This is a genomic window from Alishewanella maricola, assembly GCF_016343785.1.
GTDB lineage: Bacteria > Pseudomonadota > Gammaproteobacteria > Enterobacterales > Alteromonadaceae > Alishewanella > Alishewanella maricola.
In genome coordinates this window covers 1-57,671 of record NZ_JAEINI020000001.1, presented here as the reverse complement: position 1 = coordinate 57,671, position 57,671 = coordinate 1, and the positions used below count along the sequence as shown (strand labels likewise).

General features: G+C 46.2%; 53 protein-coding genes, 1 pseudogene and 1 riboswitch (1 of these 55 running past the window's edge). Of the genes and pseudogenes, 27 read left to right on the top strand and 27 right to left on the bottom strand.

Going from position 1 to position 57,671, the window contains the following annotated elements; genetic code table 11:
* The 3 genes in view from JAO78_RS00270 to JAO78_RS00260 are tightly spaced (each overlapping or abutting the next) and all read right to left on the bottom strand, a layout consistent with a single transcriptional unit that may run on beyond the window.
* Positions 1-338, bottom strand: the beginning of a protein-coding gene (locus JAO78_RS00270) for a monovalent cation/H+ antiporter subunit D (protein ID WP_226749351.1). The gene continues 1,186 nt to the left of window position 1, outside the view; 338 of the gene's 1,524 nt are visible here — the first part of the coding sequence; its start codon is at positions 336-338; the stop codon falls past the left edge of the window.
* On the bottom strand, positions 335-691 hold the full coding sequence (locus JAO78_RS00265; RefSeq protein WP_226749350.1) for a Na+/H+ antiporter subunit C: 357 nt from the start codon (positions 689-691) through the stop codon (positions 335-337). The genes JAO78_RS00270 and JAO78_RS00265 overlap by 4 nt, the downstream gene beginning before the upstream one ends.
* A complete protein-coding gene (locus JAO78_RS00260; RefSeq protein ID WP_226749349.1) occupies positions 691-3,486 on the bottom strand; it encodes a monovalent cation/H+ antiporter subunit A in 2,796 nt (931 codons plus the stop codon). Before JAO78_RS00260 ends, JAO78_RS00265 begins: the two co-directional genes overlap by 1 nt.
* A gap of 466 nt (positions 3,487-3,952) precedes the next feature.
* Between JAO78_RS00260 and JAO78_RS00255 the strand changes: the two genes are divergently transcribed.
* On the top strand, positions 3,953-4,135 hold the full coding sequence (locus tag JAO78_RS00255; RefSeq protein WP_226749348.1) for a MerR family transcriptional regulator: 183 nt from the start codon (positions 3,953-3,955) through the stop codon (positions 4,133-4,135).
* On the opposite strand, the gene JAO78_RS00250 is transcribed toward JAO78_RS00255, so the two are convergent.
* The 8 genes from JAO78_RS00250 to mgtE form a co-directional block, all read right to left on the bottom strand.
* A complete protein-coding gene (locus tag JAO78_RS00250; RefSeq protein WP_226749347.1) occupies positions 4,121-5,026 on the bottom strand; it encodes a phosphotransferase in 906 nt (301 codons plus the stop codon). The two genes, JAO78_RS00255 and JAO78_RS00250, sit on opposite strands and share 15 nt — an antisense overlap.
* A complete protein-coding gene (gene pnuC / locus JAO78_RS00245; protein ID WP_226749346.1) occupies positions 4,969-5,607 on the bottom strand; it encodes a nicotinamide riboside transporter PnuC in 639 nt (212 codons plus the stop codon). The genes JAO78_RS00250 and pnuC overlap by 58 nt, the downstream gene beginning before the upstream one ends.
* A complete protein-coding gene (locus tag JAO78_RS00240; protein WP_226749345.1) occupies positions 5,604-5,852 on the bottom strand; it encodes a hypothetical protein in 249 nt (82 codons plus the stop codon). The genes pnuC and JAO78_RS00240 overlap by 4 nt, the downstream gene beginning before the upstream one ends.
* 10 nt (positions 5,853-5,862) lie before the next feature.
* Complete coding sequence (locus JAO78_RS00235) at positions 5,863-7,941, bottom strand: TonB-dependent receptor (protein WP_226749344.1); 2,079 nt, start codon at positions 7,939-7,941, stop codon at positions 5,863-5,865.
* 110 nt (positions 7,942-8,051) lie between these two features.
* Positions 8,052-8,169: riboswitch (TPP riboswitch) on the bottom strand.
* 189 nt (positions 8,170-8,358) lie between these two features.
* Complete coding sequence (locus JAO78_RS00230; RefSeq protein WP_226749343.1) at positions 8,359-10,740, bottom strand: putative bifunctional diguanylate cyclase/phosphodiesterase; 2,382 nt, start codon at positions 10,738-10,740, stop codon at positions 8,359-8,361.
* Positions 10,741-11,910, bottom strand: coding sequence for a hypothetical protein (locus JAO78_RS00225; RefSeq protein WP_226749342.1), 1,170 nt, complete (start codon positions 11,908-11,910; stop codon positions 10,741-10,743).
* Positions 11,900-12,316 carry a hypothetical protein gene (locus tag JAO78_RS00220; RefSeq protein WP_226749341.1) on the bottom strand — a complete coding sequence of 139 codons (417 nt, stop codon included), beginning with the start codon at positions 12,314-12,316 and terminating at the stop codon, positions 11,900-11,902. Before JAO78_RS00220 ends, JAO78_RS00225 begins: the two co-directional genes overlap by 11 nt.
* 137 nt (positions 12,317-12,453) lie before the next feature.
* Positions 12,454-13,797 carry a magnesium transporter gene (gene mgtE / locus JAO78_RS00215; protein ID WP_226749340.1) on the bottom strand — a complete coding sequence of 448 codons (1,344 nt, stop codon included), beginning with the start codon at positions 13,795-13,797 and terminating at the stop codon, positions 12,454-12,456.
* Between the two features lie 272 nt (positions 13,798-14,069).
* Here mgtE and JAO78_RS00210 point away from each other — a divergent pair, with 272 nt between their 5' ends.
* From JAO78_RS00210 to JAO78_RS00195, 4 genes are all read left to right on the top strand, one after another.
* Entirely contained in the window at positions 14,070-14,879 is an 810-nt protein-coding gene (locus JAO78_RS00210; RefSeq protein WP_226749339.1) for a DUF432 domain-containing protein, read from the top strand.
* Positions 14,880-14,889: 10 nt separating this feature from the next.
* Complete coding sequence (locus JAO78_RS00205; protein WP_226749338.1) at positions 14,890-15,765, top strand: mechanosensitive ion channel family protein; 876 nt, start codon at positions 14,890-14,892, stop codon at positions 15,763-15,765.
* 92 nt (positions 15,766-15,857) lie between these two features.
* Positions 15,858-17,489, top strand: coding sequence for a BamA/TamA family outer membrane protein (locus tag JAO78_RS00200; protein ID WP_226749337.1), 1,632 nt, complete (start codon positions 15,858-15,860; stop codon positions 17,487-17,489).
* A 517-nt stretch (positions 17,490-18,006) separates the two neighbouring features.
* Positions 18,007-19,305, top strand: a complete 1,299-nt coding sequence (locus tag JAO78_RS00195; RefSeq protein ID WP_226749336.1) for an APC family permease — start codon at positions 18,007-18,009, stop codon at positions 19,303-19,305.
* Positions 19,306-19,359: 54 nt separating this feature from the next.
* Here the strand turns inward: JAO78_RS00195 and mutM are convergent, their stop codons facing one another.
* From mutM to radC, 5 genes are all read right to left on the bottom strand, one after another.
* A complete protein-coding gene (mutM, locus tag JAO78_RS00190) occupies positions 19,360-20,169 on the bottom strand; it encodes a bifunctional DNA-formamidopyrimidine glycosylase/DNA-(apurinic or apyrimidinic site) lyase (protein ID WP_226749335.1) in 810 nt (269 codons plus the stop codon).
* Between the two features lie 3 nt (positions 20,170-20,172).
* The gene (locus JAO78_RS00185; RefSeq protein WP_226749334.1) at positions 20,173-20,634 is read right to left on the bottom strand and encodes a hypothetical protein; all 462 of its coding nucleotides are present in this window, start codon (positions 20,632-20,634) and stop codon (positions 20,173-20,175) included.
* 94 nt (positions 20,635-20,728) lie between these two features.
* Entirely contained in the window at positions 20,729-20,884 is a 156-nt protein-coding gene (gene rpmG, locus JAO78_RS00180; protein WP_008219722.1) for a 50S ribosomal protein L33, read from the bottom strand.
* 11 nt (positions 20,885-20,895) lie between these two features.
* The gene (rpmB, locus tag JAO78_RS00175; protein WP_026349251.1) at positions 20,896-21,132 is read right to left on the bottom strand and encodes a 50S ribosomal protein L28; all 237 of its coding nucleotides are present in this window, start codon (positions 21,130-21,132) and stop codon (positions 20,896-20,898) included.
* A 164-nt stretch (positions 21,133-21,296) separates the two neighbouring features.
* Positions 21,297-21,971 (bottom strand): RadC family protein, encoded by a 675-nt coding sequence (gene radC / locus JAO78_RS00170; RefSeq protein ID WP_226749333.1) that lies wholly within the window; start codon positions 21,969-21,971, stop codon positions 21,297-21,299.
* A 92-nt stretch (positions 21,972-22,063) separates the two neighbouring features.
* Here radC and coaBC point away from each other — a divergent pair, with 92 nt between their 5' ends.
* From coaBC to slmA, 3 genes are read left to right on the top strand one after another with little or no spacing between them, the layout of a single operon-like run.
* Positions 22,064-23,287, top strand: a complete 1,224-nt coding sequence (gene coaBC / locus JAO78_RS00165) for a bifunctional phosphopantothenoylcysteine decarboxylase/phosphopantothenate--cysteine ligase CoaBC (protein ID WP_226749332.1) — start codon at positions 22,064-22,066, stop codon at positions 23,285-23,287.
* Positions 23,287-23,745 (top strand): dUTP diphosphatase, encoded by a 459-nt coding sequence (dut, locus tag JAO78_RS00160; RefSeq protein ID WP_329605539.1) that lies wholly within the window; start codon positions 23,287-23,289, stop codon positions 23,743-23,745. The genes coaBC and dut overlap by 1 nt, the downstream gene beginning before the upstream one ends.
* Before the next feature lie 16 nt (positions 23,746-23,761).
* On the top strand, positions 23,762-24,355 hold the full coding sequence (gene slmA, locus JAO78_RS00155; protein WP_226749330.1) for a nucleoid occlusion factor SlmA: 594 nt from the start codon (positions 23,762-23,764) through the stop codon (positions 24,353-24,355).
* Positions 24,356-24,561: 206 nt separating this feature from the next.
* Here the strand turns inward: slmA and JAO78_RS00150 are convergent, their stop codons facing one another.
* The 3 genes from JAO78_RS00150 to rph all read right to left on the bottom strand — a co-directional run bounded on the left by JAO78_RS00150 (position 24,562) and on the right by rph (position 26,384).
* On the bottom strand, positions 24,562-24,939 hold the full coding sequence (locus tag JAO78_RS00150; RefSeq protein WP_226749329.1) for a diacylglycerol kinase: 378 nt from the start codon (positions 24,937-24,939) through the stop codon (positions 24,562-24,564).
* 77 nt (positions 24,940-25,016) lie between these two features.
* Entirely contained in the window at positions 25,017-25,661 is a 645-nt protein-coding gene (gene pyrE / locus JAO78_RS00145; RefSeq protein ID WP_226749328.1) for an orotate phosphoribosyltransferase, read from the bottom strand.
* A 9-nt stretch (positions 25,662-25,670) separates the two neighbouring features.
* A complete protein-coding gene (gene rph, locus JAO78_RS00140; RefSeq protein ID WP_226749327.1) occupies positions 25,671-26,384 on the bottom strand; it encodes a ribonuclease PH in 714 nt (237 codons plus the stop codon).
* A gap of 238 nt (positions 26,385-26,622) precedes the next feature.
* On the opposite strand from rph, the gene JAO78_RS00135 reads away from it, so the two are divergent.
* The 3 genes from JAO78_RS00135 (at position 26,623) to JAO78_RS00125 (ending at position 29,389) form a co-directional block, all read left to right on the top strand.
* Positions 26,623-27,483, top strand: coding sequence for a YicC/YloC family endoribonuclease (locus JAO78_RS00135; RefSeq protein ID WP_226749326.1), 861 nt, complete (start codon positions 26,623-26,625; stop codon positions 27,481-27,483).
* Between the two features lie 315 nt (positions 27,484-27,798).
* Positions 27,799-29,049 carry a tyrosine-type recombinase/integrase gene (locus JAO78_RS00130; protein WP_226749325.1) on the top strand — a complete coding sequence of 417 codons (1,251 nt, stop codon included), beginning with the start codon at positions 27,799-27,801 and terminating at the stop codon, positions 29,047-29,049.
* A gap of 10 nt (positions 29,050-29,059) precedes the next feature.
* The gene (locus JAO78_RS00125; RefSeq protein ID WP_226749324.1) at positions 29,060-29,389 is read left to right on the top strand and encodes a hypothetical protein; all 330 of its coding nucleotides are present in this window, start codon (positions 29,060-29,062) and stop codon (positions 29,387-29,389) included.
* A gap of 133 nt (positions 29,390-29,522) precedes the next feature.
* Here the strand turns inward: JAO78_RS00125 and JAO78_RS00120 are convergent, their stop codons facing one another.
* From JAO78_RS00120 to JAO78_RS00105, 4 genes are all read right to left on the bottom strand, one after another.
* Positions 29,523-30,002 carry a PIN domain-containing protein gene (locus tag JAO78_RS00120; protein WP_226749323.1) on the bottom strand — a complete coding sequence of 160 codons (480 nt, stop codon included), beginning with the start codon at positions 30,000-30,002 and terminating at the stop codon, positions 29,523-29,525.
* Positions 30,003-31,055 carry a helix-turn-helix domain-containing protein gene (locus tag JAO78_RS00115; RefSeq protein WP_226749322.1) on the bottom strand — a complete coding sequence of 351 codons (1,053 nt, stop codon included), beginning with the start codon at positions 31,053-31,055 and terminating at the stop codon, positions 30,003-30,005.
* A 143-nt stretch (positions 31,056-31,198) separates the two neighbouring features.
* Positions 31,199-32,317, bottom strand: a complete 1,119-nt coding sequence (locus JAO78_RS00110) for a Fic family protein (RefSeq protein WP_226749321.1) — start codon at positions 32,315-32,317, stop codon at positions 31,199-31,201.
* 468 nt (positions 32,318-32,785) lie between these two features.
* Entirely contained in the window at positions 32,786-35,941 is a 3,156-nt protein-coding gene (locus JAO78_RS00105) for a DEAD/DEAH box helicase (RefSeq protein WP_226749320.1), read from the bottom strand.
* Between the two features lie 521 nt (positions 35,942-36,462).
* Between JAO78_RS00105 and JAO78_RS00100 the strand changes: the two genes are divergently transcribed.
* The gene (locus JAO78_RS00100) at positions 36,463-36,621 is read left to right on the top strand and encodes a hypothetical protein (RefSeq protein WP_226749319.1); all 159 of its coding nucleotides are present in this window, start codon (positions 36,463-36,465) and stop codon (positions 36,619-36,621) included.
* A 28-nt stretch (positions 36,622-36,649) separates the two neighbouring features.
* Here JAO78_RS00100 and JAO78_RS00095 read toward each other — a convergent pair.
* From JAO78_RS00095 to JAO78_RS00085, 3 genes and pseudogenes are all read right to left on the bottom strand, one after another.
* Positions 36,650-36,982 (bottom strand): annotated as a pseudogene (locus JAO78_RS00095) (TOTE conflict system archaeo-eukaryotic primase domain-containing protein); the annotation flags it as partial.
* Positions 36,983-36,984: 2 nt separating this feature from the next.
* Complete coding sequence (locus tag JAO78_RS00090; RefSeq protein ID WP_226749318.1) at positions 36,985-37,401, bottom strand: conjugal transfer protein; 417 nt, start codon at positions 37,399-37,401, stop codon at positions 36,985-36,987.
* Positions 37,402-37,968: 567 nt separating this feature from the next.
* On the bottom strand, positions 37,969-38,244 hold the full coding sequence (locus JAO78_RS00085; protein WP_226749317.1) for a hypothetical protein: 276 nt from the start codon (positions 38,242-38,244) through the stop codon (positions 37,969-37,971).
* A 194-nt stretch (positions 38,245-38,438) separates the two neighbouring features.
* On the opposite strand from JAO78_RS00085, the gene JAO78_RS00080 reads away from it, so the two are divergent.
* The 8 genes from JAO78_RS00080 to JAO78_RS00045 all read left to right on the top strand — a co-directional run bounded on the left by JAO78_RS00080 (position 38,439) and on the right by JAO78_RS00045 (position 48,061).
* Positions 38,439-40,844 (top strand): fatty acid cis/trans isomerase, encoded by a 2,406-nt coding sequence (locus tag JAO78_RS00080; protein ID WP_226749316.1) that lies wholly within the window; start codon positions 38,439-38,441, stop codon positions 40,842-40,844.
* Positions 40,845-40,923: 79 nt separating this feature from the next.
* Entirely contained in the window at positions 40,924-41,418 is a 495-nt protein-coding gene (locus JAO78_RS00075) for a PaaI family thioesterase (protein ID WP_226749315.1), read from the top strand.
* Positions 41,419-41,509: 91 nt separating this feature from the next.
* Entirely contained in the window at positions 41,510-42,142 is a 633-nt protein-coding gene (gene gmk, locus JAO78_RS00070; RefSeq protein ID WP_226749947.1) for a guanylate kinase, read from the top strand.
* 59 nt (positions 42,143-42,201) lie between these two features.
* Complete coding sequence (gene rpoZ, locus JAO78_RS00065; RefSeq protein WP_226749314.1) at positions 42,202-42,477, top strand: DNA-directed RNA polymerase subunit omega; 276 nt, start codon at positions 42,202-42,204, stop codon at positions 42,475-42,477.
* Positions 42,478-42,600: 123 nt separating this feature from the next.
* A complete protein-coding gene (gene spoT, locus JAO78_RS00060; RefSeq protein WP_226749313.1) occupies positions 42,601-44,721 on the top strand; it encodes a bifunctional GTP diphosphokinase/guanosine-3',5'-bis pyrophosphate 3'-pyrophosphohydrolase in 2,121 nt (706 codons plus the stop codon).
* 5 nt (positions 44,722-44,726) lie between these two features.
* On the top strand, positions 44,727-45,119 hold the full coding sequence (locus JAO78_RS00055; RefSeq protein WP_226749312.1) for a RidA family protein: 393 nt from the start codon (positions 44,727-44,729) through the stop codon (positions 45,117-45,119).
* A gap of 9 nt (positions 45,120-45,128) precedes the next feature.
* Positions 45,129-47,213, top strand: coding sequence for an ATP-dependent DNA helicase RecG (gene recG, locus JAO78_RS00050; RefSeq protein ID WP_226749311.1), 2,085 nt, complete (start codon positions 45,129-45,131; stop codon positions 47,211-47,213).
* A 47-nt stretch (positions 47,214-47,260) separates the two neighbouring features.
* Positions 47,261-48,061: a putative hydro-lyase gene (locus JAO78_RS00045; RefSeq protein ID WP_226749310.1), complete on the top strand. Its 801-nt coding sequence runs from the start codon at positions 47,261-47,263 to the stop codon at positions 48,059-48,061.
* Positions 48,062-48,079: 18 nt separating this feature from the next.
* Here the strand turns inward: JAO78_RS00045 and JAO78_RS00040 are convergent, their stop codons facing one another.
* Entirely contained in the window at positions 48,080-49,093 is a 1,014-nt protein-coding gene (locus tag JAO78_RS00040) for a GGDEF domain-containing protein (protein WP_226749309.1), read from the bottom strand.
* A gap of 331 nt (positions 49,094-49,424) precedes the next feature.
* Here JAO78_RS00040 and JAO78_RS00035 point away from each other — a divergent pair, with 331 nt between their 5' ends.
* From JAO78_RS00035 to JAO78_RS00005, 7 genes are all read left to right on the top strand, one after another.
* Positions 49,425-50,162 carry a 5-oxoprolinase subunit PxpA gene (locus JAO78_RS00035; protein ID WP_226749946.1) on the top strand — a complete coding sequence of 246 codons (738 nt, stop codon included), beginning with the start codon at positions 49,425-49,427 and terminating at the stop codon, positions 50,160-50,162.
* Complete coding sequence (locus JAO78_RS00030; protein WP_226749308.1) at positions 50,150-50,893, top strand: 5-oxoprolinase subunit B family protein; 744 nt, start codon at positions 50,150-50,152, stop codon at positions 50,891-50,893. Before JAO78_RS00035 ends, JAO78_RS00030 begins: the two co-directional genes overlap by 13 nt.
* A complete protein-coding gene (locus tag JAO78_RS00025) occupies positions 50,890-51,888 on the top strand; it encodes a 5-oxoprolinase subunit C family protein (RefSeq protein WP_226749307.1) in 999 nt (332 codons plus the stop codon). Before JAO78_RS00030 ends, JAO78_RS00025 begins: the two co-directional genes overlap by 4 nt.
* On the top strand, positions 51,885-52,793 hold the full coding sequence (locus tag JAO78_RS00020; protein WP_226749306.1) for a glutamate cyclase domain-containing protein: 909 nt from the start codon (positions 51,885-51,887) through the stop codon (positions 52,791-52,793). The genes JAO78_RS00025 and JAO78_RS00020 overlap by 4 nt, the downstream gene beginning before the upstream one ends.
* Before the next feature lie 24 nt (positions 52,794-52,817).
* A complete protein-coding gene (locus JAO78_RS00015) occupies positions 52,818-53,684 on the top strand; it encodes an aminotransferase class IV (RefSeq protein ID WP_226749305.1) in 867 nt (288 codons plus the stop codon).
* A 177-nt stretch (positions 53,685-53,861) separates the two neighbouring features.
* A complete protein-coding gene (locus JAO78_RS00010) occupies positions 53,862-54,275 on the top strand; it encodes a pilin (protein WP_226749304.1) in 414 nt (137 codons plus the stop codon).
* A gap of 85 nt (positions 54,276-54,360) precedes the next feature.
* Positions 54,361-57,375, top strand: coding sequence for a fused MFS/spermidine synthase (locus JAO78_RS00005; protein ID WP_226749303.1), 3,015 nt, complete (start codon positions 54,361-54,363; stop codon positions 57,373-57,375).
* The last annotated feature ends 296 nt before the right edge of the window (positions 57,376-57,671 follow it).

Here is a 57,671-nt window from a genome sequence, read left to right as displayed (position 1 = left end):
AACAGCGGATGAAAAAACGAACCGCGCACATCCTCTCCTGCCGCACCATAACAAATCGCCGCCAGAGCTAAAAAGGTGGTTAAACAAACCATCACCACACTAAGGGTATCGGCAACAAGAATAATACCAAAGGGCGGCTGCCAATCGCCTACAGCATAAAAGGTTAAACCGTTTTGTTGCGTTTCCCACAACAAGCAGCAAGCAATAATCAATTGTAATGCCGTAGCAACAATACTCACTAAACGCCGCCGATTAGGCACATAGTGCACCGGGGGTAGCATAATGATAATGGCGGTTAAGATGGGTAATAAAATGGGAGCAATAATCAAATGGCTCATGCGCCGTTCTCCTTACGACGACCGTCACTATCAGGCAATTTACCATCGACATGGTCATTACCCAGATCTGAGCGCGCGCGAATGGCTAAAATAACTAAGAACGCCGTCATAGCGAAACCAATGACAATAGCGGTAAGCACCAAGGCTTGAGGGAGCGGATCAGCATAATTTTCAGACATCCCCAATACCGCAGCACCTTGTAAGTTAAGCCGACCGGATGAAAATAAAAATAAGTTCACGGCATAAGACAACATGGTTAACCCCATGGCTACCGGAAAGGTTCGGCCGCGTAACATGAGAAAGACGCCACAGGCAGTCAGAAAACCAATACAACAAGCTAACAAGGTTTCCACTAGATCGTCTCCTTATGCACCGGACGGTGCAAGGTCGTCATTTTACCTAAACTCGATAAAATCAGCAGTGTCGCGCCGACCACGGTTAGGTATACCCCTAAATCAAATGCAATTGCACTGGCCAGTTCTAACTCACCTAGGATAGGCAGATGGAAATAATCAAACCATGATGTTAAGAACGGTCGACCAAAAGCAAAGCTTGCCACACCCGTAACAAGGGCGATCAATAAGCCGATTGCTATAACACGTTGATATTCAATATCCATCCGTGATTTTACCCAATCCACACCGTGAGCAATGTATTGTAGGATCAATGCCACGGAGGTAATTAAGCCTGCAATAAAGCCCCCACCGGGTAAGTTATGACCACGGAAGAAAATATACACCGACACCATTAATGCCAATGGCAGCAAACTTTGTGACACTGTCGCTAATAACAACGGATGGCGCTCGCGACTCCAAGGCCGTCCATCACCATCACTACTGGGTTTAAATAATGGAATACGTGTTAACAATTTGAAGATACCCAAGGCAGCAATACCCAATACGGCAATTTCACCGAAGGTATCAAAACCACGGAAATCCACTAAGATCACGTTAACCACGTTGGTACCGCCACCACCGGTTTTGGCATTCGCTAAGAAGAAATCAGAAATAGAGGTAAAGGGCCGCGTCATCACCGCATAAGCCCAACTGCCAATCACAATACCCACTAGACTCGCCAAGCTGATATCACGGATCACTCGAGAGGGTTCAGACTGACTCGGTGTTTTATGCGGCAAGAAAAATAAGGCTAACATCAACAAAATTACTGTAACAACTTCAACCGACAGCTGTGTTAGCGCGAGATCGGGTGCGGAGAAACGGGTAAAAGCAATCGATACCATCAGCCCCACGACCGAAATCATCAACAGCGCCACCACGCGTTTACGATGCCAAATCACTGTGGCCAAAGCACTGATCAGCAGTAATGCGGCACCCGTGGCGTTTACCGCATCAATCGGTAACTCTTCACGACCACCGGAAAGTACCGACACATCCAACAATGGCAGGCCAGCCAGTATGACTACTGCTGACAATAAAAACACCATGTAACGCTGTAAAGAGCCATTATCGAGCCATTCATAAAAATACCGGCAATAACGATTAACGGTTTTAATGGCCAATTCAAAACTGTTCAATGCATCTAAACCTGGCAAGCTATTTTGAAAATCAAATAAGCGTTTCCGATAACTGTAGATCAGTAAACCACCGCTAATCGCTACCACACTCATAAACAATGGCAAATTGACACCGTGCCACAGCGCTAGGCTATAGGCAGGCACTTCTCCGCCTAACACTGCGCCCGCTGCAGATTGCAATAAGGCCCCCACTGCCCAAACCGGAAACAGGCCAATAACAATACACAGCACTACTAAAATTTCGACCGGCAAACGCATAAGATGCGGCGGTTCATGCGGTGTTTTTGTTAAGCCCCGTGGCTCACCATTGAAAAATACATCGTGAATTAGTCTTAACGAGTAGGCAACAGAGAATACCGCAGCAATCGTTGCTAACAATGGAATAAGCCAAGACAGTGCCCCGAGTAAATGCTGATCCAGTGTTTCGGCTAAGAACATTTCCTTAGATAAGAAACCATTCAGTAACGGAATACCGGCCATCGACGCAGCCGCTATCATCACTAAAGTACCGGTAATCGGCATGTAGGCCCACAAACCATTAAGTTTTCGCATATCACGCGAGCCGGTTTCATGGTCAATAATGCCCGCCGCCATAAACAAAGAGGCTTTGAAGGTAGCATGGTTAATGATATGAAAAATCGCGACCACCGCCGCTAATTCTGTTCCCATCCCCAATAGTAGGGTGATTAAGCCTAAATGGCTGATGGTGGAATAAGCTAATAAGCCTTTTAAATCATGTTTAAATAACGCCAAATACGCGCCAACTAACAAGGTGGCTAAACCAGTTAAACTGACCAGGATAATCCACAAGTCAGAACCGGCCAACGCCGGATAAAACCGCGCCATTAAGAAAATACCGGCTTTTACCATAGTGGCAGAGTGTAAGTAGGCACTCACTGGCGTAGGAGCTGCCATGGCATTGGGTAACCAGAAATGAAATGGGAATTGCGCTGATTTGGTAAAACAGCCCAATAGAAACAACACTAATAAAATAGGATACCAGCTGTGTGCTAGCAAAATGTCAGCACTGGCTAAAATCACATCGAGATCATAGCTGCCAACAATACGGCCAATTAATAACAGCGCCGCTAATAAACAAAGACCACCGGCACCTGTGATGGTTAGCGCCATCCTGGCGCCGCGCCGCGCTTCCGATTTATGCCACCAAAAGCTAATCAGCAAAAAGGAGCTGATACTGGTGAGCTCCCAAAACAACCAAAGCTGTAGCACATTGTTGGATAACACAATGCCCAGCATCGCGGTCATAAAGAACATCAAAAAAGTGTAGAAACGCGGCATCGAATCAGCTGCAGAGAGATAAAAGCGCGCATAGAGGATAATCAGCAAGCCAATACCTAAGATCAGCAAGCTAAATAAATAGGCTAAGCCATCGAGTCGCAAAGCAACATCCAGGCCCAGTACCGGCACCCAAGCCAATGAAAAACGCAGTGTTTCACCGGCGAAGACCGCCGAGGTTTGGCTTAACAACAAAATAAAAGCCAAAGCCGGAGGTAACGCCGTTAACAACGCACAGGCACTACGCGACCATTTTGCTGTCAGCATGGGTAAGCTAATACCACACAGCGGTAACAGTAGGATCCATAACAAAGTCATAAGGTTTTTGCTTCCTCGTTAACGTTCACAGACCTGACACTCCTCACTGCTGCATTCATTAGACCATTGAAATACTGCTGATGTTAATCAGCCATTTATCACGTGTAATACGTTTGGCAGATGACTTGCTCGAGCAACAGAGGTAGGCAGAAAAACAAATTGTCAGGAAAACTGCGAATATTTATACCTGCATCACATCAAAATGTCTATTAAAGTCGGTTGCAAATGCCGTCTAATCCTTATAAATACAGGGGTTATAGCGTTTTTGCTGCTAGGTAACATCAACTTAAACGGCCTTTCGAACAGGCCTATTTTAGACACAATAGCCCTAGTTGGAATAACTTGTAACGGTTAACAATCGTTTGTGGCAAATTATTTCGTAGCAAAATTTGCTATTTCTGACTATATTTTGATTAATTGCGGCAGCAAATACATGTAGCCGCTCCTGTTTGAATAAGAGATCAGCATGGCCATAATGACTGTTAACGAGGTTGCCCAATTTTTAGATATTACCCCTATTCGGGTAGAACGCTTAGCCAGAGAACATCTATTGGTACCCTGTGATAAAGCGAATGACGGCAAACCGTTGTTTGCCGAAGAGGATGTGCAACGCTATAAAGTGTTAGCAGAACGTTTAGGTGGACTTTAACGCCAACAACTGCGCGAGCTTATTTTGCCAATGAAGTGCGGCGTCCTGATCGGGGCTAGCTTGATACCATAACCAACAAAAACCGCTGTATAACCGCTTAGCTAGGTGTAAACGTTCGGCTAAGCTGTGTCGACAATCGCGCGCCGTTTGGCTATGGCTAAAATGCCTCGCGCTAATATACGCATGCAGCAATTGCGTTTCTTCAGCCTGGTTTAACTGATAGTTCAAGCAAATCGCCGCTAAATCAAAGCTACTGTCGGTTAACTGCGCATATTCAAAATCTAATAACCAAATCTGCTGTTTCGCCCACAGCACGTTGCCCTGATGCAAGTCCATGTGGCATAACACCCGATCAAACGGCAAGCTTTGCATCTGCTCAGCACTGTGTAACAAGGCGGCGAATAAGGTGGCTGCCGGCTCTAAACTGGCTAACTGGCTATTATCCATAAGCTGACGTAAGTACTGACTCACCTGCAAAACAGGGGTTTGTATGGTTAATGAGTGTAATTTAGCCACGACTACAGCTAACAGTGTTAAACGCTCGGTGTTTAGCGCTAAAGGTATGCCGTCGCTAATGTAATCGCTGATCAGTAATTGTTGATGATTGTTTAAAGCTAAAGGTGCCGGCGCAAGACCAATTGCGGCGGCGGCATGCTGACAACGTAATTCTTGCTGTCGGCAGACGCCTAGCGTATCTAGCGGGTAACGGCGTAAGACATATTCGCCGCGCTCAGTTTTGATGTAATAATTAAGATTACTTTCACCTGAAGCCAGTGCCCGCACGATTAAAGGCGGATGGCCACTGAAGAACTCAAGATGTTCGCAAAAACGGCTTATAGCCGCGCTGGATCCAACGTCGATGTTTGCTGCAGTTGATAATGACTGCGCCATGCAAAATACCCAACTAAGGCAATGATGGTATACAGCATAAACAAGGCTGTTAGAAAATAAAGGTGTTTTTGCGCATAAACATAAATTGATACCGCATCTATCACCACCCAGTATAACCAATTAGACACTAATTTCTGTGCCACTAACCACGTTGCTACCAAGCTAAATGCGGTTGTTTGTGCATCTAACCAAGCAAAATCAGCGTGAGTGTAATGCTCCATAAAATAGCCTAAAACCAAGCCTGCGATTGCCGTACTGCTAACCAGAATAAGGTGCCATTGCCAGGGACGCTCGAACACCGGCGCCTGGCCTTTGCCATGTTGCTGTTGGTATTGCTGCCAGCGGCGCCAACCATATAACGCCATACCGGCGTAATACAATTGCAACAACGCATCCGACAACAAGGCAGAATCCCACATCACATGGCTAAATAACAAGGTGCTGAGTAAGGCGGCAGGCCAACACCACAGGCTTTGCTTTAACGCTAAAAACACATAAGCCAGTGCCAATAATGTCGCAATCAGTTCAATACTGTGCAGTAATTGCCAATCACTAATCACCTTACTCAGCAGTTCATTCATGGCCGTAAATCACCTGGAATAAATTTACAAACAAACACCAACTTACCATAAGTTTGCATCGACCATTTCATGCATTTCTGCAAGGCCTGCATCACCGTATCGTAATCCCCAAAAATTTGGGTACTCATGGTATTGGTGATGATGTGCAAATCGGCTTGATCTGCTAACAAATCGATAAAGGCTTGGATCGGCGCTTTATAATCGTTTGCTAACGGATATTTACTGATTTCAACTGATAGTTTCATTATGCTTTCCTTAAAAACTGTAACTGGCGGTCACACCAAAACGACGTGGCTCAGCAAATTGTTCATAAACCTTAGGAGCATATTCGTCACGGGGATCATTGCCAAAGTAAAAACCTCTGACACCGGTTTCCTCATCAAAGGCATTACGCAACCATGCCGCGATTTGCCACTGTGCTACCTGATAATTCAAGCGTAAATTAACTTGTTCGCTGGCGGCAGCTTTTGCATTATGACCGTCAGAATAATAGAAACTGCTGCGCCCTTGCACTCCGGCTTGCAGTGACCATTGCTCGTTTAAAAACCAATCCGCACCGATACTGAAGCTCACTCGCGGGGCATGTGCTTGGTCACGGCCGGTTAAATCTAAGCCACCATCAGTGACATACTGGCCCAGTTTAGAACGCAAATAACCGACATTAACGAACAATTGCAACGCCGCATGCGCTTGGTAACGGTTTTCCATTTCAATACCGTAGTTACGACCACTAGCGGCGTTATCGATAAAGCCCGCAAACTCAGGGCCTAAATCGGGGTTAATCCAACCTTTCACCTGCATATCGTTACGCCACATATAAAATGCCGCAACTCGAGTCAGTAAGCGCTGATCTAAACTGCTCCCTTTCACACCCAACTCCGCATTGACCACGGTTTCAGGTGCAAAACTGGCTTTAGTCGCTAACAGGGCGAAATCGCCGTCATCGGCTTTGGCTAAGGCTTCACCGTTGATACCACCTACTTTATAACCACGCGACACTAAACCATAAATCATCGCTTGCGAGTTGACTTGATAATTTAAACTGATCTTGGCTCCCCACATGGTGGCATCTGGCGTTAGGCTGATACCGGCAACATCTTGATAATCATCGCTATATTGCTCAACGCGCCCGCCCAAGACCATGCTAAGCTGCTCAGTTAGCGCCGAAGTGGTCTCTGCATAAACAGACAGATTATTTCGCTGTAATTGACTGTCAAATAAGCGCATTTCGCTTTCTGCGCGACGAATGCGATTTAATGTCAAATCACGACTGCTAGCATACACGCCTAATACCCAGTCAGTATTATTCCAAAGTTGTGCTGCGGGTTTAGAGACTAAACGATAATCTAAAGACGATTGCTCACGTGAACGTAAATAGCGATCTTGGTAAGAATATTCCCACGGATGAATACCTCGATAACTCCAGTCTTCATCAAAGCCGTAATCAGATTGCGCATTTAAATAGCTAATTTGCCCTTGCAGATCGACAGCCGCAAACTCTTGATAAGCAAAGGTGAGTGCTAAAGCCTTACTACGCAGATTATCTTCTCCCGGCTCATCTGATAAGGTGACACGATTTTGATCAAGTGAAAACGCATCGTAGCCATTTTGCTGGTCAATCAGATGGGCAATCAAGCCCAGTTGCAGGTGCTCAGAAGGTAACCAACTTAATTTAAAACGCCCCGTAAATTCATCAATGTTGTTGGTGTCGTCGCGCTGTAAAAAAGCATTCTCAATAAAACCATCAGACAGCGCTTGGTCCAGCGTTAGGCTAAAGGCAACTTGCTCACTTAAAGGTGCACTGTAATAACCCGATAACTGCTGGCTATTATAATTTGCGACAGTGGCGCTAAGTTGCCCTTCTGGGCTAAATACGGGGTTTTTACTGGTGAAATTCAACATACCCGCAAGCGCATTAGTGCCAAAGCGCGTAGCCTCAGGCCCACGGAATACTTCTAACTGTTCCGGATGGGCGACACTGCTGATCCCCAAACCCGCATAGTCAATGCCATCAATAAGGATACCGACCGAAGGGTTAACCACATCGATAAATTCACTGCGCTCGCCAATACCCCGAATTTGGATAAAACGTCCACGCGAAGCACCGGCGGCAAAGTTCACGTTAGCAAATTGTTTTAACACGTCATCAAGATGCTGTGCCGATTGGCGCTGCATCTCTTGCTCAGACAAAATGACAACACTACCCGCCAGTTGTTGGATGTTTTGCTGACGAAAGTCGCCTTGCACGGTCACGCGCTCAATTTGTTGCTCAGAAGCATGCAGGTTAAATGCAGACAATAAGGCGATAGATAAAACAGAATAACGAAAAAACATAGGTGATCGGCTCCGGTAAACAACACGTTGAGGATCACACTGTTCAGATTTAACGGTATTACAGCTAACACAACTTGCTAAACAAGTCATAAATAGCGAAACACGTTCTGATGGGGAGTTAGCACCATCCCTCCGCCGGTATGATCCGGATCAGGTTCTAAGGGTTTGCCTTACGGCATCTCAGCGCATTCAAACCGAAGTTTGAAGGTTGCACCCCTTGGTTGCTTGCGTAGTCTATGTGGTTTTAAAGAAAAAAACAACGCGCCTAAGCGATATTTGTCAACGACGTGTTTAGGTTATGTGACAGGCTTACCAACACAGGGCATCATCACTTTCCAAGTTTTATGCTGCTTACGCTTACTGACAATCGCGGTTTAAAGCTGCTTTGACTATCTAACCGTGTTGGCAAACGGCTACTTAGCGCCACTGGCCATTATCATGCAAATTCGCCTGTAACTGTTCAATTAACGTATCTGACGGGATCGGTCTTGAAAATAAGTAGCCTTGGCCAATATCACACTGATGCTGTGTTAAGGTTTTGCATTGCGCCTGGGTTTCAACACCTTCGGCGACAACTTCCAAACCTAATTTGCGCACCATGGCGATAGTCGAAGTAATAATATCGAAATCGGCTTGATTATCTAACATACCAAACACAAAACTTTTATCAATTTTTATGGTATCAACGGGCATCTGCCTTAAGTAACTTAACGATGAATAACCGGTGCCAAAGTCGTCAATTGCTAAGCGGAAACCGCGACTTTTTAAACGCTGCATACTCTTGATCGTTTCATTGATGTTGTTGGCCAGCATACTTTCTGTCAGTTCTAATTCGAATAGCGCAGCTGACAGTTGATGTTGCTGCAATAACCCATCGAGAAACGTTGGCAATTTAGTATCGTTAAGTTGTGCCGCGGAGAGGTTAATGGCCAAAGTCGCGTCCTTAAAACCCGCCGCTTGCAGTTGCACCATAATACGGAAACTTTGCTCGATCACCCAATAACCTACGGGGATCATCAAATGCGCAAGCTCTAATACTGCGATAAATTCGTCAGGCGATACCATACCGCGCGCAGGGCTATGCCAACGCAATAATGCTTCTAAGCCTTGTAGTTTGCGATTAGCCAAGTTAATTTTGGGTTGCAAATGCAGCGTAAACTGTTGCTGAGCTAACGCCAGCTTTAAATCGCTTTCTAATGCTAAACGATTTTGGAAATCATCAAACATTTGCTGACTGTAAAAGTGCAAACTATTACCGCCCTTCCCTTTAGCCTGATACATGGCTAAATCAGCTTGCCGCACTAAATCATCAGGTTTCAGCTGAGCATTACGCGTACTGCTGATACCAATACTGATATTTAATTGATACTCTTCATCGCCCAGTAACATGGGCTGACGAAACGCTGCGATTAACCGATTGGCCAAAGCCGTTAAGGCATCGATATCAGCCACTTCTGTCACCACAATAAATTCATCACCACCAAAACGGCAGATAATATCGGTTTTATCTAGCGATGCACGCAGTCGATTACTCGCTTCAATCAGTAACTGATCGCCTTGCTCGTGGCCACGAATATCATTAACTCGTTTAAATTGGTCCATGTCTAAAAACAGTAACCCTAATAAGGCACTGCTCTCGGTTAGCGCGGCGATACTTTTCTTTAGTTGATATTGCAACATATTACGATTAGCTAAACCGGTTAGCCGATCGTACATTGCCATATTTTCTAGCTCTCGGGTCTGGGTATTGATGTTGTCTTGCAGTTGCTCTAATTTACGGCTTAACGTTTGACCGGCATCATAGAGTTGATCGACTTCGTCACTCATGGCACCGGCAGATTTAGGTAAAGCATCGCGAAAAGCCCGATATTTATTTTCCGCTAACATCGGTAGCGCATTACAGATCAGCAATAAGCGACTGGTTAAGCGCCGCGTCAACAAATTAGTGAGCCAAGCAAACAACACAAAGCAAAGCGTGGCCAAGGCAATCAATTGCCATTTAAAAGCATTATTTGCCGCTTGGTAAGAGCTAATGTTCTCTAGCAATAAAATCGCAAAATGCTGCTGCTGTTGTTGAACCAAAGGGATGTGGTAAACAAAGTAGGGTATCTCAGCTAAGCTGAATTGGGCGCCACTACTGTTTTGCCAGCTGGCTAACGCCAGCTGTTCCAATGCAGGCAAATTACCTGTGGCAGATAAAATAGTCATGGCTGCCCCATCTAAACGCACAATCGCTACCTCACTTTGCAAGGCTTGCCCCAAAGCAATAACCACATCTGCCAGCGTTTGACTTGAAACCAGTACGGCTATATTACCTTCTTGATCGGATACCGGTAGGCTCACCACATTACTGCAATGCGTCGTACAGTAAATCCGTGATTGCGGCCGCTGCTCGTGCTGCGTTTGCGTTACCATACTGGCTAATTCAGTTGGGAAGATACTGCTAGCAAAGGCCGCTTGCGGGCTATCCTCGGTAAACACCCAAAGCGCTTCAATATTCAAATAAAGACTAAGTACGTCATAGCGTTGCTGCAATGCTTCAGTAAACACAGAGAAACCTGATTGCTGTTGCAGGCCGGTCAGCTCGGCAAAGCTTTCAAACCAAGATTGTTGCTGATTTTGCAGCAGCAATTGATACTGGGTAAAGTGTTGCTCAACTTGCTGCCGCTTTAACGTTTGCTGCTCGGTGAAGCTGTCACCTAAACGCTGCAAGGATAAGCTGGTCACCAACACGATTAGCACCAGCATCAGTGCCAGTGTTAACAGTAAAATCTTCGTTGGTAGGCTAAAAAATCGCATTTAAAACCAATACATCAGTTGTAACGCCCATACCTGCCAATAGCGATGTTGATTACGCTCTAGATCAGGGACCAAACTGGGAGATAAACGACCGGTACCGTCCACCCAGTGATGTTCAGCTTGCAACCGAAAGCGACTGCCCAGCTCATAGCTGGCACCCAACATTAGGCTATGTTGATAACCAAAATAGGACGGTATACCAAGCTGCCCTAACTGACTGCCTCGTTTATCGTCTTTGTTTAGCGCCAACATATCAACACTGATTAATGCTGTAAGTTTAGGATCAAAGCGATAACGCCCCAATAAATAGCCGCCAATACCGATTTGAGCGCGTTCAAAACCTGGCGCGTAAAAACCGTCTATGGTCATGCGTTCTTGAAATAACTCCGATGAAAGATCCCATTTTTCGGCTTGATAACGCCAGTTTAAAATGACTCTTTGAACGATAACGTCACCGTCAGCAAAAAAGTCGAAGTTGGCCTGCTTATAAGAGAACTGTGAATCAAGAAGGGAGATACCATAACTGGCTTGGCTACCAATGCCCTGCCAAAACATACTGGCTTGATGCACATATTTTTGTTCTGAACTGCCTTGTATATCTGGGCTTAACAAAGTTCGGGCTTGCTCAGTGGTAATCTTGGTAGAACCAATACTCCAATTATATTCCAACTCACCATGGCCTAATTGTTTATAGCCTTTAAGCGCCAAACCATCACTCGCCACAGCAATATCACGAAACGCATCGTAATAAACCGACTGCGGTAAAATAATACTGGGCCGTGTAAAGGGCACATCACGGGTACTGGAAAAAAGCCAATGCTGGTTCTTATAGCGGCCAAGAAACACATTAAGTTGATGATCAAAATTATCTATCGCACTAAAGTCTAAAAATAAATAATCTAAACGAGCGCCTTCTGGGTAGCGATTACCACCATTTAAGTACACTACTTGCCCCGATAATTTTAAGCGTGGATACAAATCTAACTTTGCATTGAGTCCCAGCTCGGTGAGCGCCAGCGACACATCACCTTCATTATTAATTGCATTACTCTTTGCGGCTTGGGCAATACCTTGCGCAACAAAACCATGAATCTCTAAAGGCTCTGCCTGTGCTACCGCGCCAGCGAAGCACAGCGGCATGAACCAGTAAAATCGGTTGTTATTTTTCATTAATCGTCACCACTCTCAGATTGGATGAAAGGGTATCTGTGGGAAGATAACCGATGGCACCTGGTGTTGTTTCTAGCAATAATAGCAGTTCTGCTGCGGAATCCACTTGCATTGGAAAACTGCCAATGCCGGAATAGCGTTGCCGAGACCAAATTGCATCTAATTGATAAGGAAACATTTTTAATTTATCGCGGCTAAACCGCTGATGATGTGGATGGTCAGATTGCAAGACAAAAACCTGAATAGCTTGTCCATCTGTCCAGCGAGTCTGACGCATGGTAAAGATGGCTCGTAATTGCGCAGTGCTCAGCGTTGTCTCGCTCACCGATGAATGCACAACAACTTCTACGGCTTGCACAGAGCAAGCAAGTAGCAGTAAGCAACATAGTGAACGTAAAAAAGTCATTAGATACCTGTAAACCAGCTGTCGGGAAACCGATACTTTGTTCCGTCGGTATATTACCGACATATATACAGATAAAATATTGAAATTAAAGCGTTTGCGCAATAGTACATTTGGGTTGTTACAGCGCAAAAAAATATTTATAAGCCCAGATACCAGGTGGCGATCGAGAAATAAACCACCACACCCGTAACATCTGCAATAGAAGTAATTAGCGGTCCACTAGCTGTTGCTGGATCTAAATTAAATCGGCTTAACAAAAACGGAAGTGACAAACCAATCAAGCTACCGGCCATCACCACCAGCATCATGGTACAAGACACGACTATCGCGATATCGGCCCCCCCACGCCAAAGCCCTAAACCCAGGACAGCGGCAGACATGGTTAGCCCCAGCAGCCCGGCAACCAAGCATTCTTTACCGAGTAAATAGCCCCAATCGCGCAATTTGATTTCACCTGTGGCTAGCGCTCGCACCATCAATGTGCCGGCTTGCGCGCCAGCATTACCGCTACTGGCAATCAATAACGGTAAGAAAAACAACAAGGCGATATAGCGGGCGATCGTTTCTTCAAAATAAGCGATACCGGCACCAGAAAAAATATTACCAAACACCAATACCACCAGCCAGAATACCCGTTTTCTGTAAAGTAAACCGATACCTGCATTTTTCACGTTTCCGTCTAATTTGCCGATGGTGGCTGTTTTGTGAAAGTCCTCCGTGGCCTCTTCTGCGGCGACGTCCATCGCATCATCGTAAGTCACAATACCGACCATCTGATGCTCGCTATTGACGATAGGCAGTGCTAATAAATCGTACTTAGCAATCAAACTGGCTATCTCTTCTTGCGGCAGTTCAACACTAGCAAAAATCGGATCCGTATTCATCAAATCATCAACCCGCATACTCACGGGTGCCAAAATCAAATCGCGTAAACTTACCACGCCAATGAGTTTTCTGGCTTCATCAACCACATAAGAAGAGTAAATGGTTTCTTTATCGGGTGCTTCTAATCGCAGCACTTCAATGGCTTCACGTACCGTCAATTCAGGTGGTAACAAAGCATAATCTGAGGTCATAATGGCGCCAGCAGAACCCTCTTCATGCGCAGATAAACGTAACAAATCTTCACGTTCGGCTTGAGCTAAGGCCGGTAACAAGGTATCGCGTTGCTCGTCAGATAATTGATTAAATAAATCGGCACGTTCGTCCGAAGACATTTGCCTGATAATCGGTGAGAGTTTGCGCCGACTCACGCTGATAGCTAAACTAACCTGCACTTCAGCAGGCAAATAACCAAACACCTCAGCTTGTTCTGCACGGGGCAATACAGTTAATAAACTCCACAATTCCGTGGCAGAAAATTCAGTTAGGGCTGCAGCATAATCAGCTGGATGCACATCTTCGAGTTGTTCACGTAACAACGGCAGCGTATCGTGTTGCAACGCATTACGAAGAGTTTTGATAAGAACGGGTAAATCCATAACAGCCTCTTATCAGCAGCACGTTTTTTCAGAGACTGCTGGGCAGTATGCTGAATCATGCAGGGTAAATGGAGTGTCGATACTAAGCAATTTGAGCTAATTTAGCTAAGTGCCATTGAAATGGCCAAATGCCACACGAATGATTAAGACATTGCCAATAAAACAATTAATAATGCTATTTTATGAACTAAGTTAGCTTAACTCAACCTGAGCGTAGAAAGTTTTACAGTAGCAACGTTTTTTAAACCGAGCCACTGAAAAGGAAGATATTGATGAGTCACTCTGCAGCAAGCGCTACTGCGCCACAATGGTGGCAACCACAAACAATGGCGTTAGATGAATGCTGGCATTTTACGATCGGCCCGGTTACCTTATATTTCAAACGCTGTTTGCAAGAATGGGTATTTGGTTTTGAGCGCAGTACGCAGCCAGAACAAGCTTATCGCGTACTTAGCCAATCTGCGGCCTGCTTACCTGAAGCCCTCAACATGCAGCGTTTTATGTTTCGCCATAGTCCCGGTCAATTTAAATTAACGCCGCATTTGCTCGAGCGCGCCGTAGTGATCAAAACGCATCAGCCGGTAAGCATTCCCGCAGGCGAACAAAGCGTATTCTATATTAGCTCACCGGTCAGTATCGAAATTAGCCTGCAAGAGCCTAGCGTAGTGCTCATGGAATTACCGTTACAACGTTTATCCGATACGTGGTTTGGTGACTCTACCCAGCAAGGCGAGTTATGTTTTGCTGACAAAACACATGCCAGGCATAGCCTCGATGATATACCCACACGGCCGCACCGTGCCGTGACCGCAGTGACAATCGAAAACCGCTCTGATCGTATGCTGACCATTGACAAGTTAAGTATTCCACTGCCATTTCTCGCCTTGTATGGTCATCGTGATGGCAGCTTGTGGACCGATCCGCTGTTGTTACAACACGAGAGTGTCGGGCAACTTACTCGCTTTAAAATTGGCAAAACCTTGCCGCTGGGTTTAACCAGTGCAGACTTGCTCGCCCCACCACGCCAGCATCATGATAAAAACAGCCTTGTGCGCGCCTTTACCGGCATTTTCAGTCAATAAGGAGTCACGCATGTTGGAAACGTTAATACAGTTTTTTCAATCTGAAACCGTGGTGAATGGCCTACAGGCTTTACTGCTTATCGTGGTAGGTTTGTTGTTAGCTCGCTACGCCTCGCAAGCGGCAGAAAAGCTCATCAGCCATAATTTCTCTCGACATCATGCCGTGCTGTTTCGTCGCGTACTTTATTGGTTAGTGCTCGCCTTGTTTGCCGCCTCAGCACTGCATCAACTAGGGTTTTCATTAGGAGTTCTGCTGGGCGCAGCTGGCGTATTATCGGTTGCTATTGGCTTTGCCTCACAAACTTCCGCTTCTAATTTAATTAGCGGCTTGTTTTTAATCGGCGAACAACCCTTTCAAATTGGCGACACCATTAAAGTGGGAGCCACTGTGGGTGAAGTGCTGTCTATTGATTTACTCTCGGTTAAATTACGCACCTTCGATAACCTATTTGTACGGATCCCCAATGAAAGCCTGATTAAATCTGAAGTGATTAATATGACACGCTTTCCTATTCGGCGCTTCGATTTACTACTGGGTGTGGCTTATAAAGAAAACATGGCGCAAGTTCGAAAAATACTGTTTGAGGTCGCCGACAAAAACCCGCTAAGTTTAGATGAACCTGCACCCACGTTTTTGTTTGTGGGCTTTGGTGATTCGGCACTGAATATCCAGTTTTCGGTTTGGAGTACGACACCTAATTTTCGAGAGCTACGTAATAGCCTGCAAGAAGAAATTAAGCTGGCTTTCGATGCCAATGGTATTGAAATTCCGTTTCCACATCGAACGCTTTACACGGGAAGTGAAACCGCGCCTTTTCCGGTGCGGATCGTTCCCGAGCAAACAACAACTCCGCCCAACAATCCTGAGGATCACCGTAAAAACTAATGAACATCAGCAATGCGTGTTGGCATTTTTGGCAAAAACACGCATAGTTAAGTAGAGTTATTTCATTCCATTAGGCTACAAGGAGTCAACGCATGTGGCGTAGTTTATGCCTGTTGTCATTGCCGTTTTACAGCTTTACCTTGCTAGCCAATTGCAGCGATGAGTTTGATCTAGATCGCCTAGCTGAAAAAAAGCCGCATATTAGCGCTATTCATTTCGAACAAAATAACGTGTTTGATTTGACCGAGCCTGGGGTGTTTTGGCTTCATCGCTTTGCAAATGCCAGCCATCGAATCAGCCTTGAAGGTACTATTCGTGATGATTTGTTGTTTAATGATCACGCACCGTTAAACCTAGCCGATTTGGCGGAGACCGAACGTCTTTTAAGAAGCCGGCGCTACATCCGCGACGCTCGCGTTTCGGTCAGCCGCTATTGTCCCTCAGACAACACCGTTGAAGTCATGGTAAGAACTTGGGACACTTGGTCCTTGTTACCCAAAATTGATTTTTCTAGTGAAGGGGGTGAAACCGAGTACTCACTGGGCATTGCTGAAGATAACCTGCTCGGTTATGGCAATCAAATTCACTTAGATTACAGTAAAGACAGCGAACGTAGTGGCTACTTAGTTAGCTTTGGCAGCCCCAACATTTTTGGTACGCACTGGAACACCTTTTTAAGTTACGCCAATAATTCTGATGGCGAAAATTATCGTTTTAATGTGCAGCGGCCTTTTTATCGCTTAGATTCACAGTGGTCTCTTAACTTCGATTTGCTTAAAAATAAAGAACTCGTTACCGATTACCAATTAGATGAGCGGGTTAATGAGTACAATCGCACTCGGCAACAATTCGAAAGCGCTGTTGGCTTTAAACTGGTTGAACGCGGTCGCAGCATTCAGCGCTTTATTGTTGGTATGACCTTAGAAGATGTCGCCTTTAATGATACCGAGGGTACGGTATTAACGTTACCTGACGAGCGTAATCTTTCAGCGATATGGCTGGAGTATCAAATTTTAGAAGATGACTTTTATAAGCTTTACAATATCAATCAATTTAACCGCGTTGAAGATATTAATGCCGGCTGGCAATTACAACTGCGCCTTGGCTATTTACAATCATGGTTAGGCGCCGACAATTCTGGCTTGCAGCTCACTGCCCATGCAGAAAAAGCGTGGCAACTGCAAGAGCATACTTGGTTATTTGGTCAGTTAAATTATCGCCGCTTAAATTGGCAAGATCAGACACAGCAACTGCTGCATTTCTCTTGGCAATTAAACCATCAACTGAATGAATACAATAGCGTCGTCGCCAGTATTTCTGCAGAACGTGGCAGCAATTTATTTGCCGATGAACGCCTATATCTAGGCGGTGATACCGGATTGCGCGCTTTCCCACTGTATTATCAAAGCGGCGATAAACGGGTGATCGCCACAGCAGAATACCGGCGTTACACTGATTGGAATCTATGGCGGATCTTTGATGTCGGTTTTGCCGCCTTTACCGATATAGGCCGCAGCTGGGGCGATTCCGAACAATTTAAAGACTTAATGGCCCAACCCGATATCGATGACAAAGTTTTGTTCGGTGTCGGTGTCGGTGTTCGCTTACTCTCTAGCCATTCTAGCCGTGGCACTATGGTGCATTTAGATCTCACCCGCCCATTCAGTGATAACCCAGATATTAACAACTGGCAGTGGCGTGCTACCGCAAAACGGCGTTTTTAAGATCGCATATACCTTTTTGCAAACTTATTGAGTCGCTTTGCGCTTTATGGTCATCATTGCCATCGGCTTGTTGCCATGCAAAGTGCTTTTGACTGTTTAGCGGTGTAACTTGTCGCCGAATGTTTTTTAGACTAGTTTTGAGTGCCCCCGCGAGTGGTCAATGATGAGTATGCAACTCGATAAAAACCTTAACAAGCATCCTGCCTTGGTGGGTGTTGTTTTAGGAGTCCCTGTATGCTGAGCTGGGCGATCCGGCCTTTGATGGTAAAAGACTGCAGCGCATCTAACCGGTTTTTCATGGTAATAAAGTCAAAAAACCGGTATTAGTAATGCAAGGCACAAATGATCCGCGGGTATTGCAAGTTAAAAGCGATGAAATGGTCGCCGCAATACGCAAAAATGGGGGCCAGTAGAGTATGTGCTGTTTCCTGATGCAGGGCGTGATTTGTTGAAAAAAGCTAACCGGATCACCGCACAAAACGCGTATTTGAATTTTTTAAGGCAGTATTGATAACTCGTGAATGTAACTTCTAACAACGCAAGTTTACCACGCAACCTAGGGCTTTTCGGTCTTTGGTTGCTGGTAATTAATGGTTTTATTGGCGCCGGTATTTTTGGCTTACCGGGTGGCGCGGCTAAGTTAGCGGGCGAATATAGCCCCTATATTTACCTGCTCTGTGCCTTACTCATTTTACCCATCTTATTATCCATGGCCGAACTGTCGAGTTACTTTCGCGGCAGCGGCGGCCCGGTGCGCTATGGCACGGCCGCTTTCGGGCCTTTTATTGGTTTTCAGGCCGGTTGGTTATATTACATTGCGCGTTTAGTTTCTTTTGCCGCCAATACCGTGCTACTGGTCGATAGCATCAGTTATTTTTGGCCCGCGGCCAGCAATACCCTGCAACGAACCTTGCTCCTTAGTGCCATTGTTGGCAGCTTAACACTGATAAATGTGCTCGGCTCGGTGCGCGCCATGCGCTCCTTGGCACTTCTTACCGTGCTGAAATTTGCTGTGTTATTACTGCTGGTGGTTACCGGGATAAGCTACTTTGGTGCACAACTGCTACCCGAAGCGGATGCCACGACGTTGTTTAATAATCACTACGATATTGGCGCTGCCGTGTTGTTATTAATTTATGCTTTTGTGGGATTTGAATCAGTGGTGGTACCCGCTGGAGAGGCCAAAAACCCCGCCAAAGATATGCCACGCGCCTTATTGTTAGGCTTAGGGCTCGTGACGCTGTTATATATTGCGATTCAATTAGTGAGCGTAGCCGCCGTACCTAACATTGCTGATTCTAGCAACCCGTTACTGGATGTCGCCGCGACGTTATTCGGGCCCGTCGGTGCCATGATGTTAATGCTAGGCGTGGTCGCCTCCGTCGCCGCGAACTTATTGGGTTCTATTTTTTCTACACCGCGCGCCAGCTTCGCCTTAGCCGAAGACGGCAGCTTGCCAAAGTGGTTTGCCAAAGTACAGCCGCACTTTTTAACCCCAGCGAATTCGATTGTCTTTTTTGGGATCTTAGCGCTGATATTAACGCTTTATGGGTCATTTTTATGGCTGGCCGCTGCAACAGTAGTTTCACGCTTGTTGCTTTATGGCCTAACCTGCGCCGCTGTACCAGTGTTACGGCCCAAACTGGCCGCCAGCGACAGCTTTATTTTACCCTTTGGTTACGCCATACCACTTCTGGGTATCGCGGCCTGCGTTTGGCTGGCGTTTCAGGTTAGCCTGTCATCGGTATTAGCCACCAGCGCTTTTGTGTTATTGGGCACGGCCTTGTACTTTTTGGCGCGTTGGCAGGCAAAATAATGGCTAATGGCTTTAGAGCAAACTTCAGATGATTCGGTATTCAGATAGGGCCGTTTAACGTTGACAGTGCTGACAAAACACCGTGCTACGCTGACCTAAACGGATTTCTTGTAGCGGCTCACCACAGCTAAAGCAGGGCTTGCCACCCCGCCCATACACTAACAACGCCTGTTTAAAATACCCTGGCTTGCCGTCTACTTGGCTAAAATCACGCAAGGTGGTACCGCCTTGCACTATGGCGGCCGCCAGCGTTTCTTTCACTACGGTTGTTAATAACTGTAATTTCTCTGCACTGACTTGATTGGCTGGGGCTTGCGGTGCTATGCCTGCTTTAAACAGCGCTTCGTTGGCATAGATATTCCCTACGCCTACCACCACCTTGTTATCCATCAGCACCAATTTAATGGCGGCAGAACGTTTAGCACAGTGGCTGATTAGGGTTTGCGCGGTAAAGTCTGCCGTCAGCGGCTCAGGCCCTAACGCCCCGAGTAATGGATGGATGCTGCCATTGGCTTGCCACAGTACCGCACCAAAACGACGCGTGTCGTTTAAGCGCAAACATTGGCCACTGCCCAGCACAAAATCGATGTGATCATGTTTCGCTGGCGCGACGCTGTTCGATACCACTTTTAAATGGCCAGACATACCTAAATGCAAGATCACACTACCGCTTGGCAGTTCCAGCAATAAATATTTAGCACGTCGACTGACAGATAAGATTGGCTGCTGCTGGATCTCAAGCACTTCATCCGGGATCCACCAACGTAATTGCCGTTGTCGAGCAACGACCTTGGTAATCACTTGCTGCTGTAAATGCGGGCTAATACCCAGCCGGGATACTTCTACTTCTGGTAATTCAGGCACAGCCTACTCCAAGGTAAATAACAAACGCGCATGGGCGGGCGCTAACAAATACAACTGGGTACGCCCCACTTGCTGTACTAAGTAACCGCTAGGTTGCAGATACAACAACCAGATCTGAGGTTCAAACTGCCCCACTAATTGCACACTGGCTTGTGCAATAGGCACCCAATTAGCACCTGCCGTTTCATTACTTGCTACGAGTTGCGTAGTTTGCCAAGCCGCAGCCATCTCAGTAGCAGACACCGTGCTCGGTTGATGAGGTTGCCATTGCCATTGACCTGCCGCTTGTACTAAACGCTTTGAGCCAATAGAAACACTTAGCAGCTGGCTAGAGTCAGGGAGCAAACTTACACGTTCTGCGCGGCCAAAATAGGTATTACCTGACCAGTCATACAAGCTAAACATCAGCAGCAGCACAACAAAAATCAGTACATTGTTCCAATTACGACGAGACAATTTCAACATGATGATGTGTTTTAAAGAAAAGACAGCAGAATAGTAACGCAGGGGCAGTATAAAAAGCAAAAACCCGGCGAAAGCCGGGTTCTTGTAAATTCGATTATTTGATTTTCGCTTCTTTGAAAATCACGTGCTTGCGCACTTTAGGATCGAACTTTTTGATTTCCATTTTTTCTGGCATGGTACGCTTGTTCTTCGTAGTAGTGTAGAAGAAACCAGTACCTGCAGAAGAAACTAAACGGATTTTATCGCGCATTTGTTAATTCCTTATACCTTGTGACCGTTGGCACGAACGTCAACTAGGACGGCATCGATACCTTTCTTGTCAATAATACGCATACCACGAGTGGTTGTACGTAAAGTAACAAAACGGTTTTCACTTTCAACCCAGAAACGGTGAGTTTGCAGGTTAGGCAGGAAACGGCGCTTTGTCGCGTTGTTGGCGTGCGAACGACGGTTACCAACCATCGGACCTTTGCCAGTTACTTGGCATACTCTAGACATGTCAATATTTCTCCAAAATTACGTCAGCTCGAGCTATCTTTCACCCTTCTGGCCTTGAAGGTTGCCCCGAAAATGGATGAGGGCGCACTTTATACACGAAAGCGCAATCAAACTCAAGACAATTTAGCCATGAGCTAGAACGCCTTGTTGTGCCAAGTCCTCATTTACAACCAGCCACGCTCAGCAAAAGAGACGACTTCTGCATCGCCCACAACAAAGTGATCCAATACTCTGATATCAACCAAAGCCATGGCTTGTGTTAGGCGCTCCGTTATTGCTCTATCGGCGCGGCTTGGCTCGGCCACCCCAGAAGGATGATTATGAGCCAGAATAACGGCCGCGGCATTATGCCGTAAAGCGTGTTGAACCACAATACGCGGATAGACTGGGCTGGCATCAATTGTGCCTTGAAATAAGGGCTCGGCACAAATCATACGATGTTGATTATCAAGATAAAGTACCATAAATATCTCGCGTTGCTCTTGTGACAACAAAGAACTCAAATATTTTCGTACTAATGCAGGCTCGGTAAATACCGTTTCTCGCTGCAATTGTTGTTGTAAAAAACGCCGACTCAGCTCCAATACCGCTTGTAATTGCACGTATTTCGCTTCGCCTAGGCCTCTTGCTTGGCAGAACTCCGCTTTACTGGCGCCAAGCAACGCCCGTAAACTGCCAAATTGCTGCAACAACTGCCGAGCTAAACCCACAGCATCAGTGCCTGCAATACCAGTACGCAAAAAGATTGCGAGCAATTCCGCATCCGATAAGGCTTGCGTGCCCAGTTGCAACATTTTTTCACGCGGCCGCTCTGAAAGCGGCCAATCAGTAATCGCCATAACTCGCTCCTTTTCTCGCTGCTGAACGGATGCTGAATTTCGGTTTCCATGCTATCTTATGCCAATCTAATTCTGGCTAGGGTGCTTCTGCTATGCAGCAAAGCCTTGCTTCTAAACGTATTTTACTTGGTATCAGCGGCGGTATTGCCGCTTACAAAAGTGCTGACTTAGTGCGGCGTTTAACGGAACGCGGCGCCGATGTGCGGGTGATCTTAACCGATGCTGCCCAGCATTTTATTACGCCCTTAACGCTACAAGCCCTCTCCGGAAACCCGGTAAGCCATAGCCTCCTCGACCCGTCAGCGGAAGCAGCGATGGGTCATATTGAGCTGGCAAAATGGGCTGATTTAATTATCGTAGCCCCAGCCAGTGCCGATGTAATTGCCCGCTTAGCGCATGGCTTAGCGAATGACTTATTAACCACTTGCGTGTTAGCAAGTGACGCTATCGTGGCTGTGGCACCAGCGATGAATCAGCAAATGTATAAAAATATAGCTACACAAAAAAATATCGCAACATTAAAAGAACATAAATTTCACATTTTTGGACCAGGTTCAGGTGTGCAAGCCTGTGGTGATGTGGGTGCGGGCCGCATGTTAGAACCGCTAGACATCGTCGCGTTAATTGAACCGCTTCTTAGTTCTAAACACGTTTTATCGGGCTTAACCTTCACTATTACCGCAGGGCCTACGCGCGAAGCGATTGATCCAGTGCGTTATATCAGTAATCACAGCTCTGGCAAAATGGGCTATGCCCTTGCTGAAGCGGCGGTGAAAGCAGGCGCTAAGGTCACCTTAATCAGTGGGCCTGTGCAATTGCCTGCGCCCGCCGGCGTGCAAATGATTCAGGTTGAAAGTGCTGAGCAAATGCATCAAGCCGCACTCACTGCCGCCGCGCAATCCGCTATTTTTATTGGCTGTGCCGCGGTAGCAGATTATCGGATGAGCGAAATCGCCACCGATAAGCTAAAAAAAGGCAGCGAGAGTGAGCTGCAACTCACCTTAGTGAAAAACCCCGATATTATTGCTGCCGTTGCCGGCATGAACAAAAACCGACCTTTTACTGTTGGTTTTGCCGCAGAAACGCGCAATGTGCTCGATTATGCTCGGCAAAAATTACTGAATAAAAAACTGGATATGATCTGCGCCAACGATGTTTCTAAGCCTAATAGCGGCTTTAACAGCAATCAAAACGCCATTACGCTGATTTGGCCCTTAGGCGAATTAGATTTACCTGTACAACCCAAACAACAATTAGCAGAGCAGTTAATCGCCCTGATCAGTCAACATTATCACGCATTAGAAAAGAAGCCATGATGAAAAAAGCTATTGACCTAAAAATCCTCGACCCGCGTATTGGCAACGAGTTTCCTTTACCCGCTTATGCTACTCCAGGCTCTGCCGGTTTAGATCTGCGGGCTTGTGTCGAACAAACGTTAACGCTAGCCCCAGGTGAAACCGCACTGATCCCTACGGGTATTGCCATTCATATTGGCGATGCACAATTATGTGCAACCATTCTACCACGCTCGGGTTTAGGCCATAAACACGGTATCGTTCTTGGTAACTTAGTCGGGCTGATTGATTCTGATTATCAAGGCCCGTTAATGGTCTCGATGTGGAACCGTGGCCAACAAAGCTTTAGCATTGAACCCGGCGATCGTATTGCGCAGTTGGTGTTTATGCCGGTAGTGCAAACAGAATTTAACGTGGTTGAGTTATTTGATAGCTCAGAACGAGGTGAAGGCGGCTTTGGCCACTCGGGTAAACATTAAGGATCGTCCAGCTCGCATGACAACACCAAAACGCGCTAATCGTAAAGAAGATATCTTACAAGCTCTTGCCGCCATGCTGCAGAGTAACAGTAACGGTCAACGGATCACGACCGCGGCGCTAGCAGAAAAAGTCGGCGTATCGGAAGCCGCACTTTATCGGCATTTCCCAAGTAAAGCCCGCATGTATGAAGGCTTAATTGAGTTTATCGAAGACACCTTGCTTTCAACGGTAAACGCAATTAGCGATGAGCACAAAGATACTCGAACTCGCATCAGTTTAATGTTGCAGTTAGTATTAGTTTTTGCCGAACGTAATCCCGGCTTTTGCCGAATTTTAACTGGCGATGCCTTACAAGGTGAGCAAGAGCGGCTTTTGGAAAGAGTGGCGGTCTTGTTTGAAAAGTTAGAAGCACAATTTCGCCAATGCTTGCGCGAGCGCAAATTGCGCGAAGGCAAAGGGTTCAGTATTGACGAAGCAGAACTCGCCAATTTATTGCTAGCCACCGTCGAGGGTAAGATTAACCAGTTTGTGCGCTCGGGCTTTAAACGCTTGCCAACACAGTGCTGGAGTAATCAATGGGCGTTACTTGAGCAAAGTGTGTTTCAATAACCGAATAAAAAAAGGCACCGCAAAGTGATAAACTCGCGGTGCCTTGTTGTAATGTTAACCGGTCACTCAACCAGTGTATTAATTCGTAAAGCTTTATTGGAGCAAACGGTATTCTTGCGCGCTAACGTGAGCCTGAGCGCGCGGCAACGGCCAACGGTTAATGACAAGCAAAGCTGCTATTTAACTCACCTGAGCAAGTCGGCAGTTTAAAGCAGCGTAAACCACTCCCACAACGCTGCTCCCCACACTAAACCAACAATGACTAAGCTGGTAAACACCGCGGCTGAAGCAAGATCTTTTGCCCGACCTGACAATTCATGCCGCTCTAAACCGACACGGTCGGTTAATGCTTCAATAGCGGAATTAAGCAATTCAACCACTAACACTAAACACCATACGCCAACAAGCAAGGCAAATTGACTGACCGATTGCGCTAACATCGCGGCTAAGGGCACAGACAGCAGGGTTAAGAGCGTTTCTTGACGAAAAGCGGATTCGTGCCGCCAGCCAGCAGCAAAGCCCTGCATAGAGCATTTAGCGGCTTTTAACACCCTAGCTAACCCAACGCCATTTGGCTTTATCATAGTGCGTTCCTAACTGTGCTTAACAGGCTGTCTTTTTATTTGAATAGCGAGCTTAGGTATTAAATCTTAAGAATAGATTAATTTACACCATACTCTGCACGATAAGCTTGTACCGCGGCCAAATGCTCAGCTAATTCCGGTTTATCCATTAAATAATGGATCAGATCCGGCAAGCTGATAATCGACACCACCTTAGTCGCAAAATCACGCTCAACTTCTTGAATCGCTGATAACTCACCTTGGCCACGCTCTTGACGATCCAACGCAATTAACACGCCGGTTAGCGTGGCGCCTTGTGCTTGGATCAGTTGCATCGATTCACGAATAGCCGTACCCGCGGTAATCACATCATCCACCAACATGATGCGCCCTTGCAGAGGTGCGCCGACTAAATTGCCGCCCTCGCCATGGGTTTTCGCCTCTTTGCGATTAAAACAATAAGGCACATCGCGATCATAGTGATCCGCTAAGGCTACCGCGGTAGTGGTCGCAATTGGAATGCCTTTATACGCTGGGCCAAATAGTACATCGAAGTCTAAGCCGCTATCTTGTAAAGCCGCAGCATAAAAGCGACCTAACTTTGCTAAATCAGAGCCGGTATTAAACAAGCCTGCATTAAAAAAATACGGGCTGGTGCGGCCAGACTTTAAGGTAAAGCTGCCAAACTTTAACACTTGGCGCGCTAAGGCAAACTCAATAAACTCACGCTGGAATGCTTTCATACAAACCTCTTAGGCCAATACACGTTTTTGTTCGGCAACAATATCTAGAATGGCGTTATGGCCAAGGCCTAACATCTGTTGCATTTCCTCAAAACTAAAGGGCGCCTCTTCTGCGGTGCCTTGAATTTCAATGATTTGGCCTGTTTCGGTCATCACTAAATTCATATCGGTTTCAGCAGCAGAATCTTCAGCATAATCTAAATCGGCCACCGGCGTGCCTTTGTAAATACCCACCGACACCGCGGCGATCATGAATTTTAACGGGTTCACTTTTAACACGCCTTTGTTGCGTAAATAGCTCAACGCATCAACCAGTGCCACACAAGCACCCGTGATCGATGCCGTACGCGTACCACCATCGGCCTGAATCACATCACAATCGATGGTAATGGTGTTTTCACCCAGTAGGCTTAAATCTACAGCGGAGCGCAGTGCCCGACCAATCAAGCGCTGAATTTCCATGGTGCGACCGCCTTGCTTACCCCGCGCTGCTTCACGATCATTACGAGTATGCGTCGCGCGAGGCAACATGCCGTACTCTGCCGTGATCCAGCCTTTACCTTGGCCTTTTAAAAAACGTGGCACACCTTCCACTACGCTGGCAGTACAAATCACTTTGGTATTGCCGAACTCCACCAACACCGAACCTTCGGCATGAGCGGTAAAATTACGGGTAAATGAAAGAGGACGGATTTGACTGGCGGTTCTGCCACTTGGACGCATAAAGCTTCTCCTGACTAAAAATGTAAGGGCTATTATAAGAGCTTAGGCCGCTAAGGGCTATCTCTAGCCCAAATCAATCACGTTTTAGTCAGGTTACAAACCCATTAGGCATGATTAACAACCCACTTTAACCCATGCCCTTGCGCCGATGGCGACAGGGTAAGCTCCTGCTGATATTGGCCATTTAACCTGAAACTCAGGTATACTCGGCCATATTCTCGCTGTTTGGAACAAATCAATGATTCATAGTATGACTGCCTTCGCCCGCCACGAAACCAAAGCCAGTTGGGGTACTGCCCAGTGGGAAATTCGCTCTGTTAATCAGCGCTATTTAGAATCGTACTTTCGTTTACCCGAGCAATTCCGTGGCCTCGAAAGTTTATTGCGTGACAAACTGCGTAACAGCCTGCAACGCGGCAAAATAGAAGTGAATTTACGTTTTCATGCTAACCAAGCTGCAGGAGAACTGACGCTAAACGACGTTTTTGCCGAGCAGTTGTTGCAAAAAGCGCAGCAATTACTGCAAAAAGCCCCGCAAGCTCAACTTAATATTGCTGATATTCTGCGCTGGCCCGGTGTCATGGAAACACCAACAGAAGACTTAGACGCCTTGCAAGGCGAACTGCTTGCAGGTTTTGATGCCGCACTGCAAGATTTCTTAGCCGGCCGTGGCCGTGAAGGCGACGCCATCGAGCAAATGATCCAACAGCGTTTAACCGCCATTGGCGAGCAAGTGGCCTTTGTCCGCACTCACCTGCCGCAAGCCATGCAATGGCAGCGTGACCGCATTGTAAACCGCTTAAACGAAATTAAAGCCGACATCGAGCAAGGCCGTTTAGAGCAGGAAATGGCCTTTTTAGCCTCAAAATCCGACGTCGCCGAAGAGTTAGACCGCCTAGATACCCACATTAAAGAAACCCGCCACACCCTAAAAAAAGGCGGTGCCTGCGGCCGCCGCTTAGATTTTATGATGCAAGAGTTTAACCGCGAAGCGAATACGCTGTCATCTAAAGCCATCAGTACTGACATCACCAATTCTGCGGTTGAGTTGAAGGTATTGATAGAGCAGATGCGGGAGCAGATTCAAAACATCGAATAGTTTTTTCACCCGTCCAAGAATGTCTTAAAAGCCCTGTTATTTGCTTGTAAATACAGGGCTTTTTTATTTTTCCCGTCCAAATCGGTTTGCAGATGTCCGTTACCAACTACCTGTTTAGTGGTGGGCAGAATGGTGGGCAGCCCCCTCATTTTTGCTCAATAAGCATTTTGCGGTGAGCAAATTGGTGGGCAGTAAGTTACCCAATTTTCGCATTTAACTCGCCACCACAACAGGTTAGCTGCTGATTCAATAAGCAAATCGGTGGTGGGCAGCCATTATTGCCCCCTCCATTATTTCAGCAACTATGGAGTAAACATGGGAAAACTCACAGCAAAACAGGTTATTGCATACAGCAAAGCCGACCCCAAAAAATATTCAGATGGTGAAGGGTTATACTTTTGCGTCCGCAAACAAGGCTCGCCTTACTGGATGATCCGCTACACCACAGCCAAAGGACGACGAGAAGCAACCTTGGGGCAATTTCCTTTAATGTCATTGGCAGACGCTCGAATTGCCGCCGCATACTTTCGAAAGGAAGTACGTGACGGCATAGATCCTCTTCTAGAAAAACAGAAAATCGAGTTACCTGACATTGAAACCGTGGATCAACTGTTCCATGACTGGTATCGAACCGATCTTAGTCGACGACTTAAGCATCCCAAGATTCCGTATCGGGTTTACACCAAAGACATAAGCCCAGTCATTGGCATTAAGTGTATTGCTGAGGTGACCGCACGTGACGTGCGGGAGGTGCTAGAGCGCATTCGAGAAAGTAACCGCCCTACCATTGCCAACGATACCTTGATGTACATGAAGCAGCTATTTCGGCATGCGATAAAGCTCGACTTAACGCTGAACAACCCAGCCGCAGCATTTACCGTAGACGATGCCGGTGGCGTGGAGTCCAGTAAAGACAGGATGCTTAGCAAAGAGGAAATTCACTACGCCTTTAGCGTGTTTCATACCCATATCAATAGCTTTGGCCGCGACAACTACCTCGCTTGCTGCCTGTTTTTGGTATTGGGTGTACGCAAAAGCGAACTGTGCGAAGCCATGTGGCGTGAAATGGATTTAACCGCAGGCGTGTGGGATCTGCCCAAAGAACGCAGCAAAACCGGCGTGCCAATCAGCATTCCCTTACCACGCCAAGCCATTGCTTGGTTTAACGAGTTGCAAATCCGCGCTTGTGGCTCGCCTTATGTTTTCCCAGCCAGACGAGCAAGCCATCGTCCACATATGGGGCCAGATACGCTAAACCGTGCCATTTCTAAGCTCTTTGGTCGCGAGCCTGGGCGCAAAAAACAGCCTCCCAATAAAATGGGCAAACTTGAACACTTCACCGTACACGATTTGCGCCGCACCTTTCGCAGCCTTGCCGCCTCTTTGGGTATTGCAGGCAACGTAGCCGAACGCTGTCTTAACCATAAGCTAAAAGGCGTTGAGGGTATCTACGACCGCCACGATTACTTTGAAGAGCGCCGTATTGCCCATCAAACCGTGGCTGATGTGGTTGAACCATTGGTGAACTTTGAGCCCGCTTCACAACACCACACAGGAGGGCGCTAACATGCAATTTATGATGCGACTTGCCCCCATTACCTTTCCAATCACCATGCTGGCAGGGCTTGGTTGGTGTATTGGCATTGCCTTACTCGAACAACCTCATGGTATAGGCTACGCACTTACTCGGCATTGCCTGATGGTATTCGTGGTACTCGCTCCTTGGCTGACGCTAAAACTCACGTTCTACGTTATGGTCAGCCTAGGACGCAAACTGGGACTCATCCCGCCTGCACGCCCAACGTACAGCCTAGGTTATGAAGAATCACTCTATTGGTTCAGAGTATTAGCCTTCTTCGATGGCAAACGCAGCCGCATGCCGAAAAGGCCCATCAGGCGAAACTAACAATCCCCCATTTGCTCACTTACCGTGGGCAGTTGGGACAATGGGGCAACACTTGATATGCCGAGCTTTAGAGGGTGAATAAGAGGAAATTACACTGCCCCAAGGAGTGGGGCAATCGGGGGCCGTGCAAAGTCTATAATTGGGTTAAACGCTGCTTTGCAAGCGCCCAAGGTAAGCGACGACCAGCTTTTGCCATTTTATCGTAGGCAGCTAGGGCTCCTTCAACTGACAATACACCATGGGTGACGAGCTGCTCGACAACCCATAGCGTACCTTGAACTAATATCGCTTCTTTTTCAGCCGCCTTCCTAAGCGCCATATCCCCAGTTAGCAATGGACACTGTTCTTGTTTCGCCAACGCAAGTGCAAAGCAATCGTTCATGCTTGGACCTGTGTATTTTTGCCTCAGCTCAAAAGAATACATCATAGACTCAGGGCTTAGCTCCCCCAGAGACAAGCCTAAATCAATTAGAAAGCCGTGTTGCTCACTCAGCTCCTCATGAAATAACACATCAGGAACTTTGAATTGGTAGGGCAAATTGAAAAAGACCTCCAGCAACTGGCCTTCCTCGAGATCAATGAGAATATTGGCATCACTGATCAACAAGTACATCTATACAGCCTCAGCTAACATTTGGCGTTGCTTGTGCAGTGCCATAACCGATATTTGTAACAATTCAGCGGCTTTCGACTCGCTAAGGATCCCCTCAGCTAAGGCGCGATAGACTAGTTGCTCAAACAGCAGTGTTTGCTCTTGAGGGTAAGGCTTCCCTGGTTCTTGCTTACGCCAGCCGTTTTGAGAAAACTGGATAAAAATTTGGCGCTTTTTCTCTTGAGTTATAACACCAAGATCAGCACTACGATACAAACAGGCCGCCATGCTTAAACCGTATTCATGCTTCAAAAAGTAAAGTTCTTTAGCATCAATGTTCGAGCGCTGCTCACCTATGTGTTGATAAAGCCCAATGTCTGGCAATAAAAATGCTGACGCAAAACGATTACATGCCATTTCTTCGTCAACAGAATCATCTAGCAGGCCATGTAAAATCAGGTGACCAAGTTCGTGTGCCAACGTGAATCGCTGACGACACCCTGGCCAGTGCGCAGATACCACAATGATAGGCTGCCCTGAAATCTTAGCTTCTAAGCCATCAAATTTATCTGCTTGGGGTACGTTGCTGACAATGACTAAAATACCTTTAGACTCAAGCAAGTCGATTAAGTCTGGCAATGGATTCATACCTAACTGCCAATCAGTACGGACTTTGGCGGCAACCTGCTCTACTGCGTCTAAAGTGCTTACAACAGGAACGTCGGGGTGGTAGTTAAAACTCGCTATCGGGAAGTTTGGCCATACATTTTTAAGTGATAACCAGCGTTCGGCTTGGTCAACCACATCAGACTCAATCTTCTTTAGCAACTTAGCTGAAGCTGAGGCTTTTTTACGATACTCCACCTCACCCAAAGTCACCTGTGCTGGGCGAAAGAAGTATTCAGTACGAACCGACAAAGCCGTCGCCAATTTAAGTAAAACTCCCGACGAAGGCATACTCTGGTCGTGCTCGTATTTTTTAACCATGTTGGCACTGATACCAACTTGCTCACCCAAGGCCTGCATCGACAGGCCAGCGGCTGCACGGGCTCGTTTTATGCGCTCTCCAATCACACTGACCTCCGGTTTATAAATATAAATATTTTTGGGTAATTATAAACCAACTGGGTGATTCTGTCGATTGACATCAAAGAGTAAAAAGGATGGCGATCTTGGAATTGTTTAGATACTTTGCATTATAAGGCTGTAAACGCCCGCTAATGCGAGATCATATATCTAGTACTTCTTCCCCCAGCAGCCGTTTTAACCAAACACCCCATTTCTACCAACTGTGCCAAATGCCGGCTTGCGGTTGCCGGACTGACCTTGGCCACTTTGCCGTACTGGCTATTACTGATGCCTTCATTGAAGTCGCCATCCAGCAACCGGTTTAGTACTTTTACTTGCTCTTTGCTCAGTTGGGTTTGGTCTACCCGTTGCCAGAAGCGGGTTTTTAGCAGCGTTTGTTCGATATCAGCCAGCGCCTGCTTTAGGCTAGCGGCTAGCGTGTCGAGAAACCAAACCAACCAAGCAGTGATATCAGTATCGCCTTTTTGGCTTTGCTCAAGAATGTCGTAATAGCTGCTTCGCCTTTCCAGGATAGCAACCGACATGGCATAAAAGCGGATCGACTGATGTTCGGCCTGCGCCAGCGCCAGATCAGTCAGCAGCCTGGCCAAGCGGCCATTGCCATCTTCCAGTGGATGGAGTGTGATAAACCAGAAATGCGCAATACCTGCGCGTAGCAGCGGGTCTAACTTGGCATCATCCCGCGAGCGGTTAAACCAGTCGATAAAGCAATTAAGCTCGCCTTCCAAAACTTCACGTGGTGGTGCTTCGAAATGCACTTTAGGACGATCTATCCGACCGGAGACCACCTGCATCGGCTCGTTACCGCGAAGCTGCCCGCCCTGCACTCTCTGCATTAGTGAGCTGTCGGTCGGAAATAGCCAGGAGTGCCACTGTAATAATCGCTCCTGCGTTAATGGCTGTTGCCAATTACCGATAGCATCGGTCACCATCGCAGCAAGGCCATCTGATTGCGCTGTCGTTGCAACGCTTTGTTGCTCATCAATACCTAGCTTTCGGGCTAATGATGAACGCACCACACTATGATTAAGGCGCTCACCTTCGATAGCACTGGATGTAAGGATATTGGCAAGCATGGTATCCAGCGCAGCCTGCTGATTGTTCTGCACACCCATTTTACCCAGCAGTATGCCCTGCAAAAAGTGCAGTTCACGCAACTTAGGCGTCAATTCCGTATGATCATAACGAAAGACTTGTAACGTCTCTTGCCTACGGCCGGGCCAGTCTGGTTGTTGCCAGATCCACATAGGCGAGGCTCCTGCTGATTGAGGTGAATACATGATACAATCTACTCACATAGTGAGGTGAATAGCAAGTATATTCACCTCACTAATCGTAAGTGGGGCTGGTGATTAATTAACGCCACATATTAACCAGGTGAATTCAGCTGAATTTGTAGAGTTAAATAGGAGAAGCATAGACAAACTCAAGCATAAGAAAAACGGTGGATATAGCGGCGGGTAAAACCACAAAAACACCAACAATATAAAACCCAAATAACTGATTTAAAACAAAAATAAATTTACACTCTACAAGTAGATCCAAAACATTGAATAGTTTCTAATGCTTGCTCAAGCTGTTCAATACGCACCAAGCCCTGACTTAACAGGGCTTTTTATTTTTCCGGTATCCCAAGTCATTTAATACCAATTCATCTTTCAGATTAACTCAGTGACGGAACATAGATTGTAACTACTCTCATCACATAGCTAACCCTACCCCACCGCTAACTTTGCCGCTTGTTGCCACATAAAGTCTGGCATAGGTTTTTTTAGCCGCCAGGTGATATTCATGGGTTGTGAGCCGGCATGCGAGACATATTCTACTTCACCGTAATTTACAAACCCCATGGTGCGGCCATACTCATCACTGGTTTGCTCGCGCACAAATAAGAACACTCGCTTTCGAAGCTTTTGCTGTTGAACGTACTCTAAACCACGGCCACGATCGGGTCTGGCACTATTTTGCGACTGCCAATGAAACAAGTGTTCATTGATAGCATAGTCGTGATACATGGTGGTTGGCGAGAAGTGTTTTTCGTTTTTATCTAAGGTGACAAACAGTAGTTCGATATTTTGTTCCTTCAATACCAATACGCCTTCGCGCGCAGGGGCTTGCCTTTCGAAAGTGGTTGCACCAAACGCCACCAGAATTTGTTCGCGTGCATAACGGGCATGTAGCCTTAATGACACCTCAGGTAGATTTTCCATACTCAGTTGCTGGTGCTTGGTTTGCGCTAATTGCTGGGTAAGCACATCGAGCAATTCCGCCTTAACACCCAGTTTATTCAACTCAGCAAAGCTCTGCGCTAAGGAGTTAAAGCCAGCCTCTGTGCCTGTTTTTTGCCAAAAATCATAATGGCACATTAAGGGGTAACGCGAAGCGTCAGCCGTAATGGCAAAATTATTCAAGCAAAGCTGTTTTAGAAAACTTAAGTAATGATGGTCATCACAGGTCAGAATTCGGTTAAAAATGGCTCTTTTGCCCATGTGAAACCAATTGTCACGGCTTTGATCAATAACAGAGCTTGGCTCTTGAACAGAGTACTGTGTTTTTTGTACCAACTCAGCCCAACAACCGCGTTTATACAATTCATGCAAATTAATAAAGGGATGTTGGCGTAAGAAATTACATAGCGTTAACGGTAATGTTGAGTGCTGCGAATACTGCCGGATAAGCGCTAATAAACGAGTTAACGTCAGCGTAGCTTGGCGAATATTACTCAGTACCATTTCTTGCGTGCGTTTACTTAACTCAATACGACAGCCCAGTGGGGCGTGCGGAAAACCTTGTTTTATTTCTTCAGTAATGGCGCGGTTTGTTCGGCCAATTAAGGCGCGAAACTTATGCGCAAAGTTATATTCGGGGCGCGAGTTGCCAACAAAATCCAGTACAGTACAGCACTGTTTGCCATCGGCTAACCGCAAGCCCCGACCAAGTTGTTGCAAGAAAATCGTTAAGCTCTCTGTTGGCCGCAAAAACAACAAGGTATCCACTTCAGGGATATCGACACCCTCATTAAAAATATCTACAACACAAAGCACATTGATTTGGCCTGAGCGAATGGCCTGCTGCTTTTGCTGTCGATCCTGACTGTTATCACTGGTCAGCACATCGGCCTTAATGCCTTTTAGTAAGAATTGCTGTGCCATATAGGCGGCATGATCTTTACTGACACAAAATGCCAGCGCTTTCATCTGGCTTAGGTCAGTAATAATCTCCTGCATACTTAGCAAAATCTTGTTCACCCGAACCTGATTATGGGTATACAGATTAGTTAACTGAGCCACATCATAGCGTCCGCGCGCCCAAGGGATGCTGCGTAAATCGGTATCATCATCAATACCAAAATACTGAAACGGACAGAGATGGCGCCGATTAATCGCTTCAGGTAAACGAATTTCTGCCGCAATCACACCACCAAAGTCCGCTAAAATATCGCCACCATCATGCCGCTCCGGCGTGGCCGTTAAACCCAACAAAATGGTGGGGTTAAAATAATCTAAAACCGCACGGTAACTTTGCGCGGTGATATGGTGCACTTCATCGATCACAATATAATCGTAATAATCGGCAGTCAGGCTCAGTTGGCTTAGCTGATTATTTAAGGTTTGAATAGACACAAACAATTGTCGGTAATGGGCTGGCGAATGCCCACCTACCCAAAGCTCACCAAAACCACTGTTGCGTAACACACCACGATACGCCGCTCGGGCTTGCAGCAAGATCTCTTCCCGATGCGCCACAAACAAAAAATGCGCTTGGGGTTTAGTTTTAACAAAACGGGCAAAATCAAAGGCAGAGATCAGCGTTTTACCTGTTCCTGTTGCAGCTACTACTAAGTTTTTATAACGCTGATGGACACTGCGCTCTACCGCCAACTGTTCTAAAATCTCGCGCTGATGGGCAAAGGGCGTGAGATCAAAAAAGTGGCTTTGCGCATGTTCACCGCTGCTTCGCTGTTGTTGTAATGCTGTTTTTAGTTTTTCCTTACAAACGGCGTCACCACTAAAAGGTTCAAAATCGTTAGAAGCCCAGTAGGTTTCAAAGGTACTCAACGATTTATTGATAATATGCGGAATTTCTTGCGACGTGATTTTCAAATTCCATTCTAAGCCACTGGTTAAGGCTGAATGCGATAGATTAGAAGAGCCAATATAGCCCGTGTGATAACCGGTATTACGCAAGAATAAATAACTCTTAGCGTGTAAGCGCTCGCGCTCAGTATTATAACTGAGCTTTACTTCGGTATTGGGCAAGCTAGCTAAGTACTCAACGGCTTTGGCATCGGTCGCGCCCATATAGGAAGTGGTGATGATTTTTAACTCGCGGCCACTGGCGGTAAAGGCTTCAAGCTCCTTTCGAAAGATCCTAATCCCTGCCCACTTGATAAAAGAGACTAACCAATAGATTTTATCCGCCGATAAAATTTCGCGTTTAAGTTCAGATTCCAGTGATAAGCCGGCATTGCTACCACAGAACAGCTCGCTTTGACTAAGCCCAGTTAATGGGAAAATATCATCGATATAGCTTTTTAAGTCGGCGGCAACCGGATTTTCCAGTTCATAGAGCGCAGTTAAAATTTTCCCTTGGCTACAGAGCAAATTCTCATCGATAAATTCTTTATCTTGAATTTGCGACTTTAACCACAGTAATAATTGATTGGATAAGTCAATTTGCTGCTGCAAACGATCATCACTAGCAGGCACCGCCTCAATGGCGTATTCCAAAATATGGGATAAAAAACGCGTCAACCAAATGGATGCCTCAGCGCTCGTTAGCTCACGCTCCCCGACATAAAACTTGTCACGATCAAGACGGTTAGCGACTAATTGAGTAATAAGTTGCTCGTAAATACCTATCTGTTGCATACCCGTCCTTGTGTTAGCAGTGGAATCCCTCAACTTGGTTATGCTCGTATATAGCTGCACCATAATTGTAGAAAAAGCAGTAATCAAACACAGAATATTAAAGCTGATACCCAGGGCGATGTCTCAAAAACAGATCTTGTAACGAACCTGAGCCCCCTTGCCAGGCCAAGCTATATCGCCAAAAATATGCATAAAGCTTTTTATGAGATGCTAAGCCGGAAAGCTAAAAAATGAGAGCAAAGACCTCTCGACTGTAAAGCTCAGCAAAGCGGCACAACTAAATTTAACTATGCTATCTAAAATTCATGAGAAAAACCCGGAAAAATAATTGAAAGTGCTTTGCAGTTAATGCTCGAACGAGTAAAAGACCAGGTAAACCATAAATAACTGTTTCCATTTTTTAACACTATAATCTAATAGGTTTCCGCCCTGTGTCATACTGGATATCTACAAGTGGGGCCTTTCAGATGGAAATATCGCCGTTAATACGTTAGAATCTTAGCAATGTTAGGAGTGTAACTATGCCAAATACAGCGACGAAAACCACCGATGAGCGCAAGCCTAAATTTACCCCTAATATGGAAAATTACAAGGTGAGTTTAAGTTATGAAGGCCTATCGTTGAAAAAAGGTAATGAACGTAAATCTATTGCCGACCTAAAACGCCAATATGCGCGATAAGTATGGCGTAGCGCACGATAGCTAGACGTTAAACCAAATCAGAAGTACCACAATCAACTACAATCTTCATTTTGTATCCCATTGCTTTGTGACTTTTCTCCCGCTTAGCAAACATACGCTGCAGCATTGGAATATCGCTATCAACGTAATCATGGATTGTAACCAGAGTTTTACCATCTACCTCACGGTGGATCCTGCCGGCGTACTGCGCAAGCGCTCCCCTCCAGGCGATTGGCATGGCAAGAAACAAGGTATCTAGCCTTAGTAAATCAAAGCCCTCATCAACATATTTGCCGGTTGCCACTACAAACGTCGCTGTAGAAAGTCGCTCATTCGCGCTTTTGCGCTCAGCGGCTTCCAATACTAAGAGCCGCGCTCAACCCGCAACTGCATGTCACGTAACGAAATTTTGCGGTTAAAACGTCTTGTTACAATAACTGTGGCATTCACAGGCACCTGAGTGGTCTCACCTTTGTTATAGAGCACCAGTTCATCTGATGGCTGCCAGGCAACCCCTAACCGCTCCAGTGCTTGTTCAGATACCGCCTTAAAGCCACCATTAGATGCCAGCATAGGTTTACCTGTGATGCTGCTGATCCGGGCTTTAGCATATAAACCATAACCAATTTTCAGTAGCTTACCCTCAGCCACTAACTCTCGCAGTGCCCGCCCTATCTGATCATAGCCACCCAATTGCTCAAAATCAGCTCGCAGAAAAACATCCTGCTTAGTACGGCTAATTTGCTGCTCAACTTGTTGCTTTAAACTTAACTTTGGCACAAAGCACCTCCGGTATGATATTACATCAGCTTAGCAAAAACACGACAAACACCCAAGCAAAAATACGACACTTTGCTCAGCACTTCGTAAATTACGCCCTTCGCAGATAGTAAACACTGCAATTTGTAGGATAAGATCAAGCCGCTAAGCAGCCAAAGAATCAGCTAGAGCCTTAAGATGAAAGAAAACCCACTTGCAAAATAGGGTGTTACCGAACCTGCTCAACGGCCAAAGATCAAGCCCGTTAAGCAGCTCGATTTGGATACACCTGAGGGGAAGCAAATCGTTCTGAGCGAAGCAAAACGAATGATGCAGATACATAAAAGCACCTTTCGATGTTTGGCATGCCTGTAGTAGCAATAGATGTTTCCTGTTATTTGAGCGACAACTCAAGCATGAGCAAAATGGTGGGTAAAGTGGCGGGTAAAGCAACAAAAATACCAACGACTTAAAACACAAAATACAAAACACAAAACACAAAACACTGATTTAAATAAATAAATTTACAATCTACAAGTAGATCCAGAACATCAAATAATGTAAAGCCCGCTTGTAGCGATAAGCAAGCTAAAAATCAGGGTAATCGTTTTCACCGCTTGGGTATTTAGCTTGTAAGTACGCTAAGCGGGCTTCTGCAGTGGCAAATGCGGTGCATTTGATAAATTCCATGTCATCGCTTTCTTCTTCCAGTAAAAAAGCCATCGTACTTTCGTCAACTACCACTAAGAATTGCGTATCGGTATCAAAGGTGTAAACCGTACCGCCTTCAAAGCGCTTAAATACCGTCATTTTGGCAAAGTCATCTTCCGTGAAAACCACCGCAGCATCCTCTTGCTCGCTCATGCTCATTCCTTAATTTTATTGTTGAACCACTCATAACAACACGACAAGCGCCTTAACATCAACAACATTTAATCAATACTAAAAAATCTCATTCTCGACACCACAACGACTTTTAATAGCCGGTTTTTTGGTTGCGGTTAGTAATTTTAGCAAAGAACGGCTAGTATATTTGCTTAAGAAAGTAGGGAGTTATTTTGAAACGGACAGTATTTTTATCAAACAAATGGCGAGTATTACTTGTCTTATGCGCGATTGTTGCGGCGCTGTACTTCGCAGATCGGGCATCACCATTAGCTCGCGGCAAAGCTACCGACAGCCTAACGCAGCCGTTAATCAGCCAAGATCCAGAGCTTGCTGCACATTACCAACAACAGATAAAACCGCTGCTGGAGTCTCGCTGCGTGGTTTGTCATGCCTGTTACGACTCCCCTTGCCAATTGAACATGAGCGCACCGCAAGGTTTTGCGCGCGGCGCGCACAAAGAAAAAGTGTACGATGGCACACGTTTATTAGCCGCAATACCGAACCGGCTGCATCTTGATGCTGCCACCACGCAAGAATGGCGTGAACGTGGCTTTTTTTCAGTGCTGGAAAACCAACAAGCCGATGCGCCGATCACCACCGGTTTAATAACGAAAATGCTGCAATTAAAACAAGCACATCCGCTACCAGACGCTAATGCGATGACAGAACAATTTGATTTAAGCCTGAATCGTCAACAGCAATGCCCAACAGATAGTGAATTTGCTAGTTATGCCAAGGCGCAGCCTTATGCCGGAATGCCATATGCTTTACCCGGTTTAAATGCACAAGAACATAGCCTTTTAACCAACTGGCTTAGCGCCGGCGCTTATTTTCCTGCGGATGCGTCATTACCGGCCGCACACCAAGCCGCTGTGCAGCAGCTTGAGCAATGGCTCAATACTGATGATTTGAAAACTCGGTTAAGTGCTCGCTATATTTACGAGCATTTATTTACGTCTCATTTGTATTTCAGCGCACTGCATGATGACAACGAACGGCCGCAATTCTTTCGACTTTTGCGCTCAAAAACACCACCAGGCCAAGCTATTGAGGTGATTGCCGGGCGCCGACCTTATGATGATCCAGCAGTTGAGCGCGTTTATTATCGGCTACAAGCCGTGCGCGACACCATTGTTAATAAAACACATCAACCTTATGACATCAATGATAGCTTGCTGCAAAAATGGCAACGCTGGTTTAAAGATGCCGACTATCAAGTGAGTGCGTTACCCGGCTATGCCCCCGAGATCGCCGCCAACCCACTGACCGCCTTTAAAGAACTGCCAGTGAACGCCCGCTATCGCTTTATGTTAGAGCGTGCAGAAAATACCATTATGGGCTACATCAAAGGCCCAGTTTGCCGAGGCCAGGTGGCGCTTAATGTCATTAACGATCGGTTTTGGGTATATTTTATTAAACCCGAACTCGCTGAAAGTGCCGCCGTAAATGCTTTTTATCTCTCGCAACAAGACAATTTGCGCTTACCGGCTGAAGAAGAAAGTACCACCTTTGCCGTGAGCTGGGTCGGCTTTGCTGCTCGACAAGGCGATTATCTGCAAGCACGTAGCGCTTTTTTAAATGAGCATTTACAACAAAGCGCCTACCTAACCCCTGACGTGTTATGGGATGGCGATGGCCAAAATCAAAATGCTAGCCTCACCGTTTTTCGGCATTTTGACAATGCCACTGTGGTAAAAGGGTTACTAGGCGAACCTCCTAAAACCGCTTGGGTTATTGATTATGCGCTGCTTGAACGCATCCACTACTTGCTGGTAGCCGGGTTCGACGTTTATGGTAATTACGGTCATCAATTGATGACACGGCTGTATATGGATTTTCTGCGCATGGAGGGTGAATCGAATTTCTTAGCCTTTTTACCCGAGGCCAGCCGCCGTCAAGAATTTGCAGATTGGTATCAGCAAGCAGGTCCAGAACTGACCGAGTTTATTAAAGGTGACATTAACCCCTTTTCACAACCCAGCGGCATCACGTTTCAAACGCCAGATCACAAAGCCGAACTATATCAATTATTTGCAGAGCAATTACACGCTGTGCAACCGCAGCGTTATCAATTAAGCGATAGCCAATTAAACAACAACAGCTTAACCCTGCTCTCTCAATTAGGGCAGCTACAAGGCACCAATGCGACACTATTGCCTGAGCTTACCATTATTATGCTGGAACCTGCCGATGGCCGTGCCGCAGAATTATTTACGCTGATCCGTAATAGCGCCCACTTTAATGTCAGCAGCCTATTAAAAGAAGAAGAAAACCGTCATCCGGCTGCAGATACCACCACCTTAGTCAGCGGTATTTTAGGCAGTTACCCCGATGCATTTTGGAAAATATCCGAAGCACAGTTGCCTAAAGTTGTAGCACAAGTGCAGCAAATGCACACTGAGCAACAGTATCGACAATTGCTGAACGACATTGGCATTGGTCGGCACCATCCGGACTTTTGGCAGTTTAGTGACAAACTTAACCAGCTGTTTCAACAGCGCTACCCCATTGACGGCAGCTGGCTAGATTACAATCGGTTAGAACATCGGCCATTGCAACAAGCCAAGGCCAACTAGCGCTAAGCGAAATCGCCAATTTGCTTTTGGTCAGACCAGTGGTAAGCTAGGCTAAAGCAAACAATTTTGAGTTTTAGATATGGCAACCTCACTACGCAAAGCCAATTGGTTTTTAAAGTTATTCGCTTGGCGCTATATTCCGCTAATTGGTTTTTGTTCACCGAAAATTGTCCGCATGGATGAAAAAACGGTAGAAATTACCATGCCGCATGCTTGGCGCACTAAAAATCATTTAGGCAGTGTTTATTTTGGTGCTTTGGCCATCGGCGCCGATTTAGCCGGGGCTTTTTCTGTGTTTAGTAAAGCCAAAGATCGCGGTGTTAATGCCAACTTTGCCTTTAAAGATGTACAAGGCCAATTTTTAAAACGCCCCGAAGCGCAGGTGCATTTTACCAGCCATGATGGCGATGTGATTGATCAGATGATTGATGAGTCTTTAGCCAGCGGCGAGCGCATCAATAAGCCCGTTTCAGTGGTGGTGACCTGCCCCAGCTTACATGGTACTGAGCCAATGGCCACCTTCACGTTAACCTTGTCGATCAAGGCCAAAGCTAAAAGAAGCGCAAAAGCCTAAGCCGCGACAATTGCACGCAGCGACGACAGGCAGTAAACTTGCTTGCCTATCCTCGTTGCGCCTAAAGGTAACCACTTTGACTGAACACAACATGCAGCAACTTAGCGGCAATCTGTTTATCATTTCTGCCCCCAGTGGCACCGGTAAATCCAGTTTGATCCAAGCCTTATTGCAGCGCCATGCTGATATGCAATTAAGCGTCTCGCATACCACTCGAGCCCCACGGGCCGGTGAGCAAAATGGCGTGCATTATCATTTTACGACGGTCGACGATTTTAAAGCGCGCATTGAAAATCATGAGTTTTTAGAATGGGCCGAAGTCTTTGGTAATTATTACGGTACGTCTCGCGCAGCAATAGAGCGGCAATTAGCCCAAGGTATTGATGTGTTTTTAGACATCGACTGGCAGGGCGCAAGGCAAATTCGCGAACAAGCAGCGGGCACCATTGGTATTTTTATATTACCGCCAAGCTTAACTGAACTGCAGCAACGCCTAACAAATCGCGCAACTGACAGTGCCGAAGTGATTGCTGGGCGTATGGCAAAAGCCCAAAACGAAATGTCGCATGCCGACGAATATGACTATTTAATTATCAACGATGACTTTGCTGCTACGCTGCATCAACTTGAGCAAATTGTACTTTGCCAGCGGCACCGCTTCGCCTCTGCACAACAACGGCAACAGCCATTGCTCGATCAATTGTTGGCGAAACCGATAAAATAGCGTATATTATGCGGTCTTGTAACATCCCTGATTAACCCTGAATATTTCCGGAGTGCTGAATGGCTCGCGTAACCGTTGAAGATGCTGTAGATAAAATTGGTAACCGTTTTGATTTAATTCTGGTTGCAGCACGCCGTGCTCGTCAGCTGGCCGTTGAAGGCAAAGAGCCATTCGTTGAACTTGAAAACGACAAACCCACGGTAGTGGCGTTGCGTGAAATCGAACAAGGTTTCATCACGAGCAGCATCTTGGATGCGCAAGAGCGTCGTGATCAATTACAACAAGAAGCCTCTGAAATGGCAGCAGTCGCGGCCATTATTGGTTCAGATCAGTAAAAATTCCCGTCTAATCGATGTCAGCGGCACTTTAGCCGTTGGCATTCGTTAAATTTAATCGTATATTCTAAACTTTCATCAGCTTGTAACGCTGTCGTTATGCTGTTTTAGTTTGGAGTGCTTGTGTATCTATTTGAAGGTCTGAAAAATCAGATAAGTGCCTATCTGCCACAAGAGCAGGTAAATCTGGTACAACAGGCCTATGTGGTTGCCAGAGACGCGCACGCACCGCAATTTCGTTCAAGCGGTGAGCCTTACATTACCCACCCTGTTGCCGTAACTAGCATCTTAGCGGACATGCGACTCGACCATGAAACGCTCATGGCCGCCTTGTTGCACGACGTGATCGAAGACACCCCAGTTAGCAAAGAAGATTTAAGCCGCTTGTTTGGTGCTACCGTTGCCGAACTGGTGCAAGGTGTCAGTAAGCTCGACAAAGTTAAATTTAAAGATTTTAAAGAATTCGAAACCACGAACCTGCAAAAAATGTTTATGGCAATGACCCAAGACATTCGGGTTATTTTGATTAAACTGGCCGACCGTACCCATAATATGCGAACGCTCGGGGCACTGCGGCCCGAAAAACGCCGCCGGATCGCCAAAGAAACCCTCGAGTTGTATGCGCCTATAGCCAACCGCTTGGGTATTCACAATATCAAAAATGAATTAGAAGATTGGGGCTTCCAAGCGCTCTATCCCATGCGTTATCGGGCGCTCAGTACAGCGGTAAAACAGGCCCGTGGCAATCGGCGTGAACTGTTAGAAAAAGTGCAGCACGATATCCGGCACCGTATCGAGCAAGCCGGTATCAGCGCCGATGTCAGCGGCCGCGAAAAGCATTTGTACAGCATCTATCGCAAGATGAAAAACAAAGAGCTGATGTTCAACGATGTGATGGATATTTACGCCTTTCGCGTGGTGGTAGATAACATCGATAGTTGCTATCGCACGCTGGGCATTATGCATAACTTGTTTAAGCCTATTGAAAGCCGTTTTAAAGACTATATCGCCATTCCAAAACAAAACGGTTATCAATCGTTGCATACTTCGTTAATAGGCCCGCATGGTATTCCTGTTGAAATTCAAATGCGTACTCGCGAAATGGACGAAATGGCCGACAAAGGCATCGCCGCACATTGGATGTATAAAACCAACGGGGAGTTGCCACGCGAATCGACCGCACAGATCCGAGCACAGCGTTGGATGCAAAGCTTACTTGAGCTGCAACAATCTGCCGGCAACAGCTACGAATTTGTCGAAAACGTTAAATCCGAGCTCTATCCTGACGAACTTTACGTGTTTACTCCTAAAGGCCTCATTGTAGAATTGCCAATTGGCGCCACTGCAGTTGATTTTGCCTATGCTGTGCATACGGATATCGGTAATCGCTGCGTAGGGGCTAAAGTTGATCGGCGGCCTTACTCACTCAGTAAACCGCTTGAAACCGGCCAAACTGTCGAAATTATGACCAGCTCAGGCGGTAAACCTAACGCCAATTGGTTGAATTACGTGGTGACTAGCCGCGCCATTTTAGGCATCCGTAACTACCTGAAAAAACAGCAACAAAATGAAGCTATTACGCTAGGTAAACGCTTGCTAACCTCAGCCTTGGGCAGCGTTAAATTAGATGACATTGCCGCAGAACGTATCGAGCAAGTTTTAGCCAATGTGAATCAACAATCCTTAGATGCGCTCTATACTGAAATCGGTCTGGGCAACCAATTACCTATCGCTATTGCAAGGCGCTTATTAGGTGAATTTGAAAGCCAAGAGCCACAAAGCAAAACCCCGCAGCTACCGAAGGGCAATGCCTTTATTGTTGGCTCTGAAGGCATGCTGATTACCTTTGCCAAGTGTTGTCGACCGATACCGGGTGATCCTATTGTGGCGAATGCCACACCGGGTAAAGGTTTAAACGTGCATCGTGCGGATTGTCGAAATATCAAAGGCTGGGAGCGCGAACCGGCGAAGTTCTTCCCAGTACGTTGGGATAACACCTCAGAGAAGCAATTCTTATGTGATATCCGCGTCTTTATTATTAATCGCCAAGGGGTGCTAGCGAAGCTAACTTCACTCATTGCTGCGCAAGACTCCAATATTCAAGATCTGTCGACCGACGATCGGGATACCGGCGAATATGTCATTAAAATAACCCTGTCGGTGCGCGATAGGGTCCATCTTGCTAACGTTATGCGCAAAATTCGTGTGCTGCCTGACGTACAAAAAGTATATAAAAGGAAATAGTTTTCATGTCTAAAGTGATTATTCGCACTGATGCGGCGCCAGCCGCTATTGGTACTTACAGCCAAGCGGTAAAAATTGGTACCACAGTGTATTTATCAGGCCAGATCCCACTCGTGCCAGCCACCATGCAATTTGTTTCAGACGATTTTGCGGAGCAAACACACCAAGTGTTTAAAAACTTAGCCGCGGTATGTGAAGCCGCCGGCGGTAGTTTGAATGACATGGTTAAAGTGAATATTTTCTTAATTGATCTTAGCCAGTTTGCTGTAGTTAACCAAATTATGAGCCAATATTTTGCCGAACCCTACCCTGCTCGTGCAGCGGTACAAGTCAGTGCTTTACCACGCGGCGCTCAAATTGAAATTGACGGCGTGATGGAAGTACCGTCTACTCACTAGGCCTGTATCTTGAGCCCAACGCGTTTAGATAATATTGCCATCGCCGTGATCAAAGGCGTTGGCAGCAAAGTAGCGGAACGGCTCGCCAAGCTGGCTATTTTTAGTGTGCAGGACCTGCTGTTTCACCTGCCGCTGCGCTATGAAGATCGCACTCGCCTGTATCCTATTGCCGATTTGCAACCGCTGATCCATGCCACTGTGCAAGGTGAAGTGTTAAGTAGCGAAGTGCAATTTGGGAAAAGACGTAGCTGGTTGGTCACGCTACAAGATGGTAGCGGCCGCATCACGCTGCGTTTTTTTCATTTTTCTGCCGCACAAAAAAATGCAGTAGAAAAAGGCAGCCAACTTCGCTGTTTTGGCGAGGTAAAGCGCGGTCATCGCGGTTTAGAAATGCTTCACCCAGAATATAAAGTCATAAACCCGCAGCATACCGAGCAGCAGGTGGCTGAAACCCTAACGCCGGTTTACCCAACAACCGAAGGGCTAAAACAAGCTACGTGGCGCAATCTTACCGATGCCGCCCTAGAGTATTTAGATCGCTACGCGCCAGCAGAATACTTACCGGCGCATTTATTGAAACAGCCTTGGTCACTGGCTGATGCGCTGCGTTATATTCATCGCCCGCCGCCAGATGCCGCCCTCACATTGCTTGAAGAGGGTAAACACCCGGCGCAGCAACGGCTTATTTTAGAAGAGCTGATTGCCCAGCAACTCAGCATGTATAAACTGCGCAGCCAAGCACAACAGCAACAAGCCGTGGTATTAACAACGCCAGAGCCTTTACTGGCAGAATTTTTAGCCGCCTTGCCTTTTAGCCCAACCGGCGCACAGCAGCGGGTGGTGGCACAAATTCAACAAGATCTTGCCAAACCGCTGCCCATGCTGCGTTTAGTGCAAGGTGATGTTGGCTCAGGCAAAACACTGGTGGCCGCCCTAGCGGCACTTACCGCTATCGGTAATGGCTATCAGGTGGCATTAATGGCCCCGACTGAATTGCTCGCCGAGCAACATGCCGTTAATTTTCAACGCTGGTTTGCACCACTGGGCATCGAATTAGCCTGGCTGGCTGGTAAAACCAAAGGTAAAGCTCGGCAAAGTGCCTTAGATGCCATTGGCAGTGGCCAAGCCCAGATGGTGATTGGTACCCATGCGCTGTTTCAGCAGCATGTCGAATTTAGCCGCCTCGCGTTAATCATTATTGATGAGCAACACCGTTTTGGGGTGCATCAACGCCTAGCGCTTCGTGAAAAAGGCGGCATTGTTGCTCACTACCCGCATCAATTAGTGATGACGGCAACGCCGATCCCCAGAACCTTGGCCATGACCGCTTATGCCGATCTCGACACCTCTATTATTGATGAGTTGCCACCGGGCCGTACGCCCGTCACCACGGTGGCCATCCCGGATAGTCGCCGCGACGAAGTGATGGCGCGCGTCCGTCAGGTAGTTACCGAGCAAAAGCGCCAAGCCTATTGGGTGTGTACACTCATTGAAGAGTCTGAAGTGCTGCAATGCCAAGCCGCAGAAGACACCGCCAGTTTATTGCAGGCCGCCCTACCTGAATTAAAAATTGGTTTGGTACATGGCCGCTTAAAAAGCGCAGAAAAACAACAACTCATGCAGCAATTTAGCCGTGGCGAGTTAGATTTATTAGTGGCAACAACCGTTATCGAGGTTGGCGTTGATGTGCCCAATGCCAGCTTAATGATTATAGAAAACCCTGAACGGCTGGGCTTAGCGCAATTACACCAGTTACGTGGCCGAGTCGGTCGCGGTAGCGCAGTATCACATTGCGTATTGCTGTATCACGCGCCCTTGTCTCGCACCGCACAATCGCGCTTAGCCGTATTACGCGAAAGTAATGATGGTTTCGTTATTGCGCAGCGCGATTTAGAAATTCGTGGCCCGGGCGAATTACTCGGTACCCGACAAACCGGTTTAATGCAGTTTAAAATTGCCGATTTAACCCGAGATAGCGCCTTACTGCCGCAAGCCGGCGCCATTGCCGCACGGCTATGGCAAGATTCACGTGAAGATAGCTTACAATTAATCAAACGCTGGCTGGCCAATAGTGAAATCTATGGCAATGCTTAACGCGCTGCAAACTCAATAAAACCCCATAACACTAAGCCGGAGTTGGTATGTCACAACCTAACCCTTTGCAACTGAGCCCTTTGCAAATTCGTCAGCAATGCCGCAGTGGCGCTTTTAGCCGCAACACCTCTGGGTTGGCGCCTGGTTTTGTACAAGCTAATATGGCGATTATTCCCGCCGCTTATGCGGCTGATTTTTTGCAGTTTTGTCATTTCAATCCGAAACCCTGCCCCTTACTGGGCATGGCGGCAACGCCCGGCGCCATTGACATGCCGCAGTTAGCTGCCAATTTAGATATTCGCAGCGACTTACCACGTTATCGGCTATTTCGACACGGCGAATTTACCGAAGAAGTTACCGACTTAGGTGCAGTATGGCGGGATGATTTAGTTACTTTTTTAATCGGTTGCTCGTTTTCATTTGAAGAAGCGCTACTGGCCGATGGCTTGGAAATTCGTAATATTACCGAGCAGAAAAATGTCCCCATGTACAAAACCAATATTCCTTGCCAAAGTGCTGGGGTGTTTAGCAGTAATATGGTGGTCAGTATGCGACCAATGCAGCCTGCCGCAGCTATTCGAGCCATTCAAATTTGCTCGCGTTTTCCACAAGTACATGGTGCCCCGGTGCATTTTGGTGATCCGGCCCGGATTGGAATTCAGAATATCAATCAGCCCGATTACGGTGATGCGGTTAGTATTAAAGAAGGCGAAGTGCCGGTATTCTGGGCGTGTGGCGTAACGCCACAATTGGCCATAGCGCAAGCGAAACTGGATTTTTGTATCAGCCATGCCCCAGGCCATATGCTGATCACAGACTTACCCAACAGCAAATTAGCCGTACTTTAAACGGCTGAGTGGCTTAGCTTAGCGCCGAAAAGTGTTAACGATAATAACACCCCGCCCTGAGTTTTTGGCTTGATACAGTGCCTTATCGGCCAGTAGCAGTAAATTGTCACTGGCGCCTTGTTCACTAACTGCCACACCAATACTGATGGTATGAGACTGGCCATGTAAAGTGGCCAAATATTGCTGTTGAATGCGCTCGCTAATTTGCAGCGCATCAAGCCTTTTACAGGTCGGCAAAACCAACATAAATTCATCTCCACCCAAACGCGCTGCAAAATCATAATCGCGGATATTCAAGGTCAAGATGTTCGCCAGTGCTTTTAATGCATCATCACCGGCCTGATGGCCAAAGTTATCATTCAGTTGTTTAAAGTTATCAAAATCTAGCGCCATTACGCTGATATCAGAATCCGTTGATTCCTGCTCAATACAACTTTGCCATAAATCTGCAAAACCACGTCGATTTAATAAACCGGTCAGCGGATCTTGCTCGGATAACATGCGCAGCGATTCTTTATCTTGAAAGGCTTGTTTTAAATGGCGACGCGAAGTTTGTAAGCGCCGCTGTAATTTAATTAAACGCTGCCATTGGGAAACTTGCCACGACACCGCTTCGGCAATTAATTGGATCTGCTCGTATTGTTCAGTATTAAGTTCGGTTTCGTTCACGCTGGTACCACACAAGCTGCCAATCAACCGATTGTTATATTGCACCGGTAAGGCAAAAAACGTATTCATGCCCGATTTGGCTCCAATACTGTCAGGGTATCTTTTAGCCACGCGACTTTGGATCCAGCCTTCATCATTAAAAATCAATCGGCACATCGAATCATGCCAATCGAGTTCATCACCAGCGACAATATTAATTTCGCCATCACCCGACACCGCCACCACTTGCTGACGGCCTGCCACCGGATCGATATAGGAAACAAATGCGGTTTCTAAACGCGAAATTCTATTCACCAGTTGGATTAAAGGTAACAAAGCCTTTTGCAAGGTTCTGAGCCGACTTTCTAATTCACTACTATCCATAAAAGATCCGTCGTTTCTGAAAATGGACACTGCTACACTTTAGTAAAGCACAGGCTCAGCCAAAGCTGCAGCGAAATAACGAATATTCTCGCTAGGTTAATGCTTTTTAATTAAAAGCGGTTATTTAGCCGCAAAACTGCAGCAAAGCACCAACGCAGAATAGTTTATTCTTAACAAATTAAAGCCTGAATATTTTATTATTTGCGCGGTTAGGCAACTGGACATTACATAGCGTCTCACGCACACTATGACAGTTTAGAAAGACGTTAGCGGAGCCGTTATGACAGTACAACAGATCTCGTCAACTGCAGCAGACATGCCTCGAGCCCCCCTGTTACTTAACTGCGATCTCGGCGAAAGTTTTGGTAGCTGGCAAATGGGGCGTGATCACGACGCCATGCCACATATCGATCTTGCCAATATCGCCTGTGGTTTTCATGCCGGCGATGCTAATGTTATGGCGCAAACCCTCAGCCTAGCCAAACAACACAAGGTGACCATTGGGGCACATCCCAGCTATCCCGACTTACAAGGTTTTGGCCGGCGCAGTATGCACTGTTCAGCCACTGAAATTCGCCATTTGTTACATTATCAAATAGCCGCACTCGATGGCATGGCGCAATGCCAAGGTATGAGCGTTAGCTACGTGAAACCACATGGCGCTTTATATAATGATATGATGAGCCAGCCTGCGGTATGGCAAGCGGTATTAGAAGCCATTGCCAGCTATCATAAACCCCTAAAATTAATGATTTTAGCCACTGCCGACGCCGCTTTACTAAAACAGCAAGCCGCCACAGCCGGTGTGTCTTTATTATTAGAAGCCTTTGCTGATCGCCGTTATACCGACCAAGGCAAGCTAACGCCTCGCGCTCAAGCCGGTGCCGTGTTACATGGCGCAGAAGTGCTCGAGCAAGTCGACCAACTACTGAAAAGCGGCACCGTGACCACCGACACCGGCCGTACTCTCGCCTTGCAAGCCGATACACTGTGCGTACACGGTGATAACCTTGAAGCCATCGCACAATTGCAACAGATCCGAATGCGAGTCAATGCATGTCAGAGATAAATCTTAACCGCTCAGATCTGTTGGTGTGCGGCTTATCCGCTGCAGATTATCATTTACAAATTGCCGGTGAAAATGCGTATATATTGTATTTAACTACGCAGCAAATTAGCCCTGGCGCAGCGCTGCATATTCAAACCGCTATGCAGCTATTACAGCCGTTAGTCGGCACGGTGTTAGTAGAGTTATTACCCTCTTATGCCTCATTACTCATTACCTTTAATCCGCTGCAGCAAAGCCACTTAACACTGCGGCCTCAATTAGTTAAGGCTTTAGCCAAACCTGCAGCAAAATTAGCGACCAGTACGGCCAAATGCGTAGAGTTGCCCGTGTGGTATAGCGAACAAGACGATCTAGATTTAGTGCGGGTGGCCAAAGCCACAGGCTTATCGGTTGCAGAAGTGATTGCACTGCATAGCCAGTGTAGTTATCAGGTATATGCCATTGGCTTTGCACCCGGTTTTGCTTATTTGGGTGAACTCCCGGCCGCACTGGCGCTACCACGCTTAAGCACACCACGCGCCAAAGTACCGGCCGGTGCAGTCGCCATTGCCGATCGCCAAACCGCGGTGTACCCCGCCGCTTCGCCTGGTGGCTGGCATTTGTTAGGGCTTTGCCCGGTACCGATGTTTAACGCCAAACAACAACCGGCGATGCCGGTGGCCGTGGGCGATCAGGTCAATTTTGTGCCGATCACCGCGCGCGACTATAGCTTGCTAGGCGGTCTAGTATGACGAGCATGACGGTACTGCGCATTATTAGCCCTGGGGTGTTAAGTTTACTGCAAGACCAAGGCCGCTTTGGCATGGGGGCGCTGGGTTTAACCCAAGGCGGCCCACTCGATTTACACAGCTTTCGCTGGGCCAATGCGTTAGTGGCCAACCCTGTTGACAGCACACTGATTGAACACAGTGTGGGCGGCTTAACATTACAAGCCGTTGCAAACTGCGTGATCGCGGTCACGGGTGCAGAATTAGCCTTAAGCTTAAATGGCAAGGCGGTGCAGTGCTGGCAGGCATTAGCGCTTAAAGCCGGTGACGAAATTGAACTGGGCATGTGTAGCCGTGGCTTACGGGCTTACATTGCGGTTGCTGGCGGTATTGCCGCCCCTGCTCAGTTTGGCAGTAGCGCCACCGTAATGCGCGAGGGGATTGGCGGCTTGCAGCAAAACGGTCAAAAGCTTACCGCAGGGGCTGAGCTCGCTTTAGCAACCAAAGCAAACAGCCATATCAACACCAACAAAGCGCCGGTTGCCGCCGCCATTCGTCAACGCACCTTACCTGGCACCACTCCTCTGCAACTGCGTTTAATTGAAGGCTATCAAGCTGCGTTGTTTAGCGCCACCGCGCGGGCGCAGTTTTATTTGCATACTTATCAAGTCAGCCCACAGTTTGATCGCATGGGCTACAAGTTAAACGGCCCTGCCATTCGTTGCAGTACCAGCCAGTTGTTATCCGAGGGGATCAGCTATGGCGCCGTGCAAATTCCACCCGATGGCCAACCGATAGTGCTGTTAAACGATCGGCAAACCTTAGGCGGCTACCCGAAAATAGGCAATGTGCTGTCTCTTGATTGTTGGGCCTTGGCGCAGGCCAGTAGCGGCACACAGCTTAATTTCAGCCCAATTACCGCCGCCGATGCGCACAATGCCACTCATTTAGCTGCCGCTAGATTACAACGCGAATATCAACACTATGGCATTAGCCCGACTGTTTTGGATACCCTATGACACACGCTGCGCCCAATACCGCCTCAAGCCAACCCATGGTGAACTTAAAGCAATTAAGCCAACAGCTGGAAAACTGCTTGGTGGAGCGCAATTTACGCGGTATGCAACTGTTACAACCGCATTTACGCCCCGGTTATTTGCTGCGCGCCGCGCGGTTGTTTAATTTACCCGCCGGCAGTACGGTATTAATTGGCACCGGCTTTCCAGTATTAGAAACCTTTGAAACTGATGGCCCGGTCGGCGCCATTGCCCTGTATCAATGCGCACTACACATGCAACTAAAGCCGATTATTGTTTGTGGTGATCCGCTGTTCAGCGTGTTAAGCCAGCGTTACCAGTGCTATGCACTGCGGGTCAATCAATATCAACAGTTAGCGCAAATTGCCACAGAGGCCTTAGCCGAATTAAAACCGGCTTTAGTACTGGCGATCGAGCGCCCCGGTTTTAGTGCCAATGGCCGCTATATGAATATGCGCGGTGAAGATATTTCGGAGCGCTGCGCCAGCTTTGATTATTTTTTAGAGCAAGCCGCTTGCCCCACCTTGGCTATTGGCGATGGTGGCAATGAAATTGGCATGGGTAATTTAGCCGCCGTTTTGGGCCAATTAAATATCACACCCAGTGTGACCGAATGCGATGAACTGGTGATTGCCGATGTTTCCAACTGGGCCGCCTGGGGCATTATTGCCATGGTGTCGGTTTTACGCGGCGAAAATTTACTGCAACAAGCCAACCTACTGGAACTACTACAATACCTTGTTGCTAACGGCTGTATTGATGGCGTCACCCGCGCCAATACCTTAACAGAAGATGGTTTACCTTATAGTGAGGGTGCAGCTCTGATTGCCCGCTTGCAGCAATGGGTAAAAGATGCGTTAAACCCCGTTGCTACGCCAACCCTTTAATTTTTTAACTGACACGAGATATCCATGAGCACAGTCTATTTAAACGGTCATTTTATAACTGCCAGCGAAGCGAAAATATCGCCTATGGATCGCGGCTTTTTATTTGGCGATGGTATTTACGAAGTGATCCCGTCATACCATGGCCGTTTTGTTGGGTTTGCACCGCATATCACGCGCCTGCACAATGGTTTAGCCGAGCTGAGCATTCAACATGGTATGCAAGCCGCAGAGTGGGCCGACATTTGCCAGCAATTACTAACGCTCAATCAACCGAGCATGGGCGATAATCTCGCGGTGTATATTCAGGTCAGCCGTGGCACTGATAGTAAGCGCAACCATGCCTTTCCTACTGATATCCGCCCAACGATCTTTGCTTATGCCTTTGCCATTGCGGCAGAGCCCATCGCCGATAAGCAACACGCCACCACCTACCATGCGGTAACCGGTAACGATTTACGCTGGCAGCGTTGTCATATTAAATCCACCTCGCTGCTTGGTAACGTGCTGCACTACCAACAAGGTAAAGAGCAAGGTGCGCAAGAAATCTTATTGTTCGATCGTGAAGGTTTTTTAACCGAAGGTGCCGCCGTTAATGTGTTTGTGATTAAAAACGGAGAAATTGCTACGCCGCCGCTTTCTAATAAATTGCTACCCGGCGTTACACGCTTGCTGCTATTACAGATTTTACGCCAGCATAGCCAGCTAAAGGTGGTTGAGCGCGACATCAGTTATGATGAGGTATTGGCCGCCGATGAGATCTGGTTAACCAGCTCCAGCAAAGAGATAGCGCCCGTCACGCAGTTGAATAATCAACCAGTCGGTAACGGCCAAGTCGGTGATATTTGGCTGCAAGCACAACAGTTATTCAGCCAATACAAATACAGTATCTAGTACTTTATTGTTATTTATTTGTGCTGCTTTATTGCACAACAACGACCAAAAAGCTGTTATAGAGCAATAAATTAGCAATTTTTTAATTAGATTAAAAAATAGTGCTTGCGAAATGTGAAAAACCGTCCAGAATAAGAACTAGCCCAAGCGGCTAACAAAACTCAGGAGATGTAAATTATGAAACGTGTACAACAAGGTTTTACCTTAATTGAACTAATGATCGTAGTAGCGATCATCGGTATTTTGGCAGCAATTGCTATCCCACAATATCAGAACTACATTGCTCGCTCACAGTTTTCAGAAGCACATGCATTATTGGGCGGTGCTCGTACTGCAGTTCAAGAAAGAGTAATGCAAGGTACTGCATTTGCAGGTACAGCTTTAGGTTTAAATACCGCTGGCAAATATGGTTCAATCAACGCACCAGCTGCATACCCTGCAAATGGTGCAACTTACGCACTAACTTATAAATTTGCTGGCGCAAATACCAACTTGAACACAAAAACTGTGACCTACACATTTACTGCAGCAACAGGATTGTGGGCTTGTACTACAACAGTTGATGCAAAATACGCAACAAACTGCCCATAATTTAGTTTTTGTTTAATTTTAAATGGTCAGCAATGCTGGCCATTTTTGTTTGCAAAGCCAGTATCAATTTTAACAAGGCATATTTATGCATTCATACTCTGCACGTTTCTTCAGTCCTTCCGCCTCACTTTTTTTATTGATTTTTGTCTTATCAGGATTTGCTGGATTAATTTATCAATCTATTTGGACCCATTATCTAGGTCTATTTCTTGGCCACGCAGCATATGCTCAAGCTTTGGTGCTTTCATTGTTTATGGGGGGGATGGCTTTAGGTGCAGCTTTAGTATCAAGATATGTTCATGCTTGGAAAAATTTAATAAAAAGTTACGCAATCATCGAAGCGATCATTGGCCTCTTAGGTCTAGTTTTTCATGCTGTCTTTGTCTTTGCGCTAGATTATAGCTACAACAACGTCATGCCATCATTGAATAATGCAGGACTAATAGAAGCATATAAATGGCTCTTAGCAAGCGCACTGATTATTCCGCAAACAATACTCTTGGGCATGACATTTCCTCTAATGTGTGGAGGCATGATTAGACGCTTTCCCGGTAATGACGGAAAAACTTTAGGTGGTCTATATTTTACTAACAGCATAGGTGCCGCTTGTGGCGTATTAGCATCAACATTCCTTTTGTTACCTTTGTTTGGTTTACCTGGGGCCATTTTTACCGCTGGGGTTATTAATATTCTAGTAGCTCTTTTTGCTTGGTGGCTAAGTTTAGGTTCAGAACCTACGATTACACCTCCAACAACAATTATTAAACGTAATCCAGCTACTAATAAAATATTAATAACCGTTTTAGCTGCCACATTTTTTTCAAGTGCTGCATCCTTTGCTTACGAAATTATTTTTGTACGTATGCTAAGCCTTGCTGTTGGAAGCACTTTGCATGCATTTGAATTGATGCTCGCTGCATTTATCGCTGGTATTGCACTTGGTGCTTTATGGATCAGAAGTAAAGCAAACGCTACCCAAACACCCCTTAAGATAGTAGGTATTTTGCAGGTATTGATGGGATTAACGGCATTATTAGCTCTTGCAATCTACTCAGAGGCTTTTAGCTGGGTTAGTTTTTTAATTGATGCACTTTCGCCCACTGAAAATGGCTACAAGTTGTTTAATATAGGCACTGCCATTCTTGCAATAATTATTATGTTACCTACTGCTTTTTTCGCTGGCACAACATTACCATTGTTCACCGTTGCACTTTTGCAAACTGGTCATGGCGAAAAATCCATTGGTAAGGTATATGCTTGGAATACCCTTGGTGCAATTTTAGGCGTTTTCGCAGCTATACATCTATTGATTCCGCTATTAGGCATTAAGTTATCAATGTTGACTGCGGCTTTTGTTGATATGGCAATTGGCGTCGTGATTTTAAGAATATTTTCCGAAAAGCGATCAGACTTTTTCAAAACATTTTCCGCAATTACTGTAACCTTAGCATCATTAGCTTACATTGCTATTTATGTTCCTTTTGATTCAATGCGTTTAAGTTCAGGAGTTTATCGAACCGGTATTGAACAACTAGACCCAGCGCGCGAAGTTATCTTTTATCGAGACGGGAAAACTTCAAGTATATCAGTAAATTACAACGTAAACACTGGTATCATTGCGATAGCAACAAATGGAAAAATCGACGCTGCTATACAAATGATGGATTTTAATATTCCCACCTTTGATGAACCGACCATGGTATTGGCAGCAACATTACCATTAATCTACAAACCCAACGCAGAAACCGCAGCAGTTATAGGCTTTGGTTCAGGGTTAACAACTCATACATTACTTGCTGAAGAAAATTTATTGCAAGTAGACACAATAGAAATAGAAAAAGTTATGATTGATGGCGCAAGAACATTTAGACAAATGGTGCCCAGAGCTTTTGATGACGCCCGCTCTAATATTGTTATAGATGACGCTAAAAGCTATTTTTCAAGTAATCAACACCGTTATGACATCATAATATCTGAACCATCAAACCCATGGATCAGCGGTGTTGGCGCATTATTTTCTCAAGAGTTCTATCAATTTATACCTCGCTTTTTAAATAAAGATGGTATTTTTTTACAATGGCTGCAACTGTATGAAATTGATGAACAGCTTGTATCGAGTGTATTGCAAGCCATGTTGCCTGAATTTGCTGATGTCCATGCTTATTTAGCTAATAATGGTGATTTATTATTAGTGGCCAGTCAAAGTGAACTTGCACTAAATCCACAATACGAGCGAGTACTTAAAGGAGAACTCGGAAGAACAATGGAAATTGTAGGTTTTACCAAACCTGAACAAATTGCATTTCGAAAAATTGCTGATAAACGCTTATTGAGAAGTTTTAGTCGGATGTATACTGAATTTCAAGCAAATAGCGATTTTTACCCGATATTAAGCTTAAATGCACCAAGTACTCGATTCCAAAAAAAATCAGCACTTTTACTCACTTCTTTACCAACAATGAACCTACCTATATTTGAAGCCTTAAAGATAAGAGAAACACCAAGTCTAAATGTTTTAATGCCTAAATATCGTCATTTGCAAGCTGATATTGAAGCAAATGAAGCAAGAACAATAGTCAGTTTTTTTGACAAAAATAAGTCAAACACTGAGCTAGTAAATTTACCCATAGAACTTAGAAATTGGCTTGAATTAATGATAACTGGTAATAGGGAATGCTGGAAAACAACTGACGATTACGGAGTGTTTTTAGCTACGACAATACATCAATTAACTACATTAACAGTACCCTATGTTGATGCATCAGGTTTACATAAGGTGCTCCATAATCAAGATTTTATTAAATGTGAAGACTTACCAGAAGGTATACCGTTATTGCTGGATTTTGTTGAAGCTTTAGCTAAACGCGACACGATAGAGACAATCAAAATAGGTCAATATTATTTATTGAATATGGATACTCAACCTCACTATTTACGAAATTTGGATAGCTTTTTCTTAGTCGCAACTCAACTCTCTTTAATTTCTTTGCAAGATCATGATTCAGCAAAAGAAATAAGTAAACAATATGCAGATAAGATTAAGTTTATGCCAGAATATTCAATTATTCACTCTTTGCTTCTAGCATGGCTGGACGAATAAATCATGAATAGAGAGTTAAACCATCCGGATACTCCTTTTAGGGAGATGATCAGAAAACGAGCAACAAATTTGCAAATGCAATTTTTTTAAATATCATTTTTTAGTAATAACGACTTCCGCACTTAAAAAATTATTTTAAGTGCGGAAGTTTTTTTATAAGCGACCTTCCTGGATCACCCTTTAGCCTCTCGGTGTCAATAGCATAAGCGAACCCGCACGCACGCAAGTGCGCGTCTCTTTTTTATTCCCGGTAAAACAATAACCTTCGCATTTTAGTGCTCGTTGGTGGTTGTGCG

Excerpts from the sequence above, each read along its gene's own strand:
- JAO78_RS00260 (WP_226749349.1), bottom strand. The coding sequence starts at position 3,486 with ATGACTTTGTTATGGATCCTACTGTTACCGCTGTGTGGTATTAGCTTA.
- JAO78_RS00255 (WP_226749348.1), top strand. The coding sequence starts at position 3,953 with ATGGCCATAATGACTGTTAACGAGGTTGCCCAATTTTTAGATATTACC.
- JAO78_RS00250 (WP_226749347.1), bottom strand. The coding sequence starts at position 5,026 with ATGGCGCAGTCATTATCAACTGCAGCAAACATCGACGTTGGATCCAGC.
- pnuC (WP_226749346.1), bottom strand. The coding sequence starts at position 5,607 with ATGAATGAACTGCTGAGTAAGGTGATTAGTGATTGGCAATTACTGCAC.
- JAO78_RS00240 (WP_226749345.1), bottom strand. The coding sequence starts at position 5,852 with ATGAAACTATCAGTTGAAATCAGTAAATATCCGTTAGCAAACGATTAT.
- JAO78_RS00235 (WP_226749344.1), bottom strand. The coding sequence starts at position 7,941 with ATGTTTTTTCGTTATTCTGTTTTATCTATCGCCTTATTGTCTGCATTT.
- JAO78_RS00230 (WP_226749343.1), bottom strand. The coding sequence starts at position 10,740 with ATGCGATTTTTTAGCCTACCAACGAAGATTTTACTGTTAACACTGGCA.
- JAO78_RS00225 (WP_226749342.1), bottom strand. The coding sequence starts at position 11,910 with ATGAAAAATAACAACCGATTTTACTGGTTCATGCCGCTGTGCTTCGCT.
- JAO78_RS00220 (WP_226749341.1), bottom strand. The coding sequence starts at position 12,316 with ATGACTTTTTTACGTTCACTATGTTGCTTACTGCTACTTGCTTGCTCT.
- mgtE (WP_226749340.1), bottom strand. The coding sequence starts at position 13,797 with ATGGATTTACCCGTTCTTATCAAAACTCTTCGTAATGCGTTGCAACAC.
- JAO78_RS00210 (WP_226749339.1), top strand. The coding sequence starts at position 14,070 with ATGAGTCACTCTGCAGCAAGCGCTACTGCGCCACAATGGTGGCAACCA.
- JAO78_RS00205 (WP_226749338.1), top strand. The coding sequence starts at position 14,890 with ATGTTGGAAACGTTAATACAGTTTTTTCAATCTGAAACCGTGGTGAAT.
- JAO78_RS00200 (WP_226749337.1), top strand. The coding sequence starts at position 15,858 with ATGTGGCGTAGTTTATGCCTGTTGTCATTGCCGTTTTACAGCTTTACC.
- JAO78_RS00185 (WP_226749334.1), bottom strand. The coding sequence starts at position 20,634 with ATGTTGAAATTGTCTCGTCGTAATTGGAACAATGTACTGATTTTTGTT.
- rpmG (WP_008219722.1), bottom strand. The coding sequence starts at position 20,884 with ATGCGCGATAAAATCCGTTTAGTTTCTTCTGCAGGTACTGGTTTCTTC.
- rpmB (WP_026349251.1), bottom strand. The coding sequence starts at position 21,132 with ATGTCTAGAGTATGCCAAGTAACTGGCAAAGGTCCGATGGTTGGTAAC.
- radC (WP_226749333.1), bottom strand. The coding sequence starts at position 21,971 with ATGGCGATTACTGATTGGCCGCTTTCAGAGCGGCCGCGTGAAAAAATG.
- coaBC (WP_226749332.1), top strand. The coding sequence starts at position 22,064 with ATGCAGCAAAGCCTTGCTTCTAAACGTATTTTACTTGGTATCAGCGGC.
- dut (WP_329605539.1), top strand. The coding sequence starts at position 23,287 with ATGAAAAAAGCTATTGACCTAAAAATCCTCGACCCGCGTATTGGCAAC.
- slmA (WP_226749330.1), top strand. The coding sequence starts at position 23,762 with ATGACAACACCAAAACGCGCTAATCGTAAAGAAGATATCTTACAAGCT.
- JAO78_RS00150 (WP_226749329.1), bottom strand. The coding sequence starts at position 24,939 with ATGATAAAGCCAAATGGCGTTGGGTTAGCTAGGGTGTTAAAAGCCGCT.
- pyrE (WP_226749328.1), bottom strand. The coding sequence starts at position 25,661 with ATGAAAGCATTCCAGCGTGAGTTTATTGAGTTTGCCTTAGCGCGCCAA.
- rph (WP_226749327.1), bottom strand. The coding sequence starts at position 26,384 with ATGCGTCCAAGTGGCAGAACCGCCAGTCAAATCCGTCCTCTTTCATTT.
- JAO78_RS00135 (WP_226749326.1), top strand. The coding sequence starts at position 26,623 with ATGATTCATAGTATGACTGCCTTCGCCCGCCACGAAACCAAAGCCAGT.
- JAO78_RS00130 (WP_226749325.1), top strand. The coding sequence starts at position 27,799 with ATGGGAAAACTCACAGCAAAACAGGTTATTGCATACAGCAAAGCCGAC.
- JAO78_RS00125 (WP_226749324.1), top strand. The coding sequence starts at position 29,060 with ATGATGCGACTTGCCCCCATTACCTTTCCAATCACCATGCTGGCAGGG.
- JAO78_RS00120 (WP_226749323.1), bottom strand. The coding sequence starts at position 30,002 with ATGTACTTGTTGATCAGTGATGCCAATATTCTCATTGATCTCGAGGAA.
- JAO78_RS00110 (WP_226749321.1), bottom strand. The coding sequence starts at position 32,317 with ATGTGGATCTGGCAACAACCAGACTGGCCCGGCCGTAGGCAAGAGACG.
- JAO78_RS00105 (WP_226749320.1), bottom strand. The coding sequence starts at position 35,941 with ATGCAACAGATAGGTATTTACGAGCAACTTATTACTCAATTAGTCGCT.
- JAO78_RS00100 (WP_226749319.1), top strand. The coding sequence starts at position 36,463 with ATGCCAAATACAGCGACGAAAACCACCGATGAGCGCAAGCCTAAATTT.
- JAO78_RS00085 (WP_226749317.1), bottom strand. The coding sequence starts at position 38,244 with ATGAGCGAGCAAGAGGATGCTGCGGTGGTTTTCACGGAAGATGACTTT.
- JAO78_RS00075 (WP_226749315.1), top strand. The coding sequence starts at position 40,924 with ATGGCAACCTCACTACGCAAAGCCAATTGGTTTTTAAAGTTATTCGCT.
- gmk (WP_226749947.1), top strand. The coding sequence starts at position 41,510 with ATGCAGCAACTTAGCGGCAATCTGTTTATCATTTCTGCCCCCAGTGGC.
- rpoZ (WP_226749314.1), top strand. The coding sequence starts at position 42,202 with ATGGCTCGCGTAACCGTTGAAGATGCTGTAGATAAAATTGGTAACCGT.
- JAO78_RS00055 (WP_226749312.1), top strand. The coding sequence starts at position 44,727 with ATGTCTAAAGTGATTATTCGCACTGATGCGGCGCCAGCCGCTATTGGT.
- JAO78_RS00045 (WP_226749310.1), top strand. The coding sequence starts at position 47,261 with ATGTCACAACCTAACCCTTTGCAACTGAGCCCTTTGCAAATTCGTCAG.
- JAO78_RS00040 (WP_226749309.1), bottom strand. The coding sequence starts at position 49,093 with ATGGATAGTAGTGAATTAGAAAGTCGGCTCAGAACCTTGCAAAAGGCT.
- JAO78_RS00030 (WP_226749308.1), top strand. The coding sequence starts at position 50,150 with ATGTCAGAGATAAATCTTAACCGCTCAGATCTGTTGGTGTGCGGCTTA.
- JAO78_RS00025 (WP_226749307.1), top strand. The coding sequence starts at position 50,890 with ATGACGAGCATGACGGTACTGCGCATTATTAGCCCTGGGGTGTTAAGT.
- JAO78_RS00020 (WP_226749306.1), top strand. The coding sequence starts at position 51,885 with ATGACACACGCTGCGCCCAATACCGCCTCAAGCCAACCCATGGTGAAC.
- JAO78_RS00015 (WP_226749305.1), top strand. The coding sequence starts at position 52,818 with ATGAGCACAGTCTATTTAAACGGTCATTTTATAACTGCCAGCGAAGCG.
- JAO78_RS00010 (WP_226749304.1), top strand. The coding sequence starts at position 53,862 with ATGAAACGTGTACAACAAGGTTTTACCTTAATTGAACTAATGATCGTA.
- JAO78_RS00005 (WP_226749303.1), top strand. The coding sequence starts at position 54,361 with ATGCATTCATACTCTGCACGTTTCTTCAGTCCTTCCGCCTCACTTTTT.